This window comes from Microbacterium capsulatum, assembly GCF_030865425.1.
Classification (GTDB): Bacteria; Actinomycetota; Actinomycetes; order Actinomycetales; family Microbacteriaceae; genus Microbacterium; species Microbacterium capsulatum.
On sequence record NZ_JAVFCB010000011.1, the window covers coordinates 57672 to 115342 of the forward strand.

45 protein-coding genes and 1 pseudogene (2 of these 46 cut by a window edge) are annotated in these 57671 nt (G+C 72.0%); 24 read left to right on the plus strand and 22 right to left on the minus strand.

The window, feature by feature from the left end:
- Together RBR11_RS16375 and RBR11_RS16380 are read right to left on the minus strand one after the other, a co-directional pair.
- On the minus strand, positions 1-1518 hold the 5' portion of the coding sequence (locus RBR11_RS16375) for a cation:proton antiporter (protein ID WP_308490450.1). Its footprint begins 219 nt before the window's first position; 1518 of the gene's 1737 nt are visible here — the first part of the coding sequence; the start codon lies at positions 1516-1518; its stop codon lies off the left edge, out of view.
- 197 nt (positions 1519-1715) lie between these two features.
- The gene (locus RBR11_RS16380; RefSeq protein WP_308490451.1) at positions 1716-2363 is read right to left on the minus strand and encodes a phosphoribosyltransferase; all 648 of its coding nucleotides are present in this window, start codon (positions 2361-2363) and stop codon (positions 1716-1718) included.
- Positions 2364-2457: 94 nt separating this feature from the next.
- On the opposite strand from RBR11_RS16380, the gene RBR11_RS16385 reads away from it, so the two are divergent.
- Positions 2458-3501 carry an LLM class flavin-dependent oxidoreductase gene (locus RBR11_RS16385; protein WP_308490452.1) on the plus strand — a complete coding sequence of 348 codons (1044 nt, stop codon included), beginning with the start codon at positions 2458-2460 and terminating at the stop codon, positions 3499-3501.
- Between the two features lie 433 nt (positions 3502-3934).
- Positions 3935-4564, plus strand: a complete 630-nt coding sequence (locus RBR11_RS16390; protein WP_308490453.1) for a nucleoside/nucleotide kinase family protein — start codon at positions 3935-3937, stop codon at positions 4562-4564.
- Positions 4565-4634: 70 nt separating this feature from the next.
- Here RBR11_RS16390 and RBR11_RS16395 read toward each other — a convergent pair whose 3' ends face one another.
- A complete protein-coding gene (locus RBR11_RS16395; protein ID WP_308490454.1) occupies positions 4635-5768 on the minus strand; it encodes a LacI family DNA-binding transcriptional regulator in 1134 nt (377 codons plus the stop codon).
- A gap of 117 nt (positions 5769-5885) precedes the next feature.
- Here RBR11_RS16395 and RBR11_RS16400 point away from each other — a divergent pair, with 117 nt between their 5' ends.
- Both RBR11_RS16400 and aroE read left to right on the plus strand, forming a co-directional pair.
- Positions 5886-7388, plus strand: coding sequence for a GMC family oxidoreductase (locus RBR11_RS16400; protein ID WP_308490455.1), 1503 nt, complete (start codon positions 5886-5888; stop codon positions 7386-7388).
- Positions 7389-7483: 95 nt separating this feature from the next.
- Positions 7484-8359, plus strand: coding sequence for a shikimate dehydrogenase (gene aroE / locus RBR11_RS16405; protein WP_308490456.1), 876 nt, complete (start codon positions 7484-7486; stop codon positions 8357-8359).
- 78 nt (positions 8360-8437) lie between these two features.
- Here aroE and RBR11_RS16410 read toward each other — a convergent pair whose 3' ends face one another.
- Entirely contained in the window at positions 8438-9475 is a 1038-nt protein-coding gene (locus RBR11_RS16410; RefSeq protein WP_308490457.1) for a LacI family DNA-binding transcriptional regulator, read from the minus strand.
- A gap of 139 nt (positions 9476-9614) precedes the next feature.
- On the opposite strand from RBR11_RS16410, the gene RBR11_RS16415 reads away from it, so the two are divergent.
- The 5 genes from RBR11_RS16415 to RBR11_RS16435 all read left to right on the plus strand — a co-directional run bounded on the left by RBR11_RS16415 (position 9615) and on the right by RBR11_RS16435 (position 13837).
- Positions 9615-10718 (plus strand): substrate-binding domain-containing protein, encoded by a 1104-nt coding sequence (locus RBR11_RS16415; RefSeq protein WP_308490458.1) that lies wholly within the window; start codon positions 9615-9617, stop codon positions 10716-10718.
- A gap of 65 nt (positions 10719-10783) precedes the next feature.
- A complete protein-coding gene (locus RBR11_RS16420; RefSeq protein ID WP_308490459.1) occupies positions 10784-11833 on the plus strand; it encodes an ABC transporter permease in 1050 nt (349 codons plus the stop codon).
- Positions 11830-12609 (plus strand): ATP-binding cassette domain-containing protein, encoded by a 780-nt coding sequence (locus RBR11_RS16425; protein ID WP_308490460.1) that lies wholly within the window; start codon positions 11830-11832, stop codon positions 12607-12609. Before RBR11_RS16420 ends, RBR11_RS16425 begins: the two co-directional genes overlap by 4 nt.
- Positions 12606-12905 (plus strand): putative quinol monooxygenase, encoded by a 300-nt coding sequence (locus RBR11_RS16430; RefSeq protein ID WP_308490461.1) that lies wholly within the window; start codon positions 12606-12608, stop codon positions 12903-12905. The genes RBR11_RS16425 and RBR11_RS16430 overlap by 4 nt, the downstream gene beginning before the upstream one ends.
- The gene (locus tag RBR11_RS16435; protein ID WP_308490462.1) at positions 12902-13837 is read left to right on the plus strand and encodes a carbohydrate kinase family protein; all 936 of its coding nucleotides are present in this window, start codon (positions 12902-12904) and stop codon (positions 13835-13837) included. Before RBR11_RS16430 ends, RBR11_RS16435 begins: the two co-directional genes overlap by 4 nt.
- Before the next feature lie 194 nt (positions 13838-14031).
- Here the strand turns inward: RBR11_RS16435 and pheA are convergent, their stop codons facing one another.
- Positions 14032-14985, minus strand: coding sequence for a prephenate dehydratase (gene pheA, locus RBR11_RS16440; RefSeq protein ID WP_373889814.1), 954 nt, complete (start codon positions 14983-14985; stop codon positions 14032-14034).
- Between the two features lie 105 nt (positions 14986-15090).
- On the opposite strand from pheA, the gene pgm reads away from it, so the two are divergent.
- Positions 15091-16734 (plus strand): phosphoglucomutase (alpha-D-glucose-1,6-bisphosphate-dependent), encoded by a 1644-nt coding sequence (pgm, locus tag RBR11_RS16445; RefSeq protein ID WP_308490463.1) that lies wholly within the window; start codon positions 15091-15093, stop codon positions 16732-16734.
- Positions 16735-17009: 275 nt separating this feature from the next.
- On the opposite strand, the gene RBR11_RS16450 is transcribed toward pgm, so the two are convergent.
- The 6 genes from RBR11_RS16450 to RBR11_RS16475 all read right to left on the minus strand — a co-directional run bounded on the left by RBR11_RS16450 (position 17010) and on the right by RBR11_RS16475 (position 23766).
- Complete coding sequence (locus RBR11_RS16450; protein WP_308490464.1) at positions 17010-18071, minus strand: LacI family DNA-binding transcriptional regulator; 1062 nt, start codon at positions 18069-18071, stop codon at positions 17010-17012.
- A 71-nt stretch (positions 18072-18142) separates the two neighbouring features.
- A complete protein-coding gene (locus tag RBR11_RS16455; protein WP_308490465.1) occupies positions 18143-18895 on the minus strand; it encodes a sugar phosphate isomerase/epimerase family protein in 753 nt (250 codons plus the stop codon).
- A 112-nt stretch (positions 18896-19007) separates the two neighbouring features.
- Entirely contained in the window at positions 19008-19874 is an 867-nt protein-coding gene (locus tag RBR11_RS16460; protein ID WP_308490466.1) for a sugar phosphate isomerase/epimerase family protein, read from the minus strand.
- Complete coding sequence (locus tag RBR11_RS16465) at positions 19871-21043, minus strand: dihydrodipicolinate synthase family protein (RefSeq protein ID WP_308490467.1); 1173 nt, start codon at positions 21041-21043, stop codon at positions 19871-19873. The genes RBR11_RS16460 and RBR11_RS16465 overlap by 4 nt, the downstream gene beginning before the upstream one ends.
- Before the next feature lie 8 nt (positions 21044-21051).
- Positions 21052-22179, minus strand: coding sequence for a Gfo/Idh/MocA family protein (locus RBR11_RS16470; protein WP_308490493.1), 1128 nt, complete (start codon positions 22177-22179; stop codon positions 21052-21054).
- 627 nt (positions 22180-22806) lie between these two features.
- Positions 22807-23766 carry a LacI family DNA-binding transcriptional regulator gene (locus RBR11_RS16475; RefSeq protein WP_308490494.1) on the minus strand — a complete coding sequence of 320 codons (960 nt, stop codon included), beginning with the start codon at positions 23764-23766 and terminating at the stop codon, positions 22807-22809.
- 273 nt (positions 23767-24039) lie between these two features.
- Between RBR11_RS16475 and galT the strand changes: the two genes are divergently transcribed.
- The 3 genes from galT to galE all read left to right on the plus strand — a co-directional run bounded on the left by galT (position 24040) and on the right by galE (position 28067).
- Positions 24040-25410, plus strand: a complete 1371-nt coding sequence (galT, locus tag RBR11_RS16480; RefSeq protein WP_308490468.1) for a galactose-1-phosphate uridylyltransferase — start codon at positions 24040-24042, stop codon at positions 25408-25410.
- Positions 25411-25532: 122 nt separating this feature from the next.
- Positions 25533-26921 (plus strand): galactokinase, encoded by a 1389-nt coding sequence (gene galK, locus RBR11_RS16485; RefSeq protein ID WP_308490469.1) that lies wholly within the window; start codon positions 25533-25535, stop codon positions 26919-26921.
- Positions 26922-27089: 168 nt separating this feature from the next.
- Positions 27090-28067 carry a UDP-glucose 4-epimerase GalE gene (galE, locus tag RBR11_RS16490; protein WP_308490470.1) on the plus strand — a complete coding sequence of 326 codons (978 nt, stop codon included), beginning with the start codon at positions 27090-27092 and terminating at the stop codon, positions 28065-28067.
- A gap of 51 nt (positions 28068-28118) precedes the next feature.
- Here the strand turns inward: galE and RBR11_RS16495 are convergent, their stop codons facing one another.
- Positions 28119-29645, minus strand: a complete 1527-nt coding sequence (locus RBR11_RS16495) for a carboxylesterase/lipase family protein (RefSeq protein WP_308490471.1) — start codon at positions 29643-29645, stop codon at positions 28119-28121.
- Positions 29646-29671: 26 nt separating this feature from the next.
- Positions 29672-30979, minus strand: coding sequence for an MFS transporter (locus RBR11_RS16500; protein ID WP_308490472.1), 1308 nt, complete (start codon positions 30977-30979; stop codon positions 29672-29674).
- A gap of 149 nt (positions 30980-31128) precedes the next feature.
- Here RBR11_RS16500 and RBR11_RS16505 point away from each other — a divergent pair, with 149 nt between their 5' ends.
- The 3 genes from RBR11_RS16505 to RBR11_RS16515 all read left to right on the plus strand — a co-directional run bounded on the left by RBR11_RS16505 (position 31129) and on the right by RBR11_RS16515 (position 34358).
- Entirely contained in the window at positions 31129-31758 is a 630-nt protein-coding gene (locus tag RBR11_RS16505; RefSeq protein WP_308490473.1) for a TetR/AcrR family transcriptional regulator, read from the plus strand.
- An 89-nt stretch (positions 31759-31847) separates the two neighbouring features.
- Positions 31848-32747, plus strand: a complete 900-nt coding sequence (locus RBR11_RS16510) for a histidine phosphatase family protein (RefSeq protein WP_308490474.1) — start codon at positions 31848-31850, stop codon at positions 32745-32747.
- Positions 32748-32825: 78 nt separating this feature from the next.
- Positions 32826-34358, plus strand: a complete 1533-nt coding sequence (locus tag RBR11_RS16515) for a carboxylesterase/lipase family protein (RefSeq protein ID WP_308490475.1) — start codon at positions 32826-32828, stop codon at positions 34356-34358.
- A gap of 163 nt (positions 34359-34521) precedes the next feature.
- Here the strand turns inward: RBR11_RS16515 and RBR11_RS16520 are convergent, their stop codons facing one another.
- Genes RBR11_RS16520 through RBR11_RS16530 form a run of 3 tightly spaced genes read right to left on the minus strand, consistent with a single transcriptional unit; the run spans position 34522 to position 37735 of the window.
- On the minus strand, positions 34522-35448 hold the full coding sequence (locus tag RBR11_RS16520) for a carbohydrate ABC transporter permease (protein WP_308490476.1): 927 nt from the start codon (positions 35446-35448) through the stop codon (positions 34522-34524).
- A gap of 8 nt (positions 35449-35456) precedes the next feature.
- Positions 35457-36419, minus strand: coding sequence for a carbohydrate ABC transporter permease (locus tag RBR11_RS16525; protein ID WP_308490477.1), 963 nt, complete (start codon positions 36417-36419; stop codon positions 35457-35459).
- On the minus strand, positions 36416-37735 hold the full coding sequence (locus RBR11_RS16530; RefSeq protein WP_308490478.1) for an ABC transporter substrate-binding protein: 1320 nt from the start codon (positions 37733-37735) through the stop codon (positions 36416-36418). Before RBR11_RS16530 ends, RBR11_RS16525 begins: the two co-directional genes overlap by 4 nt.
- A 231-nt stretch (positions 37736-37966) precedes the next feature.
- Between RBR11_RS16530 and RBR11_RS16535 the strand changes: the two genes are divergently transcribed.
- Genes RBR11_RS16535 through RBR11_RS16545 form a run of 3 tightly spaced genes read left to right on the plus strand, consistent with a single transcriptional unit; the run spans position 37967 to position 41558 of the window.
- Entirely contained in the window at positions 37967-39085 is a 1119-nt protein-coding gene (locus RBR11_RS16535) for a GntR family transcriptional regulator (RefSeq protein WP_308490479.1), read from the plus strand.
- A gap of 29 nt (positions 39086-39114) precedes the next feature.
- On the plus strand, positions 39115-40113 hold the full coding sequence (locus RBR11_RS16540) for a Gfo/Idh/MocA family protein (RefSeq protein WP_308490480.1): 999 nt from the start codon (positions 39115-39117) through the stop codon (positions 40111-40113).
- Entirely contained in the window at positions 40110-41558 is a 1449-nt protein-coding gene (locus tag RBR11_RS16545; RefSeq protein ID WP_308490481.1) for a sulfatase-like hydrolase/transferase, read from the plus strand. Before RBR11_RS16540 ends, RBR11_RS16545 begins: the two co-directional genes overlap by 4 nt.
- A gap of 85 nt (positions 41559-41643) precedes the next feature.
- On the opposite strand, the gene RBR11_RS16550 is transcribed toward RBR11_RS16545, so the two are convergent.
- A complete protein-coding gene (locus tag RBR11_RS16550) occupies positions 41644-43038 on the minus strand; it encodes a sulfatase family protein (RefSeq protein WP_308490482.1) in 1395 nt (464 codons plus the stop codon).
- Positions 43039-43168: 130 nt separating this feature from the next.
- Between RBR11_RS16550 and RBR11_RS16555 the strand changes: the two genes are divergently transcribed.
- Together RBR11_RS16555 and RBR11_RS16560 are read left to right on the plus strand one after the other, a co-directional pair.
- Positions 43169-45580 carry a polysaccharide lyase 8 family protein gene (locus RBR11_RS16555; RefSeq protein WP_308490483.1) on the plus strand — a complete coding sequence of 804 codons (2412 nt, stop codon included), beginning with the start codon at positions 43169-43171 and terminating at the stop codon, positions 45578-45580.
- Between the two features lie 275 nt (positions 45581-45855).
- Positions 45856-47379 carry an NCS1 family nucleobase:cation symporter-1 gene (locus RBR11_RS16560; protein ID WP_308490484.1) on the plus strand — a complete coding sequence of 508 codons (1524 nt, stop codon included), beginning with the start codon at positions 45856-45858 and terminating at the stop codon, positions 47377-47379.
- 263 nt (positions 47380-47642) lie between these two features.
- On the opposite strand, the gene RBR11_RS16565 is transcribed toward RBR11_RS16560, so the two are convergent.
- On the minus strand, positions 47643-51116 hold the full coding sequence (locus RBR11_RS16565; protein WP_308490485.1) for a bifunctional proline dehydrogenase/L-glutamate gamma-semialdehyde dehydrogenase: 3474 nt from the start codon (positions 51114-51116) through the stop codon (positions 47643-47645).
- 241 nt (positions 51117-51357) lie between these two features.
- Between RBR11_RS16565 and RBR11_RS16570 the strand changes: the two genes are divergently transcribed.
- The gene (locus RBR11_RS16570; protein WP_308490486.1) at positions 51358-52248 is read left to right on the plus strand and encodes a LysR family transcriptional regulator; all 891 of its coding nucleotides are present in this window, start codon (positions 51358-51360) and stop codon (positions 52246-52248) included.
- A 100-nt stretch (positions 52249-52348) separates the two neighbouring features.
- Here RBR11_RS16570 and RBR11_RS16575 read toward each other — a convergent pair whose 3' ends face one another.
- From RBR11_RS16575 to RBR11_RS16590, 4 genes are all read right to left on the minus strand, one after another.
- The gene (locus RBR11_RS16575) at positions 52349-53290 is read right to left on the minus strand and encodes a DNA-methyltransferase (protein WP_308490495.1); all 942 of its coding nucleotides are present in this window, start codon (positions 53288-53290) and stop codon (positions 52349-52351) included.
- Positions 53291-53394: 104 nt separating this feature from the next.
- Positions 53395-54444 carry a lipoate-protein ligase LplAB gene (locus RBR11_RS16580; RefSeq protein ID WP_308490487.1) on the minus strand — a complete coding sequence of 350 codons (1050 nt, stop codon included), beginning with the start codon at positions 54442-54444 and terminating at the stop codon, positions 53395-53397.
- Between the two features lie 59 nt (positions 54445-54503).
- Positions 54504-55373, minus strand: a complete 870-nt coding sequence (locus RBR11_RS16585) for an alpha/beta fold hydrolase (RefSeq protein WP_308490488.1) — start codon at positions 55371-55373, stop codon at positions 54504-54506.
- Between the two features lie 156 nt (positions 55374-55529).
- Positions 55530-56276 (minus strand): copper homeostasis protein CutC, encoded by a 747-nt coding sequence (locus tag RBR11_RS16590; protein ID WP_308490489.1) that lies wholly within the window; start codon positions 56274-56276, stop codon positions 55530-55532.
- Between the two features lie 61 nt (positions 56277-56337).
- Between RBR11_RS16590 and RBR11_RS16595 the strand changes: the two genes are divergently transcribed.
- Positions 56338-56775: a MarR family winged helix-turn-helix transcriptional regulator gene (locus RBR11_RS16595; protein ID WP_308490490.1), complete on the plus strand. Its 438-nt coding sequence runs from the start codon at positions 56338-56340 to the stop codon at positions 56773-56775.
- Positions 56776-56780: 5 nt separating this feature from the next.
- Positions 56781-57671: pseudogene (locus tag RBR11_RS16600) on the plus strand (MFS transporter); its annotated part runs 390 nt beyond the window's last position; the annotation flags it as partial.

The following is a 57671-nucleotide window of genomic DNA, read 5'->3' on the forward strand; positions in this document are numbered from 1 at the left end:
ATCCCGTTCGACCCGGGTGAACCGCTGCGCGAACCGGTCGAAGCCGGCGACCGCCTCCTCCCCGCGCGTGCGCACCCACGCCGCGCGCTTCTCGTCGAGGAACGCGCGACCGGCCTCACCGGTCCGTGTGCGCACGTGGGCGAGCTGGCGGCGGTCCTCGGCCTCCTCCCCCTCGTCGTCGGCGACGCCGAGGCGGCGGATCAGGATCGGCAGGGTGAGCCCCTGCAACAGGAGAGTCCCGACCGTGACGAGGAACGCGACCACGACGATGGCGTGCGCGGCCGCCTCGTGCAGCCCGGCCAGATCCGCCGCAGCGAGCGCTGTCGCCAGAGTCACCACGCCCCGCATGCCCGCCCAGGAGATCACGGCGTTGTCGCGCCAGCTCAGCTGCGACTCCCGGAGGCGCTCGCGCAGCTGCTCCTCCGTCGGCCTGCGCCCCTGCCGCCCCGCCCGCCGCTGCTTCTCCGCCACGGCTTCGACGCGCCGCTCGAACCGGCCGGACGCGACCGATCGCTCGAAGCCGCGCAGCCTCAGCCCGGACAGGAAGCGCCCCCACGCCGACGCCGGATAGACGAACAGCGGCCGCACGACCATCACCGCGACGAGGACGGCGGCCGCCAGCCACAGCACGCCGCTGACCTGCGTGGCGCCGAGTTCGGCGATGACCGGCGGCAGCTGCAGGCCGATGTACGCGAACACGAACGACTCCAGCAGGAAGTCGGCCGAAAGCCAGAGCGGCGTCTCCTGCATGCGCGTCGCGTAGCTCGTGCGCGGGGCGTTGTGGCCGACGACGAGACCCATCGCGACGACCGCGAGAACGCCGGATCCCTGCAGATGCTCCGCGATCGCGTACACCCCGAACGGGGCGAGCAGCCCGAACGTGCCGATGACGACCGGATCCGAGATCCGCATGCGCAGCCGATGCATGCCGAAGCCGGCGAACACGCCGATCCCGACCCCGACGACCACGGCGAGCACGAACTGCCAGATCCCGCCGCCGAGGCCGACTGTGGCTCCCGCCAGGATCGCGGCGAACACGCGGTAGAGCGTGAGCGAGGTGGCGTCGTTGATCAGGCTCTCGCCCGAGAGCACGGTCATCACGCGGCGCGGCAGGCCGAGCCTGCGCCCGATCGCGGCGGCCGAGACGGCGTCGGGCGGCGCGACGATCGCGCCGAGCAGCAGCGCTCCGGGCAGGGGGAGCGAGTGCATGATCCACCACGCCACGAGCCCGACGACGGCGGTCGTGACGACGACGAGGCCGATTCCGAGACGGCGGATCTGCGGCATGCTGCGGCGGAAGCTGACGAACGACACGTCCAGCGAGGCCGAGTACAGCAGCGGCGGCAGCACGAGGTTCAGCAGCACGTGCCCGTCGATGCGCAGGTTCGGCACGGCCGGGATGAACGACACGGCGAGGGCCACGACCGTCACGAGCAGTGGAGCGGGCCACCCCTTCCGACGGGCGAACGCGGCGACGACGACCGACCCGACCAGCACGTAGAAGATCTCGGGATCCATGCGGCCAGGGTAGCGAGGGCGCGGCGCCGACCGCCGATCGAGACCGTTCCTACCGGTCGTTGAGCGAGCACCGAGCGGAGCGAGGAGCGAGACGAAACGGGGTGACTCGACGAGCACGGGCGATCGCCGCGTTTCGTCTCGGTCGCGCTGCGCGCGTCCTCGCTCAACGACCGGATGGAACGGCCGCGCTGCCTCGGTCAGCGACCGGGGACGAGCAGCCGGATCACCTCCTCGTCGGAGGTCTGCCGGAAGTCGACGTAGTGCATGCCCACGGCCATGAATCCGGCCGGGGCGCTCAGGCAGAGGATGTCGTCGGCGTCCGGGTGCGCCCCGCCGACGAGCTCCTCGAGGGCCTCGGGCGGGGCGACGGGCACCGCGACCAGGATCCACGCGGCGCCTCGGGCGCGTGCGATCCGGCAGGCGGTGCGCATGGTCGCGCCGGTCGCGATCCCGTCGTCGACGATGAGCGCGGTCCGTCCGGCCAGGGGCACGGGCGGACGCTCGCCGCGGAACAGCTGCGCCCGTCGTTCGACCTCGATCCGCTGCTTCCGCTCCGCGGCCCGCAGCGTCTGGGCGTCGACCCGTGCGGCGCGCACCACGTCGGGGTTGCGCACGGAGGCGCCCTCCTCGCCGACCGCGGCCATCGCGACCTCCTCCTGCCAGGGCACGCCGACCTTGCGCACGACGAGCACGTCGAGCGGCGCGCCGAGCGCCCGCGCCACCTCGGCCGCGACCGGGACGCCGCCGCGGGGCAGGCCGAGGACCACCGGATCCTCCGGCGGATCCTCCACGAGCCGCTCCGCGAGCTGCCGCCCGGCGTCGGCCCGATCCAGGAAGCTGCGCATGCCTCCGGCCTACGCCGGTGCGGCGCAGGGGTCAAGGGGCGGCGGGGCGGCGGGTTCCGGAATGCCGCGCGCCCGGCGGCGGTTGCCTTTGACGATGTCCTCTCTCGCGCTCTCCGTCCTCGACCTCGTCCCGGTGCGCACCGGGCAGACCAGCGCTCAGGCGGTGGGCGCCTCGCTCGGCCTCGTGCAGCGCGCCGACGACCTCGGCTACCGGCGGTACTGGTTCGCCGAGCACCACAACATGCCCGCCGTCGCGTCGACCGCGCCGCCCGTGCTGATCGCGGCCGCGGCTGCACGCACGCAGCGGATCCGGGTCGGATCCGGCGGGGTCATGCTCCCGAACCACGCGCCCCTCATCGTCGCGGAGCAGTTCGCCGCGCTCGAGGCGATCGCCCCGGGTCGGATCGACCTCGGGATCGGCCGCGCGCCGGGCAGCGATCCGGTGATCACGCAGCTGCTGCGGGCATCGGGCACCGCCGGCGAGGTCGAGCGCTTCCCCGATCACGTGCAGGACATCGCGCTCATGCTGCAGTCCTCCGGCGCGACGGTGCAGTTCACCTCCGGCGGTTCGTACACGGTGCACGCGACGCCGGCCGCCGCCGGCGCACCCGCGGTGTGGCTACTCGGATCCAGCGACTACTCCGCACAGCTCGCGGCCTCCCTCGGGCTGCCGTACGTGTTCGCGAACCACTTCTCCGGGCAGGGGCTGGACCGCGCTCTGTCGCTGTACCGCTCGGGCTACCGGCCGAGCGAGGCGCACCCCGAGCCGCGCACGTTCCTCACCGCGAACGTCGTCGCCGCGCCCACCGCCGAGGAGGCCGACGACCGCGCACTCCCGCAGCTGCGGATGACGGCGCGGCTGCGGCTGAACCGTCCCCTCGTTCCCCTCGAGACGGTCGAGCAGGCGCGGGACGCCCTCGCCGCCGCGCCGGATCCGCAGGAGGAGCAGATCCACGCCGCCGCGAAGGCGAACTGGTTCGTCGGCGACGCAGCGGCCGTGCGCGCGTCGCTCGCCGCCTTCGCGGAACGGCACGGCGTCGACGAGATCATGATCTCCCCGGTCGCCGGATCCTTCGCCGCCGAGGACCCGACCGTCACGCCGGGCCGGACGCAGACGCTGGAGCTGCTCGCACACTGAGCCGTTCGAGGCGGCAGCGGCGTGGACGGAACCGTCGCCCCGGGCCGCCTCGACGCGCCTCGGCCGATCGGCCGCCCGCCGCCAGAGATGGAAACCGCCTCCCCGAGCCACGCCGGAGCATCGCGATCCATCCCCACCCCGCACCGCGCCGCCAGAGATGGAATCCGCCTCCCCGAGCCCCACCGGAGCATCGCAATCCACCCCCACGCCGCACCGCGCCGCTCCCGCCCCGCCCGGCCCGCCTCGCCGCCAGAGATGGAAACCACCTCCCCAAGCCCCACCAGAGCAGCGCGATCCATCCCCACGCCCAACCGCCCCAGCCCGCCCCGGCCCGCCCCGGCCCGCCCCAGCCCAGCCCGCCCCAGCCCGCCCCGGCAGCACCCGGTGACACCGCCCTCCCGCGGGCAGGACCGCCAGCAGTTAGAGTGCGAGCGTGCAGGAACTGGATGAGGCCGTCGTCGACCGCGCGGTCGCGCTCGCGCAGCGGGCGGATCGCGTCGTGCTCGGGATCGTCGGGGAGCCCGGTGCCGGCAAGACCACTCTGACCACGGCCCTGATCGCGGCGCTCGAGGGGCGGGGCGTGCCCGTCGCGTGGCTGCCCATGGACGGCTTCCACCTCGGCGACGGCAGCCTCGACGCCCTCGGGCTGCGGGACCGCAAGGGCGCGATCGAGACGTTCGACGGCTGGGGGTACCTCGCGACCCTCCGGCGCGTGCTCGTCGAGGTCGACCACCCCGTGTACGTGCCGGGGTTCGAGCGCACGCTCGAGCAGCCGATCGCGGCCGACCGGGTCATCGCGCCCGGGCCGGCGCTCGTGCTGACCGAGGGCAACTATCTGCTCGACGCGGCCGCACCGTGGTCGCTCGTCCGCGAGGTCGCCGCGGAGGTCTGGTACGCCGATGTCCCGCAGGGGATCCGGATCGGCCGCCTCGTCGAGCGGCACGTCGCGTTCGGGAAGACCCGCGCGAAGGCCGAGGCGTGGGTCGCCGCGGTCGACGAGCCGAACGCGGAACGGATCCGCTCCCGCAGAGAGCACGCCGACCTGATCGTTCCGATCGGCTGAGGCACGTCGCGCCCCGACGGCACCCCGACCGCGCGCCCCGCACGAGCCCGAGCCCGGCGAAACGACCCCGCTACCCGGCCGGCGGGCCCGTCGACGTCCGCACGTGCAGCGTCGTCGGGAGGGTCTTCGCCTGTGCCGGGCCGGGGCGTCCGCCGGACAGTCGCTCGTCGATCCGCGCCATCAGCAGCCGCCCGGCGACGGCGCCCTTGGCCTGCAGCGGCTGCTCGATCGTGGTGAGACCGGCGGGGCCTGCCCGCTCGATGTCGTCGACGCCGACGATGCTCACCCGGCCGGGCACATCGATGCCCATCTCGGCCGCCCGTCCCAGCGCGCCGAGCGCGAGCTCATCGGACAGGCAGAAGACCGCGGTGAGCGCGGGGTGGCGCACCATCAGCGCCTCGAAGCCCGCAGCCCCGCCCCGTTCACCGGATATCGTGCGCTCCTCGACCGGGATCTCGAGCAGTTCCGCGTCCCGCGCACGACCGCCCGATCCGGAACGAGCGAGCCCCTCCCGCAGCCCAGCGATCCGCGAGCGCAGCACCGCATAGTCCGGAACGTCTCCGGCCATGACCGGACCGTTGCGCCGCTGCCGGCTCAGCCGCGGGGCGACGACACCGACCCGGCGGTGCCCGAGCCGCGCGAGGTGCTCCCCCACGGCGAACCCGACGGCGCGGTCGTCGATGCCGACCCAGTCCCAGGCCGGATCGGCATGCGGCTGGTCGACGACGACGATCGGGAGCCGGCGCGCCTTCGCGGCCGCGAGCAGCGGCTCCCGATCCCCCACCGAGTAGACGATCACCCCGTCGATCGCGACCGTCCCGAGCGACGGCACGGAGCCGCCCGCGGACGATCCGCCACCGCCCGCGGACGACGTCCCCGACGGCAGCATCACGAGGCTGCGCCCGCTCTCCTCGCAAGCCTGCGCGACCCCGGCGAGGAAGCCGACGGCGGCGTGGTCCTCGAATGCGAACGGCAGCTCGTCCGTGAGCACGAGACCGACCGCGTCGGCACGTCCGCGGCGCAGCTGCCGGGCGGCCGGATCCGGCCCGGCGTAGCCGATCCGGTCGGCCTCGGCGAGGATCCGCGCGAGCGTCGCGGCGCCCACCCGCTCGGGCCGGTTGAAGGCGTTCGAGACGGTCGCGGTGGAGAGCTCGAGAGCCCGGGCGAGGGAGAGCAGCGATGCGTCGGACGCGGGTCGGGGCATGCTGACGATTCCTCCAACGGTTAACCATTCACACGACAGAAGGATCCTAGATCGTTGAATCCATGAGGATATAGACCGGAGGATTCATTCGTTACACAGCAGCGAGAGGATCCTCTGATGAACATCACGGCCGACTGCGTCGTCATCGGATCGGGCATGGGCGGCGGCATGACCGCGCTCGCGCTGGCCCGCCGAGGGCTCGACGTGCTGCTCGTCGAACGCGGCGAGCGCCTCCGCCGCGAGCCGCAGAACTGGTCGCCCGAGGCCGTGTTCCTGAAGCGCCGGTACAAGCCCGCGGAGACCTGGCTCGACGGCCGTGGGCGGGAGTACAAGCCGGGCGTGCACTACGTCGTCGGCGGCAGCACGAAGGTCTACGGTGCGAGCCTGCCCCGGTTCCGCGAGAGCGACTTCGAGGCGACCGAGCACGACGACGGACTCTCGCCCGCGTGGCCCTTCCGCTACGCCGACCTCGAGCCGTACTACGCGGCGGCGGAGGCGCAGCTGAACGTGCACGGCACGACGGGCCAGGATCCCACCGAGCCGTGGCGGAGCGGCCCCTACCCCTTCCCCGCGATGGAGCACGAGCCGTACGTCGCCGACCTCGCCGAGCGGCTGCGCGCCCAGGGCGTCTCGCCCGCCGCGAACGCGATGGGCGTCGACCTGCGCCCGGGCGGGCTGTGCATCCGCTGCGGCACGTGCGACGGCTTCCCGTGCCTGCTCGGCGCGAAGAGCGACGCCGAGACCTGCGCGGTGGATCCGGCTCTCGCGACCGGCAACCTGCGCCTGCTCACGGGCGTGCGGATCGACCGGCTCGAGACGGATCCGTCCGGCGCCCGGGTCGTCGCCGCCGTCGGCGTCGGCGACGAGGGCGAGGTCAGGATCACCGCGGCGAAGTTCGTCGTCTCGGCGGGCGCGGTGAACTCCGCCGCGCTGCTGCTGCGCTCGGCGGACGGGAAGCACCCGGCGGGGCTGGCCAACTCGTCCGGCCGGGTCGGGCGGAACTACATGATGCACAACAACGCGCACATCGCCGCCTTCGACGCCACCCGGCGCAACGACGTCGTGTTCCAGAAGACGCTCTCCGTCAACGACTGGTACCACGACGGGGGCGACGGCAAGCCGGGCGGGGTGATGCAGCTGGTCGGCAAGGTGCAGGGTTCGATGATGAGGCTCGAGGCGCCGTACGCCCCGCGGTTCGCGCTCGACGGGTTCGCCGCGCGCAGCGTCGAATGGCTCGTGATGAGCGAGGATCTGCCCTCGCCCGACAACCGGGTGACGCTCGACGCGAGCGGACGGATCGTCACGCAGCGCACCGCGCTCGGGGTCGCCGCGCACCGTCGCACGATGAGGACCGCCAAGCGCCTGCTGCACCGGGTCGGCTACCAGATCATCGGCACACAGTGGTTCGGCATCGAGATGAACAGCCACATGTGCGGCACGGTCGTGGCGGGCGAGGACCCATCACGCTCCGTCCTGGACGGCCACTGCCGCGCGCACGACGTCGAGAACCTCTGGGTGATCGACGGCGGGTTCTTCCCGTCCAGCGCCGCGATGAACCCCGCGCTCACGATCGCGGCTCAGGCTCTGCGCGTGGTCGCCGAGTCGGACCTCGCGGCCTGAGCCGACAGCGCACCCGGCCGATCCGTCCACCCGGCGGCACGATCCCGATCCGGCGGCTGATCCGCCCACCCCCCGAAACCGCAAAGGAGCAGACCATGCCCGAGCCCTCCCCCCTGCAGCCGGCGCTGACCGGATCCTTCTCCTCCCCCGCGGGAGGCAACCCGACCGGCGCGATGGTCGAGGCGGCCTTCGCCCACCACGGCGTGCCGGCCCGGTACGTGAACTGCGACGTGCCGCCCCCGCGTCTGCCCGATGCCGTGCGCGGCGCGGTCGCGATGGGCTGGACCGGGTTCAACCTGTCGCTGCCGAACAAGCAGGCGGTCATCCCGCTGCTCGACGGTCTCGCGCCGTCCGCGGCCCTGATCGGCGCGGTGAACTGCGTGCAGGTGACCGACCGGGGCCTGATCGGCCACAACACCGACGGGGAGGGCTTCGTGCAGGCGCTGCGGGAACGCCGGGATCCACGGGGACTGCACGCCGTGGTGTTCGGTGCGGGCGGGGCGGCGCGGGCGATCGCGGTCGAGCTCGCCCTGGCCGGCGTCGCCCGGTTGACGATCGTGAACCGCCGCGTCGAGCGGGCAGAGGAGATCGTCCGGATCGTGCAGGACAGTTCGGCGACGAGCGCCGCGGCGGTCGCGTGGGCCGGATCCTTCGCGCTCCCGGCCGACACCGACGTCGTCGTCAACGGCACCTCGATCGGCCTCGCGCCGGACGTCGATGCGCGGGTCGACGTCGTCGCGGACACGATCCTGCCGGGCATGCTCGTGTGCGACGTGATCCCGAACCCTCCCGACACCGTGCTGCTGCGCGAGGCGCGCACGCACGGCGCCGAGACCCTGGATGGGCGCTCGATGCTGGTGAACCAGGCTGCGATCAACCTCGGCCTGTGGATGGGACTGGATCCGGATCGCGCCGTCATGCGTGCGGCCCTCGACACCGCGATCGGGGACGGGCGGCACCCGACGTCGTGACGGGGTTCCGCCGCCGGCCGATCGCGGTCCCCGTGCCCGAGCGTTACGGCCGTGATCGAGGCGCTCCCGCCCCCTGCGCTACGGCTGGGTCGGCCGGATCTCCCCGGATCCGCGCGGCACGAGGTCGACCGGCACGACGATCGGCGCGGGGTCGAGCCGGTGCCCGGCGTCGAGGGACGCGAACAGGCGTTCCGCGGCGAGCCGGCCGAGCACCTTCGGGCGCTGCGCCACGACGCTGAGCCCCGGATCCATCAGGTCGGCGAGCTCCACGTCGTCGAAGCCGATCAGCGCCACATCGTGGTGCCGGCCGAGCTTGCGCAGCGCATGCACCGCGCCGACCGTGATCAGGTTCTGCCCGCTCACGATCGCGGTGGGCGCGTCGGGTGCACTGAGCAGGGTCGTCACCGCGCGTTCGGCGGCATGCTGACCGGACAGGTCCGCGACGATCGTCGCCGTCTCGGCGGGCACGCCGAACTCCGCGAGCGCGGCGAGGAAGCCCCGTTCGCGCTCCCGGGCCGTCCAGATGTCGCGCCGGTCGATGAGCAGCGCGAGCCGGCGATGCCCGAAGCCCAGCAGATGCCGCGTCGCGAGCCTGGCCCCCTCGACGTTGTCCGAGAGCACGGTGTCGGCCACATACCCGGACGCCTCGCGGTCGATGAAGACGACCGGCATCTCGGGCGGCACGAGCTCGGCCAGGTAGGCCTGACTCTCGGCGACGCAGGTCAGGATCAGGCCGTCGACCTTGCGGCGCACGAACGCCTCGACCGCGGCGACCTCGCGCTCCGGGTCGTCGTCGAGGCTCGAGGCGAAGACGGCGACGTCACGGTGCACGGCGATGTCTTCGACGGCGCGGTGGATCGTGGCCGAGAAGGGGTTCGCGACGCTGCCGAGCAGGAGTCCGACGGATCGCGTCCGGGTGGTGGTCCGGCGGAGGTTCGCCGCATGCGCGTCCGGCTCCCAGCGCAGCTCCTCGATCGAGGCGCGCACCCGCGCGGCCGTCGCGGGTGCGACGTTCGGCTCGTTGTTGACCACGCGTGACACCGTCTTGATGCCGACCCCGGCATGCTGCGCGACCTCGCGGATCGTGACGCGAGCCGGCTTTGATAACGATGTCATTTCTTCCCATCCCATTCGACAAAGGCTCTTGCGCGTCCGGATCGAATGGGTTAAACATACATCTGACACCGTTGTCAGTCGTCACTCCCGTGACGCAGGGTGTTCCGACGAAGTGACCCCCGAGCAAAGGAACGCAAAGATGCCCCTCTCCCTGACCCGCCGGACGAAGGCGATCGCCGCAGCTTCGCTGGCCGCCGTCGCCGCGCTCTCCCTCGCCGCCTGCTCCTCAGGCGGATCCGCGGGCTCGACGGCGGGCCCGAACGACAAGGTCGGCGTGACCCTGATCGTGAAGACCACGACCAACCCGTACTTCGTCTCGATGGAGGACGCCGCCAAGGCCGACGCCGCGAAGGCGAACGTCTCCCTCACCCTCGCCGCCGGCAAGAAGGACGGCGACACCGACAGCCAGATCCAGGCCATCGAGAACGCGATCTCCCGCGGCGACAAGGGCATCCTGATCACCCCCAACGGGACGGCGGTGAACAACGAGATCGCCAAGGCCCGCAAGGCCGGTCTCTACGTGATCGCGCTCGACACCGTCCCCGACCCGGCCAAGACGGTCGACATCACCTTCGCGACCGACAACTTCGCGGCGGGCGAGCTGATCGGCAAGTGGACGGCGGCGAAGCTCGACGGCAAGAAGGCCACGATCGCGATGCTCGACCTGTTCAGCGACCAGATCGTCTCGGTCGACACGAACCGCGACCAGGGCTTCCTGAAGGGCATGGGCATCGCCGTCCCCGACAAGAGCAAGAACGGATCCGAGGCCGCGAGCGGCACCTACTCCGGCGGCAAGGGCGGCGAGTACACGGTCGTCGGGCACCAGCCGACCCAGGGCGCCGAGGACGGCGGTCGCTCGGCGATGGAGACGCTGCTCTCGAAGAACTCCGACATCAACGTCGTCTACACGATCAACGAGCCCGCGGCCTACGGCGCCTACCAGGCCCTCAAGGCGGCCGGCAAGGAGAAGAGCGTCCTGATCGTCTCGATCGACGGCGGCTGCGCGGGCGTCGGCTACGTGAAGCAGGGCATCATCGGCGCGACCTCCCAGCAGTACCCGTCGAAGATGGCGTCGCTCGGCATGGAGGCCATCGCGAAGATCGCCCGCGGCGGCGAGAAGCCCCAGCCCACCGACGGTCTGGACTTCTTCAGCACCGGCCAGACGCTCGTCACCGACCAGGCGATGAGCGGCATCGACGGCGTCACCTCGGACGCCGCGACCAGCACCTGCTGGGGCAAGTGATCCCCGGGGCGCCGGCATCGCCGCCGGCGCCCCTCCCCCTTTCCCCTCCGACTCCGGGAGAACCCATGTCAGACACCACCTCCACCGCACCGTCGGGACCGCCGACCTCGGCCCTCCATCTGGCCGACGAGTTCATCAACCGCCGGACGCCCACCCAGCGCGTGCGCGCGATCCTGTACCGCTACCCCGCGATCAGCCCGGCCATCGTGCTCGTCGTCGCGGTCGTCGTCTTCGGCGTGATCAACTCGCGCTTCCTCGCGCCGAACAACCTGTCCCTGATCACGCAGCAGGTCGCCGTGATCGGCACGCTCGGCGTCGCGCAGACGCTCGTGATCCTCACCGCCGGCATCGACCTCTCGGTCGGCGCCGCCATGGTGCTGAGCTCCATCGTCATCGGCAACGCCGCCGCGGGCGTCGGCCTGCCCGGCATCCTCGCCCTCGTCGTCGGGCTGATCGCCGGCATCCTCACCGGTGTGATCAACGGCCTGCTCGTCACTCGGCTGAACCTGCCGCCGTTCATCGTCACCCTCGGCACGCTGAGCATCTTCACCGCGCTCACCCTGCTGATCTCGAACGGCGCGACCGTGCAGGGCATCAAGCTGCCGGACGTGATCACCTGGACCGGGAGCACGTTCCACCTCGGCGTCGACGTCACCTACGGCGTGCTGATGATGATCCTGCTCTACGTCGTGCTCGCGTTCGCACTCGGACGCACCGCCTGGGGCCGGCACGTGTACGCGGTCGGCGACGACAAGGAGGCCGCCCGCCTGAGCGGCATCCGGGTCAACCGCGTCCTGCTGAGCGTGTACGTGGTCGCCGGCGCCGTGGTCGCCCTCGCCGCCTGGATCCAGATCGGCCGTGACTTCGGCTCCAGCCCGAACGCCGCGGTCGACGCGAACCTGAACGCGATCACCGCTGTCGTGATCGGCGGAACGAGCCTCTTCGGCGGCCGCGGCAACGTGTGGGGCACCCTGCTCGGGGCGCTCATCGTCGGCGTGTTCCGCAACGGCCTGGCCCTCGCCGGCCTGGACGTGCTCTACCAGACCCTGGCCGTCGGCATCCTCGTGATCGTCGCGGTCTCCATCGATCAGTGGATTCGGAAGGTGCGCAAGTGAACGCTGCAGCCTCGGACACCCGCACGCCGGTCCTCTCGGCCAAGCGGCTCGTCAAGACCTACGGTCACGTCATCGGCCTCGACGGCGTCAGCCTCGACCTCTACGCCGGCGAGGTGCTCGCCATCATCGGCGACAACGGCGCCGGCAAGACCACTCTCATCAAGTGCCTCACGGGCGCGGAGCTCCCGGACGAGGGCGAGCTGTTCCTGGACGGCGAGCCCGTGCGCTTCCACCGCCCGCAGGACGCCCGTGACGCCGGGATCGAGACCGTCTACCAGTCCCTCGCGGTCTCGCCCGCGCTCGACGTCGCCGCGAACATGTACCTCGGCCGCGAGGTGCGACGCCCCGGATTCCTCGGATCCACCCTGCGCATGCTCGACACCAAGGCCATGCGCAAGAACGCCCGCGACGAGCTCACCCGCCTGGGCATCTCGACCCTGCAGGACGTCACGGTCCCGATCGAGAACCTTTCCGGAGGCCAGCGCCAGGCGGTCGCCGTCGCCCGCGCCGCGGCGTTCGGCTCCAAGGTCGTCGTCCTCGACGAGCCGACCGCGGCGCTGGGCGTGCGGGAGGGCAACCAGGTGCTCGAGCTCATCAAGCGGCTGCGGGACACCGGCGTGCCGGTGATCCTGATCAGCCACAACATGCCCCACGTGTTCGAGGTCGCCGACCGGATCCACATCCAGCGCCTCGGCAAGCGGGCCGGCACGATCACGCCGCAATCGCACACGATGGGCGAGGCCGTGGCGATCATGACGGGCGCGCAGACGCTGTGAGCCCGACGCACCTGTACGCCGAGTTCCGGGCGGTCCCCGGGGCGGGGGACGCGGTCGCGTCCCTCGTCGCGGGGTACCGCCGGGACGTCACGGCCGAGCCGGGGAACGTGCGCTTCGACGCGCACCGGCTGCGCGACGAATGGGACCGCTTCTTCGTCTACGAGGAGTACTCCGATGACGCGGCCTTCGAAGCCCACGTGGCGTCGGCCCACTGCGCCCGATTCAACGAGGAGCTCGCCCCCCTCGTCGTCGGTGGCGGCTCGACTCTGACCCGGCTCGAGCCGGTGCCCGCATGAGTCCGCATTTCCTCGTCATCGGCGAGGCGCTCATCGACATCGTCGACCGTGACGGCGAGCGCTCGCATCATGTCGGCGGCAGCCCGCTCAACGTCGCGTTCGGCCTCGGCCGCCTGGGCGTCCGCACGGTCTTCGCGACCGAGTTCGGCGATGACGCCGACGGCACCGCGATCGCGACGCACCTCGCCTCTGCCGGCGTCGCGATCGAGCGGACCGACGACGTGTCCCGCCGCACCTCTACCTCGCTCGCGCGGATCGGCGCCGACGGATCCGCCTCGTACGACTTCCATGTCGCGTGGGCCTTCCGCACGCCGCCGCCCGTCGGCGACGCGCAGGCGGTGCACGTGGGATCGATCGGCGCGTTCCTCGCGCCCGGTGGCCCGCGGGTGCTCGAGCTGATCGAATCGCTCCCCGCCGAGGTGCTCGTCAGCTTCGATCCCAACATCCGCCCCGCTTTCGTGCCGTCCCGCGAGGAGACACGAGAGCTCGTCGAGCGCTACGCGGCACGCGCCACGATCGTGAAGCTGAGCGACGAGGACGCCGAGTGGCTCTACCCCGGGCGGGCGGATGACGTCGCCGGGATCCTGCTGGGGCAGGGCGCGCGCCTGGTCGCCATCACCCGCGGCGCGGAAGGGAGCACGTTGTACGCTCCCGGTGCGACGGTGCAGGTTCCCGCACGTCCGACGCGCGCGGTCGACACGATCGGCGCCGGCGACGCCTACATGTCGGGCCTGCTGGCCGCGATCGCCGCCCCCTCGGGCATGGTGGCGGCGTTGCAGGATCTCAGCGCGGCCGATCTTGCCGCGATCGGCCGCATCGCCGCCGAGTCCGCCGCCATCACGGTCGGGCGCGCCGGGGCGATGCCGCCCACGGCGGAGGAGCTCGAGCGCGCCGGTCGCGCACCCGTCGGCGACGTGGCACCCACCGCCTGAGTCCGGAGGGGCCGCCACCGACGGCGACCCCTCCGGATCCCCGCCGCGCGTTCCACTCGCTGCGTTTCGTCTCGGTCGCGCTACGCGCGTCCTCGCTCAACGACCCCGAGCAGGCCCGAGCTCGCCCGATCGCCGCGTTTCGTCTCGGTCGCGCTACGCGCGTCCTCGCTCAACGACCCCGAGCAGGCCCAGCCCTACGCCTCGGGCTCGCCGGCGATCAGGCCGCGGATCCAGTCCCGCGCCTCGACGAAGACGTCGTCGGCGTAGCGCTCCGGGTACTGCACGATGCGGCGGTCGGCCCGGGGGTACGAGCCGAGGTAGACCACGCGGGGGCTGAACCGGCGGATGCCGAGCAGTGCGTCGGCCATGCGCTCGTCCTGGATGTGGCCGTCCGCGTCGAGCACGAACCGGTACCGACCGAGCTCGTCCCCGATCGGGCGGGACTGCAGCAGCGACAGGTTGATGCCGCGGGTCGAGAACTGTTCGAGCAGTTCGAGCAGGGCGCCGGCGTGATCCTCGGGCAGCTCGACGATGAGCGACGTCTTGTCCGCGCCGGTCGGCGGGGCGGGGGCCGTGGTGCGCGCGACGAGCACGAACCGGGTCACGGCGTTGTCGTTGTCGCCGATGTCGTCGGCCAGGAGCTCGAGGTCGTGGTGTTGCACGATGCCGGGGGCCGCGATCGCCGCGTCGGCGGGGAGGGATCCGTCCAGGATCCCCAGCGCCGAGGCCACGTTGCTCGCCGCGGGCACGTGCTGGTGGTTCGGGATGTGCTCCCCGAGCCAGCCGTAGCACTGCGCGTAGGCGACGGGGTGCGCGGCGATGACCCGGACGTCCTCGATCCGGGTTCCGGGAGGCGCGACGAGCACGAAGTCGACCTTGACCAGGTACTCGCCGACGATCCGCAGGCCGGGGAGGGTGGCCAGGGCGTCGAGGGTCGTGGTGACGCCGCCCTCGACCGAGTTCTCGATCGCGATCATGGCGGCGTCGCTGCGTCCGCTCAGCACGTCGGACAGCGCCTCGCCCACGTTGTGCACCGGGCGCCAGTCGTGGCCGCGCGCCTCGGGCACCTGCTCGAGCGCGGCCTCGGTGAACGTCCCCGCAGGGCCGAGATAGCTGTAGGTGCGGCGGATGGGGGCGGCGTCGGTCACGGCATTCAGCCTAGTCGTCGCCGTGCGGAGGCCTTCCTCTCTGTGACCCCGGGCGTCCTCCGATTCGAAGATGCGAACGTCCCCGCGACGGGGCAGACTATCCGCATGACGAGCCGTGCCGGCCTCCCCGCGGAGGAAAGCGACCTGATCGACGTCGACGAGCTGATCGCCGCCTACTACGACCGGATCCCCGATCCGAGGATCTCCACGGAACGGGTGGTGTTCGGCACGAGCGGCCACCGCGGATCCTCGCTGTCCGGCAGCTTCAACGAGCAGCACATCCTCGCGACGACCCAGGCGATCGTCGACTACCGGGGCGCCCAGGGCATCACCGGCCCCCTGTTCCTCGGCCGCGACACGCACGCGCTGTCCCGCCCCGCGGAGCGCAGCGCCATCGAGGTCCTCGTCGCGAACGGCGTCGACGTGCGCGTCGACGCACGCGACGCGTGGGTGCCGACACCCGCGCTCAGCCACGCGATCCTCTCCTACAACCGGGGCCGCGCCGCGAACGACCCGGCCCGCGCCGACGGCATCGTGGTCACCCCCTCGCACAACCCGCCCCGCGACGGCGGCTTCAAGTACAACCCCCCGCACGGCGGCCCCGCCGACACCGACGCGACCGGCTGGATCGCGAACCGCGCGAACGAGCTGATCGAGAACGGCCTCACCGAGGTGAAGCGCACCCGCATCGCCGACATCGACATCGACTCGCTCGGCTCCTACGACTTCCGCGACGCGTACGTCCGCGACCTGCCGTCGATCATCGACGTCGAGGCGATCAAGCGCGCGGGCGTGCGGATCGGAGCGGATCCGCTGGGCGGCGCCTCGGTCGAGTACTGGGCGCTCATCGCCGAGATGCACGGCCTCGACCTCACCGTCGTGAACCCCGAGGTCGACCCGACCTGGCGCTTCATGACGCTGGACTGGGACGAGAAGATCCGGATGGATCCGTCCTCCCCGTCGGCGATGGCGTCGCTGGTCGCGAAGAAGGGCGACTACGACGTGCTCACCGGCAATGACGCCGACGCCGACCGGCACGGCATAGTCACCCCCGACGCCGGCCTGATGAACCCGAACCACTACCTGGCGGTCGCGATCGACTACCTGTTCTCGCACCGCGAGGGGTGGGCGCGCGACGCGGCGATCGGCAAGACCCTGGTGTCGTCGATGATCATCGACCGGGTCGCGGAGTCGCTCGGCCGGCGCCTGCTCGAGGTGCCCGTCGGGTTCAAGTGGTTCGTGCCGGGGCTGCTGGACGGATCCGTCGCGTTCGGCGGCGAGGAGTCGGCCGGCGCCTCCTTCCTGCGCCGGGACGGATCCGTGTGGTCAACAGACAAGGACGGGATCCTGCTGTGCCTGCTCGCCGCGGAGATCATCGCGGTGACCGGCAAGAGCCCGTCCGAGCGGTACCGCGAGCTCGAGGACGCGTTCGGCGCCTCGGCCTATCAGCGGGTGGACGCCCCGGCGACGCCGGAGCAGAAGGCGACGCTCGGCAGACTGTCTCCCGAGTCGGTCTCGGCCACCGAGCTCGCCGACGAGGCGATCACGGCGAAGCTCTCGCACGCCCCGGGCAACGGCGCCGCGATCGGCGGCCTCAAGGTGCAGACCGAGCACGCCTGGTTCGCGGCGCGCCCCTCCGGCACGGAGGACGTCTACAAGCTGTACGCCGAGTCGCTGCTGGGCCCGGAGCACCTCGCCCAGGTGCAGGAGGAGGCCCGAGCGGTCGTCAGCGCCGCCCTGGGCGGCTGACCCCTCGGGGTCGTTGAGCGAGCGCAGCGAGACGAAACGCGGTGACCCCACGGGGGGGTCACCGGGATCACCCCCGACCATGTCCCACTTCTGACCCACCGTGTCCCCCTTTCTGACCCGCCGTGTCCCACTTTCTGCTCCAGAACCAGCGGTTTAGAGCAGAAAGTGGGACACGGGCAGGGGGGATCCGGGCACGGGCGGGTCCGGGTTCGGGCGCGCCTGGGATTCAGACAGGCCCGGGATTCGGACAGGCCCGGGCACTGAATCGCCCGGGCTCAGCGCCCGGGGGTGCTGTCGCGGACGACGACCTCGACGGGCAGCGGGTCCTGCTGCCAGTCCTCGTCGACGATCGCGCGGAAGGCCTGGTAGCCGGCGTCGTTCAGCGGGATCCGCACGGTGGTGAGCGACGGCGTCACGTCGCTGCTGGCGGGCACGTCGTCGAAGCCGCACACCGCGATGTCGGATCCGACCTCCCGCCCCGCCGCGCGGATCGCCGAGATCGCGCCGAGCGCGACGACGTCGCTCATCCCGAACACGAGCGTCCCGGGCTCGACGCCCTCGGCGAGCGCCCCGGCCATGGCCGCAGCGCCCGATTCGCGGCGGAAGTCCGCGCGGACGATCCGCTCGACCCGACCGCCGCCGGAGGCGAACCCGCGGGTGAAGCCGTCCAGGCGGTCGTCGGAGGTGCGCACGCCCGCGGCGGCGGCGATCCCGATCGCCGTCCGGTAGCCGAGCGCGGCCATGCGCCGGCCGAGCTCCTCCGCACCGCCGGCGTTGTCGATCACGACCGAGCGCTCCGCGCCGTCGTCGCCGTGCCGTTCGCCGAAGGCGACGACCCGGCCGCCGAAGCGCTCGAACGCCTCGAGCTCGGATCCGGCCTCCGCGCCGTCGGGGTGCTCCGCCCGCGACGCGGCGAGGATCAGCCCCATCGGGCGCTGGCCGCGCAGGGCGCGCACGATGCGGTTCTCCCGCTCCGGATCGCGCTCGGTGATCGCGATCGTGACGACGAGGCCGCGCTCGTCGGCGCCGCGGGCGACCCCGGCTGCGATCTGGCCGAAGTAGGGGTCGGCGATGTCGGCGACGAGCAGCGCGATGACCGGCGAACGCCCGCGTGCGGTCGCCTGCGCCGACACGTTCGGGGTGTAGCCGAGGGCCTCGGCCGCGCGCTCCACGCGCTCGCGGAACGCCTCGGCGACCTTGCGCTCGGATCCGTTCAGCACCCGGGACGCGGTCGCGAGCGAGACGCCGGCCTCGCGCGCGACGTCGTGCAGCGTGGCCGCGTGCGGGAGCGTGCGCGGCGACGCGTCAGGGGTGCGGGCGATGCCGTCCTGCGTCACAGGGAAAGGCTTTCCGAGCTCATGCCCCTGAGCCTAGCGTCCGAGGCGCGTCATCGCCCGGGCCGGACGGCTCACGCCAGGTACGCGATCAGTGCCGCGGCCTCGGCGGCGAGCGCCTCGGGGGCGTCGTCGGGCACGAACTCGAGCAGCGCATCGCGCGGCGGTGCCGGCGCGGCGGCGGCGCGGGCGAAGAACCCGCGCCAGAGCTCGTCCCGGCCGGTCAGCGGCAGCCGCTGGGCCACGGGCCACCACGAGAAGACGTGCACGGCCGAGACGCGATCCGCGAGCCGGTCGTACTCGGCGAGCGCGATCTCGTCGGGGGCGGACACGGTGGGCTGCCAGTACGTCGAGAGGTGCGGGCTGCCGACCTCGGCGAGCACGCGCAGGGTGGCGTCCGGGCCGTCGGCGAGGGTGCGGCCGTGGAACTCGAGCGCGAGGGCGATGCCGCGCTCGGCCGCCTGCGCCGTCGCGGCGGCGAGGGAGTCGATCACGGCCGCGTGCTCCTGCGGGGTCGCGGAGGCGGATCCGATCGAGCCGGCCCACACGCGGATCCGGTCCGCGCCGAGCGCCTCGGCGGAGTCCAGGATCGGGGCGATCTCCTCACCCGGGCCTGCGCGGAAGTACGACCCGTACGAGCAGACCTCGAGCCCCGCGTCGGCGGTGATCCGGGCGACCTCGGCCGCGCGCGCGGCGTCGCCCGGGGGCACGTGCACGTCGCCGCCCCACTCGATCACGCGCAGCCCGGCGGCGGCGGCGAGTGCCGCGACCCCCGCGGGATCCCGCTGCCGGAAGGTCACGGAGCACAGGCCGGGTCGGATGCTCATGGGGTCAGCCTTTCATGGTGTGCGCGATTGACCGCGAGACCGAACCTGAGTCGCGAGACGGGCGAAGATTCGCGCGGTCTCGCGACGCAGGTTCGGTCTCGCGGACAGGGGGTCAGGCCAGGTGCGGCGAGACGGCCGCCCCGAAGGTCTCGGCCGTGCGGCGGACGACCTCGACCGGATCCTGGGCCCAGATGTCGGCGTTGAAGATCTCCACTTCGATGTCGCGGTCGTAGCCGGTGGCGACGACCGCCCGGGTGAGGGATCCGAAGTCGATGATCCCGTCGCCGGTGTAGTGCCGGCTCAGCAGCACGTCGGCGGGCAGCGGGGTCTTCCAGTCGCACACCTGGTAGGTCGCGATCCGGCCCTCGCGCCCGGCGCGCGCGATCTGGTCCAGCACCTGCGGATCCCACCAGATGTGGAAGGTGTCGACCGCGGCGCCGACCACGGCGGGGTCGAAGTCGGCGGCGATGTCGAGCGCCTGCCCGAGCGTCGAGACGACGCAGCGGTCGGATCCGAACATCGGGTGCAGCGGCTCGATCGCGAGCGTCACGCCGGCCGCCGCGGCGTCGGCGGAGAGCTCGCCGATCGCGTCGCGCACGCGCGCGCGGGCGCCGATCAGGTCGCGGGATCCCTCCGGCAGGCCCCCGGCGACGAGGACGAGCACGGCCGTGGATCCCGCAGCCCCGGCGGCGGCGAGCGTCGCGGTCTCCTCGATCGCCCGGCGGTTGTCGTCGAGCGCCGCCTCGCGCTCCGGCCCGGCGGGCAGCGTGAAGAACCCGCCGCGGCAGTGCGTCGTGAACCGAAGACCCGAGTCGGCGAGCATCTGCGCGGCCGTGTCGAGCCCGACCTCGTTCACGGGCTCGCGCCACAGGCCGATGCCCTGCACCCCGGCCTCGGCCGTGACGCGCAGCGCGGTGGCGAGATCGGCGTACTTGATCGTGGCCTGATTGATCGACAGGCGCGGGTCGACTTCGATCATGCGCCGACCCCGTTCAGGGCCAGCATGCCGTGCCAGCGCTCGCGGGCGAGCTCCGGATCCTCGAACGCGAGCGAGGCGTTCGCGAGCTCGACGATGCGGCTGAGGTGCGGCAGGCTGCGCGCGGAGTGCAGGCCGCCGACCATCTGGAACGCGGGCTGGTGGCCGTTGAGCCAGGCGAGGAACGCGACACCGGTCTTGTAGAAGAAGGTCGGCGCGGCGAAGACCTGGCGGCTGAGCTCCTCGGTGGGGCCGAGGATCTCGAGGTACCGGGCGGGATCGCCCGCGTCGAGCGCCTGGATCGCGGCGGAGGCGACCGGGGTGATCGCGGCGAACGCGCCGAGCAGGGCGTCGGAGCGACCTTCCCCCTGCCCGACGGTGCCGCCGCCGATCAGCCCGACGTAGTTGAAGTCGTCACCGGTGAACATCCGCACGCCCTCGGGCAGCTGCGACCGCACAGTCACCTCGGACTCGGCGTTCAGCAGGCTCATCTTCACGCCCGCCACCTTGCCCGGGTTCGTGCCGATGATCTCGAGCAGCGTCCGCGACGCCGTCTGCCAGTCCGAGGCGCCGAAGTACCCCTCGAGCTGCGGGTCGAACGCGGTGCCGAGCCAGTGCAGCACGACCGGGGTCGTCGCCTTCGACAGCACGGCGTCGTAGACGCGGCGGTAGTCCTCCGCCGACTCCGCGGCGCGGGCGAGGTGGCGGGAGGCCATCAGCACGGGGCCGGCGCCCTGCTCCTCGGTGAAGTGCAGCTGCTCGGTGTACGCGTCGATGATCTGCGCGAGCGGGATCCGCTCCTCGTCGACGTGGTCGGTGTTGACGCCGACGACGACGGATCCGCCCTCCTCGCGGGCGACCTCCGCGCTGCGGGCGATGAGCTCGCGGGTGGCCGCGGCGTCCAGGCCCATGTTGCGCTGCGCAGTGTCCATGGCGTCGGCGACGCCGAGGCCCCACGAGTAGACATTGCGGCGGAACGAGAGCGTGGCGTCCCAGTCGATGTCGGCGGGCCGGCCCGGGGTGTTCTCGGCGTGCGCCTTCGGCACCACATGCGCGGCAGCGTAGGCGACGCGGCTCTGCAGCGGCGCGGCCGGGCGGGCGTACGCGCCGGAGCCGTTGAGCTCGACCTCGGTGGTGCCGCCGTCGGCGGCGAGGAGGCGGATCGTCGTCATCGCGGGCCTCAGTCCAGGCTCAGCGCGGGCAGCGCGATCTTGCGGCCCTCGGCGCTGGACGCCAGGCCGGCCTCGGCGAGCTGCACGCCGCGGGCGCCGGCGAGCAGGTCGAAGTCGTATTCCGTTCCGAGCACATACGACTCGAGGAACTCCTCCCACTGCTGGCGGAACCCGTTCAGGAACACGTCGTTCACGGGCACCTCGGCCCAGTCCGCGTCGTAGTCGTGGGAGTCGGCGAGGTCGGGGTTCCACACCGGCTTCGGGGTGGCGTTGCGGTGCTGGATCTTCGCGCCGAACAGGCCCACGACCGCGGACCCGTGCGTGCCGTCGACCTGGAACTCGACCAGCTCGTCGCGGTTCACGCGCACGGTCCAGCTGGAGTTGATCTCGGCCACGATCCCGCCGGAGAGTTCGAAGATGCCGTACGCGGCATCCTCGGCGGTCGCGGTGTAGTGCTCGCCCTTCTCGTCCCAGCGGTCGGCGATGTGTACGGCGGCCTGCGCGTAGACGCTCTTGACCTCGCCGAACAGGTTCTCCATGACGTAGTTCCAGTGCGGGAACATGTCGGAGATGATGCCGCCGCCGTCCTCGGTGCGGTAGTTCCAGCTGGGGCGCTGAGCGGGCTGCCAGTCGCCCTCGAACACCCAGTAGCCGAACTCGCCGCGCACGCAGAGGATCCGTCCGAAGAAGCCGGAGTCGATGAGGCGCTTGAGCTTCTGCAGCCCGGGCAGGTAGAGCTTGTCGTGCACGACGCCGGTCTTGACGCCGGCGGTGCGGGCGAGGCGGGCGAGCTCGAGGGCCTCGTCGAGCGACTCGGCCGTCGGCTTCTCGGTGTAGATCGCCTTGCCCGCGGCGATGGCCTTGCGGATCGCGGTCGCGCGGGCCTTGGTCACGAGGAAGTCGGCGTAGATCTCCCACTGCGGGTCGGCGAGCGCCGCGTCGAGGTCGGTCGTCCAGTCGGCGATGCCGTGCTTCGCGGCGAGCTCAGCGAGCTTCTGCTCGCTGCGGCCGACGAGGATCGGCTTGACCGTGACGCGGGTGCCGTCGGGCAGCTCGATGCCGCCCTGCTCGCGGATCGTCAGGATCGAGCGCACCAGGTGCTGGCGGTAGCCCATGCGCCCGGAGACGCCGTTCATGATGATGCCGATCTCGCGGGTGGTCGTCTCTGCCACGGTGCCTCCTTCGCTCGTGCTTCCCCCGGTTCCGAACGGCGGGTAAGCGCTTTCCAGTTGATCCATGGTGGCATGGGGATGCGCTTTCCGCAAGTGCGGCTGGCGGATCATCGGGGCGGAGCCGGGGCTGTCAGACTCGGGGCGGAGGTGGGGCTGGTGGAGGGGACGGGGGGCGGGCGTGGAGATGGATTTCGCTTCCCGCGCGGGCTCAGCAGCGGCGAAATCCATCCCCGGGGTCGACCGAGACCTCTGCAGGTGTCGCCGAAGATGGATATCGCATCTCGCGCGCGCTCGACAGAGGCGAATTCCATCTCTGATGCCGGACCGGAGCACCCGGGCGGGCGTGGAGATGGATATCGCTTCCCGCGCCGGCCCGACAGAAGCGATTTCCATCTCTGGGGCCGGACCGGGGCACCCCGAGTCCGCCGGAGATGGATTTCGCGTCCCACACGGGCTCAGCAGCTGCGAATTCCATCCCCCGGGGGGACCGGTGCTCCCGGGGCAGCGCGGGAGATGGATTTCGCTTCCTGCGCGGGTCTCTCAGACGCGAATTCCATCCAGGGGAGGTCGGATCCGCGTGCCGGAATCCGCTCAGGAGCTGACCCGCACCACCAGCTTCGGCACGAGCAGCGCTGCACCGGGTGCGTCCTGGCCGCCCTCGACCCGGCCCACGACCAGTCCGACCGCCTGTTCGCCGAGCGCGCCGAAGTCCTGCCGGACGGTGGTCAGCGGCGGGCGGAACTCGGCCGCATCGGCGATGTCGTCGAAGCCGACGACCGCGACGTCGTCCGGGATCCGGCGGCCGGCGTCGGCGAGGGCGCGGAGCACCCCGAGCGCCATCTGGTCGTTGGCGGCGAAGATCGCGGTGACGGACGGATCCGCCGCGAGACGGGCTCCGACCTCATGACCGGATGCCGCGCTCCAGTCGCCGCGGATCGGATCCGGGATCGCGATCCCGCGGGCGGCGAGCTCCTCGCGCCAGCCGCGCTCGCGCTCGGCTGCGGCGAAGGATCCGGCCGGGCCGGCGAGGTGGTGGACGACCGCCCGCCCGCGGTCGACCAGGTGGGCGGTCGCGGCCCGCGCGCCGGCCGCGTGATCGGTGCCGATCACGGCGAAGCGGGGATCGTCGGGAGAGTCCACGACGACGAGGGCGAGGCCGGCCGGATCCGCGTCGCGGGCGAGCACGGACGCCTCGTTCAACACGATCGCGCCGTCGACGCCCTGCTCGTGCAGCCGGTCGAAGGCCTCGCCGATCCGCCCGGCGGAGCCCAGGGTGACGACGGCCAGCGCGTACCCGCGAGTCTCGGCGGCCTCGGCGACGGCCTGAAGCAGCGCTGAATTGCCGACCGTGGCGAGGGTCTGCGCGACCACGCCGATCGTGCGCGAGCGCCCCGTGCGCAACGCGCGGGCGGCAAGATGCGGGCGGTAGCCGAGCTCGGCCATCGCCGCTTCGACCCTGGCCCGGGTGCCCGGATCCACACGCGGGCTGTCGTTGACGACGCGCGACACGGTCTGCCCGGAGACTCCCGCACGCGCCGCGACCATCGCCATGGACACGCGGCCGCTCGGCCGGGGGCCGCGGCGCGCAGGGGCCGGGGTGCCGGCGTCGATGCCTCGGAGTTCGCGCAACTCGTCGTCGTACTTCGCCATGTCCGCCTCTCCGTCCCGATCGCACCCACTCGGCTTCCCTGCCGGAGCACCCCGTGTCGGCCGATCGCGACTCCGGATCCGCCGGGGGTCACCGGATCCGCTCCCGCTCCGATCCGCCTCGCGCTCAACGCAGGAGTGTTGACGCTATCACGCTCCATATCGTACCGTGTTTACGTGAACATGGAACTGGATCCTGAGTTCGACACGCCCGCCGAGGCCGCGAACGGAGCCACCGCGAACGGAGCCACCGTGAACGGCACCGCGCCGAACGGAGCCACCGTGAACGGCACCGCGCCGAAAGGGGCCTCCCCCACGCCCGGCACGGCGACCACCGGCGCGAACGACACCGCATCCGCCGCCGAAGTCCCGGCGAGCACGGATGTCGCCGGCACCCCCGAACTCCTGGGCGCCGGCGTCGTCAAGCGCGCCACCCGCCTCGCCGACGGGCGCGAGCTCGTCTACTACGACGACCCCGGCACCACGCTGCCCGCGGAGCGCTCGATCGACGCGCGCGCCCTCGACCCCCGCCCCGAAACCGCGATGATGCGGCAGGACGTGCTCACCGGCGACTGGATCACGTTCGCCACCAAGCGGCAGAACCGGGTGATGATGCCGAGCGCCGACGCCGACCCGCTCGCGCCGCAGACCCCGACGAACCCCTCCGAGGTGCCGGCGCTGTACGACGTCGCCGTCTTCGAGAACCGCTCGCCGTCGTTCGGCCCTGCCCTCGCCGAGGCGTTCGGCGGTGCACCAGAGGGCCGCAACGCCCCGCACGGCCTGGACGACCTCGAGGCGATCGGCATCGCCCGCACCCGCACGAGCGTCGGCCGGTGCGAGGTCGTCTGCTTCAGCCCGGAGCACGCCGGATCCTTCGGCACCCAGTCCGTCACCCGCGCCCGCACCGTGATCGAGGCCTGGGCGGATCGCACCGCAGCCCTGTCGGCCCTGCCCGGGATCGAGCAGGTGTTCCCGTTCGAGAACCGCGGCGAGGCGATCGGCGTCACCCTGCCGCACCCGCACGGCCAGATCTACGCCTACCCGTACGTCACGCCGCGCACGCAGCGGCTGCGCGAGAGCATCGACCGCACGGACAAGAGCCTGTTCGCGCGGATCCTGGAGAGCGAACAGCGCTCGGACCGGGTCGTGCTGCAGGGCGAGCACTGGACCGCGTACGTGCCGTTCGCGGCGCGCTGGCCGCTCGAGGTGCAGCTGCTGCCGCACCGCCACGTGCCCGACTTCTCGGAGCTGTCCAGCCAGGAGCGCGACGAGCTCGCCCCGCTCTACCTGCATCTGCTTCGCGGCGTCGACGCCCTGTACGAGACCCCGACCCCGTACATCGCGGCCTGGCACCAGGCGCCCGTGCACGTCGCGCGCGACACCATCCGGATGCGGCTCGAGCTCACCAGCCCCCGCCGTGCCGCCGACAAGCTGAAGTTCCTCGCCGGATCCGAGGCCGCCATGTCCGCCTGGACCGCCGAGATCCTCCCCGAGGACGCCGCCGCACGCCTCCGCGAGGCGATCGCGTCGGTGCCGGCCCCCGTCTGATCCCCCTCCCCTCCGTACCGTGTCCCACCTTCTGCGCCCGAATCGCCCTTTCGGCAGCGGGAAGTGGGACATCACCCACCGAAAGTGGGACACGGACAGCACTCACCCTCCGAGGAGACCCGATGACCGACGCTGAACCCGCGGCCCCGGCAGCCCCGGCCCCGGCACCCGCAGCCCCGGCAACCGCAGCCTCGGCAACCGCAGACCCGGCCACCGCAGCAGCCACCGCAGCCGCAGCCGCAGCCCCCGCAGACCCGGCAACCGCAGACCCGGCAGCCCCGGCCCCGGCACCCGCAGCCCCGGCACCCGCAGACCCGGCCACCGCAGCAGCCACCGCGTCCGCCGACCTGTTCCGCGCGCTGACCGGATCCGCGCCCACCGGCGTCTGGTCGGCGCCGGGCAGGGCGAACCTCATCGGCGAGCACACCGACTACAACGACGGGTTCGTGCTGCCGTTCGCGATCCAGCACCGCACGTACGCGGCGGCGCGGCTGCGCACCGACGGCCGGATCCGCGTCGCCTCGACCTTCGCCGACGCGCCGGTCGAGGTCGCCCTCGCGGATCTGGACACGCTGTTCCCGTCCGACGGCGCCCCGCGCGTCCCGGAGTGGTCCGCCTACCCGCTCGGCGTGGCGTGGGCGCTCCGGGCCCTTCGACAGGCTCAGGGACCGGCAGCCGGAACCCTCCCCGGCGTCGACCTCGCGATCGCCTCGGACGTGCCGGTCGGGGCGGGCCTGTCCTCCTCCGCCGCGATCGAAGGAGCGGCCGGATCCGCCCTGAACGAGCTCTGGGGCCTGGGACTGGATCCCGTGACGCTCGCGCAGGCGGGCCGCCGCGCCGAGAACGAGGCCGTCGGCGCCCCGACCGGGATCATGGACCAGATGGCGTCGATGCTCGGCGTCGCCGACGCCGCGACGTTCCTGGACTGCCGCTCGCTCGAGACCGCGTCGATTCCGCTCGGCTTCGCGGAGGCCGGGCTCGAGGTGCTCGTGATCGACACGGGCGTGAAGCACGCCCATTCCACGGGCGGCTACCGCGAGCGTCGGGAGTCCTGCGAGCGCGGCGCCGCGGCCCTCGGCGTGCCGGCCCTGCGCGACGTGCGGGTCGAGGATCTGCCACGGGCGGCCGAACTGCTCGACGACATAGACTTCCGCCGGGTGCGGCACGTCGTGACCGAGGACCGGCGCGTGCTCGACACCGTGGCCGTGCTCGCGGAGCGCGGCCCGCGCGGGATCGGCGAGCTGCTCGTCGCCTCGCACGCCTCGATGCGGGACGACTTCGAGATCTCGATCCCCGAGCTCGACACCGCGGTCGACACCGCCCTCGCGCACGGCGCGGTCGGCGCGCGGATGACCGGCGGCGGCTTCGGCGGCGCAGCGATCGCCCTCGTCGACCACGCCCTCGTCGAGCCCGTCTCCGCCGCCGTGCGCGCTGCCTTCGCCGCCGCCGGCTTCGCCGAGCCGCACCTGTTCACGGTGGCCCCGTCGGCCGGCCCCCGCCGCGACGCCTGACCTACCAGATCCGCCCCTGCTGACCGCGAGACCGATCCTGCGTCGCGAAACCCCGCGTATGAACGTCGGTCTCGAACCCCGGATTCGGTCTCGCGGTCACCAGGGCCGGCCGGGCCCCTGGAAGAATGGGCGGGCGGATCCCGACACCCGAACGATCGAAGGAGACCCATGTCCTGGCTTGTCACCGGCGGCGCCGGCTACATCGGATCGCACGTCGTCCGCGCTCTCGCGGGAGCCGGGCTGACCCCGGTCGTCCTCGACGACCTCTCCAGCGGACGGCCGTCGTTCGTGCCCGAGGGCGTCGCTCTCGTCGAGGGCAGCATCCTCGACCGCGAGCTCGTCAAGCGCACCCTCGTCGAGCACGGCGTGCAGGGCGTGATCCACGTCGCCGGCTTCAAATACGCGGGAGTCTCGATGCAGCGCCCGCTGCACACCTACGCCCAGAACGTCGAGGGCACCCGCGTCATCCTCGAGGCCATGGCGGCCACAGGCGTCACGAACATCGTGTTCTCGTCGAGCGCCGCCGTGTACGGCACCCCCGACGTCCCGCTCGTCGTCGAGAGCACCGAGAAGCGCCCGGCGAGCCCGTACGGCGAGTCCAAGCTCATCGGCGAGTGGCTGCTGCGCGACGAGGCGGTCGCGACGGCCGGGTCCGAGCGCCCGCTCGTGCACACGTCGCTGCGGTACTTCAACGTCGTCGGATCCGCGGACCCGACCGTCTTCGACGTCAGCCCGCACAACCTCTTCCCGATCGTCTTCGAGAAGCTGCTCGCGGGCGAGACCCCGCGCATCAACGGAGACGACTACGCCACCGAAGACGGCACGAACGTGCGCGACTACGTGCACGTCGGCGACATCGCGCTCGCCCACGTCGCCGCCGCGCAGCGCATGATCGCCGGCGAGCCGCTCGAGGCGGCCTACAACCTGGGCTCCGGCGACGGCCTCTCGGTCCGCCAGATCATGGACGCGATGGTCCGGGTGACCGGCATCGAGTTCACGCCCGAGGTCGGCCCGCGCCGCCCCGGCGACCCCGACCGGATCGTCGCGACCGGCGAACTCGCCGCGCGCGACCTGGACTGGCGGATGCGGCACACCGTCGACGAGATGGTCCGCTCCGGTTGGGAAGCCCGCCGGAACGCCGGCTGAGCGGATCCGGATCCGTTCCCGGATCGTCCACGGCGGGCCTCCCGGACACGATCAGATCAGCGGCCGTACCGACGCGTACAGGTCGGACAGCTCCCGGGTCGGGGTGTCGTAGACGCGCCCCCGGCGGCCGTGCTCGTCGTGGCGCGACCAGCCCGGATCCCGGCCCGCGATGAACGCGACGGCGGCGGCGTGCAGCTCGTCGGCGAGGGCCTGCGGCGGGTTCGGCCCGGCGAGCGGCTCCATCGCCGGCCCGTCCAGGCAGTCGAAGAAGAACGGCACGTCGAGGCAGTGCTCGGCGAACCCGAAATGCCCGGACGGCCACGCGAACCGGTACACCCAGGTGGGTGCGGATCCGCGATCCGCGACGATCCTCAGGATCGCGGCGCGGAACATCCGGTCGGTCAGCACGCGGCCGGCGAGGCGCGCCTTGCCCTTCGCGCGCACGTCGGCGTTCGCGGCCAGGTAGGCGGAACGCGCCGCCTTCGGAACGCCGAGCCTGCCGAGCAGCATCCCGGTCGGCACCCAGCGCATGATCCTGCCCGCGTCGGCGGTCGCCATCGAGAACTCGTCGTCGGTCGCGCCGAGCACGAGCGGCTTGTCGGATCCGACCCCCGCACGGAACGACTCCGGCGTGGGGCGAAGGATCAGCTCGCCGTCCACGGACGGGCCCAGCGGCAGCCCGTTCTCGATGATGTCGCTCATGTCGCCGCCGTCGAAGGCGGTGAGCTTCTTCTGCGCCTCGAGGATGCGCTCCTCGCTCAGCGCGCCGAGCCCCGCCCGCGTCGGTGCGGCGCCGAGCTCCGCGGCGAGCGCCCGCCCGAACGCCTCCGAACGCTCCGCCGACACGTCGGCCAGGGCGCCCGAGATCGCGTAGACGCCGTGGAAGAGGTGCTGTGCGGCCTCCATGCCGAGCAGGGTCATCACGGCCCCGCCACCCGCGGACTGGCCCGCGATCGTGACCCGCGACGGATCCCCGCCGAAGGCCGCGATGTTCTCCTGCACCCACTCGAGGGCGAGCAGCCAGTCCCGCACGCCGCGGTTGGCGGGGGCGTCCTCGATCCAGCCGAAGCCGTCGAAGCCCAGCCGGTACGAGATCGTCACGGTCACGACGCCGTCGCGGTTGAAGTTGCGACCGTCGTACCAGGGGCTGGCCGGGGAGCCGGCGAAGTACCCGCCGCCGTGGATCCAGACCAGCACGGGCAGCCCCGCGCCCTCCGCCGGTTCCGCGGGAGACGGCGTGAACACGTTCACGTTCAGTGTCGACTGCCCGGGCACGCTGGGCTCGGGGATGAGCGTCACGCCCGGGTCGCCCCGCTGCGCCGTCGGTCCGAACGCCGCGGCGTCGAACACCCCGTGCCACGGAGCCTGCGGAACGGGCGCCCGGAACCGTCGCTCCCCCACCGGCGCCTCCGCGAACGGGATCCCCAGGAACGCGGCGGAGCGCAGCGCGCCGCGTTCGCCGGATCCGGGCGCGGTGGTGGCGCGCCAGCGCCCGCGCACGACGCCGGCGGCGGTGCGCACCTCGGGGTGGGCATCGGCCGTGGCGACGGCGCCGGGTTCGGTCTGGGTGCTCTCCATGGGGTTCCCTTCGGAGGGTTCGGGCGTCACTTGACGCCGCGGATCGGGGCGGTGGCGACGGCGGCGAGGATCGCGAACACGATCGCGAAGACGAAGAGCATCGGGTACCCGCCGAAGGATCCGATGATCATCGCCGCGATCGGCGCGCTGAGCGCCTGCGGGATGTTGGTGGCAACGTTGAGGATGCCGAGGTCCTTGCCCGCCGAGGCGCCCTCGTCCGGCAGCACCTCGGTCATCAAGGCCGCGTCCACCGACATGTACAGACCGAAGCCGATGCCGTTGACGATGCTCATCGCGATCATGCCGGTCAGGTTCGGCATGATCAGGGGCATCGCGAGGCCCGCGACCATGATCACGGTGGCGCCGTAGATGAACACCTTGCGGCGACCGACCCTGTCGCTCCACCAGCCGGAGAGCGCGATCGCGGCGAGGGTCGGGAGGAAGGCCACCAGGGTCAGCGTGACGACCGCGCCCTGGGCCTGCTGCAGCGGCATCCTGATGTAGTCGGTGAGGATGTAGAGCTGGTATGCGGTGACGACGAAGTAGCCCAGGATCAGCAGGAACCGGGCCGCGAACGCCCAGGCGAAGTCGGGGTGCTTGCGGGGGTTGATCCAGAAGCCCCGGAAGAACGCGCCCCAGCGGAACGGCTCGACCGAGGCGTCCTTCGAGGACCAGTCCCGGTTGAGGAGCACGAACAGCACCGTCACGACGATCACGGCGCCGCCGAAGATCGCGTAGCCGACGCCGATCTGGGCCGCGAGCGAGCCCGCCAGCATGACGCCGACGGTCATGCCGAGCTGGGTGCCGAGTCCGATCATGGCGCTCGCCCCGCCGCGCTTCGAGCGAGGGAATCGGTCGGCGGTGATCGTCGTGAGCGGTGCCTGCAGGAAGTTCAGGGCGACCTGGATGACGACCCAGAAGACCGTGATCCAGAGGATGTCGGTGAGCGACCCGAGGCCGAACAGCATGATGCCGCCGACGATCGCGCCGACGACCATCCACGGCGCGCGCCGGCCGAAGCGGGAGCGGGTGCGGTCGCTGAAGACGCCGGCGAGAGGCTGCGCGAAGAGGGTGAACACGAACGACGTGGTGGTGACGATCGCGAGGTTCTGCACCTTGTGCGCCTCGTCGAGCAGGGCGATCTGCGAGGGCAGCAGGATCGCGATGAGGCCGCCGTAGGTCGCGAACAGCGTGAGCGAGGCGGCGAGCAGGCTGGGCAGCAGGCGCCGGTTCGCGGGCGGGCTCGCGGCGGGTCGCCCGGCGGCGGGCGGCTCGGTGGAGATGACGCCGGTCGGGGCGATCCCGGCGGCAGGATCCTGCGGGGTGATGGTCATGGCTGCTCCTCGTCGAGCGCGGTCAGGTGCGTGCAATCCCGAACACTGTTCGGCTTTTTGCTGCAGACACTCTCGCACGCGCGCGGCCGACGCGCAAGAGATTGCCGAACGTTGTTCGGTTTTGTTTCCCAGGCGTTACGCTGGCACGCATGAGCCCAGGGGGATCCGCGAAGACGACACGCCGCGGGAGCGGATCCACCCCGCGGGCGCCCCGGGCCGGCGTCTACGCGAAGGGGGTCGCCAAGCGCGAGGAGATCCTCGCCACCGCCCTGACACTCGTCGCCGAGCGCGGCTACCGCAGCGCATCGGTGCGCGACATCGCCGACGCCGTCGGACTGAGCCCCGCGGGCCTGCTGCACTACTTCGGAACCAAGGAGGATCTGTTCCTCGCGATCCTGCAGGCGCGCGACGAGCGCGACAGCGGCACCATCGGCGACCGCGACTTCCTGGAGGCGTTCGTCGAGCTGGTCCGGCACAACGCAGAGGTGCCGGGGCTCGTGGCGCTCTACACCCAGCTGCAGGCCGAGGCGGCGGATCCGGTCCACCCCGCGCGCGCGTTCTTCGCCGACCGCACCGCCCGCCTCGAGGCCGGCACGCGCGATGCGATCGTCGCCGCGCAGGAGGCCGGCGAGCTGCGCGCCGACCTCGACCCGGCCTGGATCATGCGCGCATCCCACGCCCTCGCCGACGGTCTGCAGAGCGCCTGGATGCTGGATCCGACGATCGACATGGCCGCCGACCTCGAGGCCTTCATCGCCCTGCTGCGCCCCGCACCCTGACTCCTTCCCCCGGTTGCGCTCGAAAACCTTAACTGCCATGGTTTTCAGCAACCCGGCCTGCGTGCCGGTCTTCGGTCAAAGGAGACGGAATGAAGAACCCCATCCCGCGCCTCGCGTTCGCGACGGCCGTAGTCCTGGCGACCACCGCCCTCGGCGGCTGGGCGGCGGCGGCCCCGCACGACACGGTCGCGAAGAGCGGCAAGGGCGATGACAGCACCGTCACCGTCTACCTCACCCGGCACGGACAGACGATCCTGAACACCCTCGAGCGCGTGCAGGGCTGGAGCGACGCACCGCTCGTCGTCGGGAAGAACCCGGACGGATCCGTGCTCGACGGCCGGATCCTGCCGGTCACGGTCGGCGCGAACCTCCGGGCCCGCGACGGCGCGTTCGACGCGGCGTACTCCGCCGACCAGAAGCGGCACTTCCAGACCGCGACGCTCCTCCTGCAGGGCGCCGGACAGCAGAAACTCGCCGTCACGCAGGACGAGCGACTGCGCGAGATCGACTTCGGCCGCTACGAGGGCGCCGAGGGGAAGGAGATGTGGACCGACATCGTCGAGGCGATGGGCTACACGGTCGACCACGCCGCGGCCCCCACCGCGCCGGCCGACGCGACCGGCCAGAACGGCGGCTGGCAGACCATGCAGCTGAGGGCGATCACCGAGAAGGGCCTCGTCCCGATGATGGCGACCATGAAGCGGCTCGCCGAGGAGCCCGAGGAGAACGGCGTCGCCCTGCCCGCCGAGGACTGCGGCGACGTCAGCGCGCGCATGCTCGCCGCGATGACCGAGGCCGCGCAGAAGGCCGTCAGGGGCCACGACACGCGCGTGCTCATGGTCTCCAGCGGTCTGTCGATCACCTGCGCGGTCGACGCGCTCGGCACGACCGTGACCAAGGGCATCTCGAACGTGGCGGTCTCGAAGCTCGAGTACCGCGGTGGCGTCTGGACGGTGAAGTCCGTCGGCGACGCCAGCTACCGGCACTAGGCCGGGGCTCCTCCGATGAGCCGGGGACCGCGGATCCGGTCCCGCTCTCCCCGGCTTGTCGCGGGCTACGCTGACGGGATGATCACGCCCGGCTCCGCAGACACCGTCCCGGCGGAGGGCGCCGCCGCGGCTCCCGTCGTCGCCACGACCGCCGGCCTCGTCCGCGGGTTCTGGCGCGGGCGCCCTGGCGGCCCTGACGCGTCGGCCGCCTTCCTCGGGATCCCGTTCGCCGCGGCCCCGGTGGGCGCGCTGCGTTTCGCGGCCCCGCAGGACCCGGATCCGTGGACCGGGGTGCGCGACGCGACCACGTACGGCCCGACCCCGCAGCGCGGAGACAAGGGCGAGACGCTCATCCCCGAGCCGTCGATCCCCGGCGACGCGACCCTCAACGTCAACGTGTTCACTCCGGCGGTCCCCGGGCCCGACGCGACCGGACCCGACCTGCCCGTGCTCGTGTGGATCCACGGCGGCGGGTACGTGGACGGCTCCCCCGCGAGCCCCTGGTACGACGGCGGCACGTTCAACCGCGACGGCGTCGTGTTCGTGGCGCTCTCGTACCGGCTCGGCTTCGACGGCTTCGGCCTCGTCGACGGCGCCCCCGCGAACCGCGGGGTGCTGGACTGGATCGCGGGCCTGGAGTGGGTCCGGCGCAACATCGCGGCCTTCGGCGGGGATCCGTCCCGGGTCACGATCGCAGGGCAGTCCGCCGGCGGCGGCGGCGTGCTCACCCTGCTCGGTCTGGAGCGCGCGCAGCACCTGTTCCACTCCGTCCTCGCAGCCTCCCCCGCACTCGCCGACGTCGACGCAGACACGGCCCGGGGCCGCACGTCCCGCCTCGCCGAGATGCTCGGCTGCGCGCCGACCGCCGACGGCTTCCGCACCATCCCGGAGCGCCAGGTGATGCGCGCCCAGCCCAAGGCGGCCCTGCGCGGCGCGACCGGGCTGCGCGCTGTGCTCGATCCCCTCGTCTCCGGCCTGCCCTGGGGGCCGGTCGTCGACGGCGACGTGGTCCCGCGGCCGACCGTCGAGGCCCTGCGCGCCGGCATCGGATCCGGCAAGGCCCTGCTGCTCGGCGCGACCGACGACGAGTACACGCCCGTCCTGGATCACGCCCCTCGGGCGCTGCGGTTCGTGCCGGCCGCCCTGGCCCTGCGCCTGCTGTGCCGCGACCGCGTCGTGCGCCGCGCCTACCTCGCCGCGAACCTGCCTCAGCGCCGCCGCGGGACGGCGGCCCTGCTCGGCCGGTTCGTGTCGGACCGGGTGTTCCGGTCGCTCGTCGTGCAGGCCGCGGAGGCCCGCGGCGCCGCTCCGACCTGGACCTACCGGTTCGCCTGGGTCTCCCCCGCGAAGGGCTGGTCGAGCCACTGCGTCGACGTGCCGTTCTGGTTCGACGTGCTCGCCGAGCCGCACGTGCCCGCCCTCACCGGGCCGACCCCGCCGCAGCGCCTCGCCACCGAGATGCACGCGGTCGCCGCCGCATTCGTGCGCGACGGCGATCCGGGCTGGCCCGCCTGGCGGACGGATCCGGGGATCTCCCGCGTCTTCGGCGGCGGCCCCGCCGAAGAGGTCCTGTCGACCACCGCGTTCGACGGCGCGCTGCCGCTGGTCTGAGCCCGCTGGCCTGATCCGGCTGGCCCGACCCGGCCGGTCTGAGCCGGCTGGAAAACGGAGAGCTCGTCGGCGCGCCGCACCCGCGCCACGCCGGACGCGCCGTGTTCGGACGACTCTCTCTCCGTTTTCCGGCGGGCGACGCAGCCGCAGCCCGCGCCCGCCCCTACTTGCCCATGCCGAGCGTGAGCCCCTCGGTGAGTCGCCGGCCCAGCCACAGGTAGATCGCGAGCATCGGCAGCACGACGATGCAGAGGCCGGCGAAGAGCCCGCCCCAGTCCGCGCCCGAGTAGGTCTGCTGCTGGATGAACGAGATCAGCGCGACGGGAAGCGTGTACTTGTCGGTCGACTGCAGCAGCGTCAGAGCGAGCAGCGTCTCGTTCCAGTGCGAGATCACCTGGAGCACGAACGCGGTGAGGATCCCGCCCTTCGCGAGCGGCAGGGTGATCCGCCAGAACGTGCCGAACGCGGTCGTGCCGTCGAGGGCGGCCGCCTCCTCGAGCTCCTGCGGCAGCGACCGGAAGAACGCGATCAGCAGGAACACCGTGAACGGCAACGAGACGCCGATGTAGACGAGGTTGAGCCCGACGAGGCTGTCGGTCAGATAGACCTCGTTGAGCATCACGAACAGCGGGATCAGGATGACCTGGGCCGGGATCCCCAGCCCGAGCACGAAGTACATCGTCAGCGAACCGGTCAGCCGGTTCTCGACGCGGCCGAGGTAGTACGCGGCGGGGGCGGCGATCGCGACGGTGAGCAGCGACGAGATGAGCGTCGTGCTGACGCTGTTGAGCGTCGCCGTGGCGAAGTCGCCGACGGTCCAGGCCGTCACGAAGTTCTTCGGGTCCAGCGAGGTCGGCATGCCCCATGGATCCGTGAGGATCGACCGGGTGTCGCGGAACGCCTGCAGCACCATCCACACCATCCAGACGATGTTCAGCGCCACGAAGGCCCACAGCAGCACCAGGCCGATCCCGCGCAGCACGCTCCTCTCGCGGCCGATCGCGGCACCCCGCCGCCGGCCGCGGGGGCTCTTCGGTGCCACCAGCGCTCGGGTCGTGGTCTCCTCGACGAGCAGTTCTGCAGAGGTCATGGGCACTCCTAGAGTTCGATCGCGTCGCGCTTCATCACGCGACGGAGCAGGACGACGAGGACCGACACGAGCGCGAGCGACAGGATCGCGGAGGCGCTCGCCATGCCGTAGGCGGGCACGGACTCGCCGGAGAAGGCCGTGACGTAGGTGTACACGGCGGTGCTCCAGGTCTGGGTGGGCGGGATCCCCTGACCGGTGGATCCGCCGAAGATCCAGATGATCTCGAAGATCTTCACCGAGGAGATCGTCCAGAGCACGGCGCAGGTGCCGAACACATCCCAGGTGAGCGGGAGCACGACGTAGCGCAGCCGCTGGAAGGCGTTCGCGCCGGCCAGCGCGCAGTCCTCGTAGTAGTACGGCGGGATCCGGTCGACGCCGGCCATCAGGATCGTCGTGTAGTAGCCGGTGGTGATCCAGGTGAGCATCACCATGATCAGCGGGAACAGGTTGTCCTGCGCGAGCCAGGCCGGCGGCGTGGTCACGCCGAGGCCGCCCAGCAGCTTGTTGACCAGCCCGCCCGGGTTCAGCACGAACCCGGCCAGCACGCCGAAGATCATCGCGTTCACGAGGTGCGGGAAGAAGATCACCGACCGGGCGATCTTGCGCCCCGTCATGTCGCGCAGCACGAGGGTGAGGCCGAACGAGACGAGGAAGATCGCCGCGCCGACCACGAACAGCAGCAGCAGGGTGTTGCCGAACGAGCGCAGGAACAGCTTGTCCGAGAACAGCCGGATGTAGTTGCCGAAGCCGACGAACTCCATCGGGCCCGCACCGGCCCACTTGTTGAAGCTGATCCAGACGGCATAGACCGCGGGCCCGACGAAGAGCGCCGTGTACAGCAGCAGAGCCGGCCCGACGAACGGGACGAAGAGCCGCCTGCGCGCGCGGTCGATGGCGTTGCCGCCGGACCGGGGCGCCGTGCGGGCGCCCCGGTCCGAGGGGGCAGGAGCCGTGGCGGCCGCCTGCGTCACGAGTTCTGCTTCCAGTAGTCGATCTGCCCGGCTTTCATGTTCGCGACGAACTGCTCGGCGGTGGTCTTGCCGAGGACCAGCTGGTCCAGCGCCGGCCAGAGCAGCTTCTCGGCGTAGCCCGGGGAGGTGATCCCGTCGTTCTGCACGTAGAACGAGTGGGTCGAGTCGAGTGCGGCCTTGACGGTGGACATCTCGCTGCTGGTTGCGGCGTCGGAGCGGACCGGCAGGATCTTCGCGTCGGTGCCGAGCGCGTCCTGGTACTTCTTCTTCAGGAAGAACGAGGCGAACTTCTGCGCGTTCGCGGAGTTCTTCGCCTTGGCCGGCACCGCGAAGCCGATGAAGTCGGCGCGGGCGACCTTCTTGCCGTTGCTGCCGACGGTCGGGAACGGGAACGAGGAGTACTGGAACCCCTTCGCGGCATAGGGCTGGGTCTCGGTGGGGATCCAGGTGCCGTTGAAGATCAGGGCCGCCTTGTTGTCGGCCCACGCCTGCTGCTGGGCCGGCCACTTGCTCGCGTTGTAGCCGGAGATGAAGTAGCCGCCCGCGGCGAGCTGCTGCACCATCTGCGCGGCCTTCAGCGCCTCGGGCTTGTCCCAGGCCTTGCCGGTCTTGTCGTCGGAGATCTTCTTGAGCGAGCCGGGACCGGCGAGGTGCACGATCGCGGCGGTGTACCAATACGCGTTGTAGCCCGAGACGTCGCCGTCGATCGCGATCGGCACCTCGTTCGCCGCCTTGAGCTTGTCGAGCTCGGCGACGAAGCCGTTCCAGTCGGACGGGGCCTTCGCGGTCAGCTCGGGGTGCGTCGCGGCGTTGAACCAGATCGCGTCGCTGGTCAGCGAGTACGGCAGCATCCAGGGTGCGGACTCGCCCTTGCGGGTGATGACGTCGTTCGCGAGATACGCCTTGGGGATCAGGCTGCCGGCCTTCTTGCCGTCGACGGTCGCCCCGTAGGCGTCGGTCAGCGCCTTGGCCTGGCCGGTGCCGGCGAGGACCGGGGCGAGCTTGGCGAACGAGCTGTCGATGAGGTCGGGGACCTTGTTCGTGTTCAGCGTCGGGACGACCTTCTTCACACTGTCGCGGCCCTGCCACTGGACGTCAACCGTGATGCCGGTCTCCTTCGTGAAGTCGGCGATGGCGGAGGCGAGGACCTTCTGCTGCGCCTCGCCCTCCTTCCACATCGACCAGTAGGTGAGCGTGCCGCCCTTGCCGCTGCTCGCGCCGCCGCTCGGGGCACCCTGTGCGGACGCGCATCCCGCCACGGACAGCGCGAGCGCACCGGCAATGGCGAGTGCGGCGAGCTTTCGGATCTTCGCCATCGGAATTCCCTTCCCTTCGCGAACGGCCGCGTCGCCGTTCCGAGGCTCGACTCTGGCAAGCCAGGAAAGGAGCAATCAAGGAGTATTCCGAAGAATCCTCACCCTCCCCGCGCCAACGGTCCCCCATTCTCAGTATCTGAACCAGAGGAATCGGGATCCATCCGCGAAATCCCTCTTTATTCCTCTCTTTTCCGGCAGAAGAATGGGAGGACTGCCACGAGAGGAGGCGCCATGTCGGATCGACGAGGATCGACGGTGCGCGATGCGGACGCGAAGGGTCTCAAGTTCGAGATCCTCGCCGATCAGCTGCGGCGGGGCATCCTCGCGGGCACCTGGACCGCCGGCGAGAAGCTGCCCACCGAGCAGCAGCTCGCGATCGAGACCGGCCTCTCCCTGACCACGGTCCGCCGGGCGTTCGACGAGCTCGTCGCCGAGCGCATCGTGGTGCGGCGGCAGGGCGCGGGCAGCTTCGTCGCGCACGTCCGTCCGCGCGACGAGAAGGCGCGCCGCCGGATCGGCGTGCTCCTGCCCGACACCCAGCTCTACTACCCGCGCGTGCTGCAGGGCATCGACGAGTCCCTGTCCGCCGCCGGCGCCACGCTGCAGCTCTCCACCTACCGCTACCAGCCCGAGCGCGAGGACGGCGCGATCCAGACCCTGCTCGAGGCCGACGTCGACGGGCTGCTCATCGCGCCGACCCTCACCGGGATCGCCGATCCGGGCGCCCGCGCGCGCGAGCTGATGACGCTGCCCGTGCCGGTGGTCCTCGTGGAGCGGAGTCTGCCCGACCTGGGACCGGCCGACACCACGGAGCACGTCTGCTCCGACCACCGCGGCGGCGCGTACGATGCCGTGCAGCACCTCGCCGGCCTCGGCCACACCCGGATCGCGCTGCTCACCCGCGAGCGCAATCCCACCGAGGCCGGGGTCGTGCACGGCTACCGGCACGCGATCGCGGATCTGGGTCTTCCCGGATCGCTCGAGTTCGCGCAGTCGAAGTCCGCCTGGGAGGCCGACTCCGCCGAGTCCGCGCTGCGGCACCTCCGCGACGGCGAGGCGACCGCGGCCCTGGTCTTCGGCGACCGGGAGGCGACGCTGCTGGAAGGGGCGATCCGCCGCGGCGGCCTGCGCGTCCCGGACGACATCGCCCTGGTGTCCTACGACGACGAGGTCGCCGACCTCGCGGAGGTCCCGCTCACCGCGGTCGCCCCGCCCAAGTACCGGATCGGCCGGATGGCCGCCGACGTGCTGCTGCGGCGGCTCATCGAGGGCGACGACTGCCCCCTGCATCAGATCAAGCTCCGCCCCCGGATCGTCGTCCGCCGCTCCTGCGGCGCGCGCGAGGCCTGACCGGCGGACGCCACGGACGAAGGAGAACAATGCGCATCGGTCTGATCGGGGCGGGCGCCGTCGCGCCGTTCCACGTGCGGGCGGCCGCCGAGCTCGCCGGAGCGGAGCTGACCGCGGTCTGCGACATCGACGAGGCCTCCGCCCGCCGCGCCGCCGACCTCGCCCCGGGGGCGCGCGTCTTCACGGACCACCGCCGGATGATCGACGCGCACGCGGTCGACGCCGTGATCGTGAACACCCCGCACGCGCTGCATCCGCCGATGGCCGTGGACGCCGCCCAGGCCGGTCTGCACGTGCTCGTGGAGAAGCCGATGGCCACCTCGGTCGAGGATTGCGACCGCATCGCCGCGGCCTGCGCCGCCGCCGGGGTCGCCCTCGCGGTCGGGCACATCCAGCACCACCTGCCGGACAAGGTCGCCGCGCACGAGCTGATCGCCTCGGGCGAGCTCGGGGCGGTGCGCCTGATCCGCGACAACCGCAGCACGGACTACCGGCCGGGCACCCGCTCGCCCTGGTTCTTCTCGCGCGAGGTCGCGGGCGGCGGGGCGCTCTTCAACATCGGCGCGCACTGCCTGGACCGTTCGCTGTGGTTCGGTGGAGCGAGGGCCCTCGAGGTCTCCGCCTCCGTCGCGAACCGCTTCGGCTCGCCGGTCGAGACCGACGGGATCGTGCGCTTGCGGCTCGAGAACGGGGTCGGCGTCGCGATCGCGATCGTCAGCGACCCGCCCACCCGCGCCGACACCCTCGCCGTCGTCTGCGAACGCGGGACGGTCGAGGCGGATCCGCGCGCCGGAACCCTCGTGCGGATCGACGGGGCGACCCGCATGGTCCGCGAGCCGTCGCCGGACGACATCCAGATCGGCTTCACCGCACAGCTCGCCGACTTCCTCGACGTCGTCCACGGCGGGACGCCGGCGGTGCCGCTCGAGCACGCCCGGCACGTCGTGGAGCTCATCCTGGCGAGCTACCGCTCGGCGCAGGCCGGGGCGGCGACGGCGGTCTCGCCGATCCCGGCGGCGACGCGATGACCGGCGACGCCGGGCGCGGACGCCCGAACATCATCGTCTTCCTCAGCGACGACCAGGGGCCGTGGGCGCTGGGCGCCGCCGGCAATCCGGAGATCCGCACCCCGGTGCTGGACGCCCTCGCCGCCCGCGGTGCCAGGGCCGGACGGTTCTTCTGCACCTCCCCGGTGTGCTCGCCGGCCCGCGCCTCGCTGCTGACCGGCCGGATCCCCTCCGCGCACGGTGTGCACGACTATCTCGACGGACCGCACGCGGGCCCGGAGAGCGTGGACCACCTCGACGGCGTCCCGGCGTTCACGGACGCCCTGGCCGATGCCGGGTACCGCCTCGGTCTCTCCGGCAAGTGGCATCTCGGCGCGAGCGACGTGCCCCGACGCGGCTTCGTGCACTGGTACGCCCTGCACGGCGGCGGCAGCCCGTACCACGACGCGCCGATGTACCGCGGCTCGACACCCGAGACGGCGACCGGGTATCTCACCGATGCGATCGCCGACGACGCGATCGCGTTCCTCGAGGCCGAGGCGCGGGAACCGGATCCGTTCTTCCTCGCGGTGAACTTCACCGCCCCGCACAAGCCGTTCGCCGGCCAGCACCCCGACGAGTTCACCGAGCTCTACCGCGACTGCGCGTTCGAGTCCTGCCCGCAGGAGGAGCCGCACCCGTGGCTGCAGCACCTGCACGGCGGCCCGATCGGCGGCGAGCCCGACGCCCGCGAGGCGCTGATCGGCTACTTCGCCGCGGTCACCGCGATGGACGCCGCGATCGGGCGCGTGCTCGACCGGCTCGGGGGCCTCGGTCTCGCGCAGGACACGATCGTGGTGTTCCTCAGCGACAACGGCTTCAACGCCGGCCACCACGGCATCTGGGGCAAGGGCAACGGCACGTTCCCGATGAACATGTACGACGAGTCGGTGATGGTGCCGTTCATCGTCGCGGCCCCGGGGCGCGTCGCCGAGGGGCTCGTCGTGGACGACCTGCTCAGCGCCTACGACTTCCCCGCCACCCTGCTCGAGCTCGCGGGCCTCGACGGCTCCGCGTTCGAGAGCGGACCCGGTCGCAGCTTCGCCGCGCGGCTGGGGTCGGCCGCGGACGGGCGGGCGCCCGAGGACCGGGCCGTCGTGGTGCACAGCGAGTACGGCCCGGTGCGGATGATCCGCACGCACGGCCGCAAGTACGTGCACCGGTTCCCGTACGGGCCGCACGAGTTCTACGACCTGGAGGCGGATCCCGGTGAGCGGGTGAATCTCGTGGACGATCCGGGCCGGGGCGCCGAGGTGCAGGCGCTGCGGCACCGGATGCACGGCTGGTTCGCCGAGCACGCCGAGCGGGCTCTTGACGGCGCGGTGCTCCCGGTGTTCGGCGCCGGCCAGCTCGCGCCGCTCGGCGACGACCCGCTGTCGGCGTTCGCGGCGCCCGGGTGGGACGGGGCAGGCCCGGCGGCCGTCTGAACGCCCGGCGCGCTCGGCCGGGGCGGGGCAGTCCGACGGGATCGGCCCCGAGCTGGGCAGCCCGACGGGATCAGCCCCGGAGGGATCACCCGGCCGCGTACGCCCGCAGGTCCGCGGATCCCGCCCAGGCATCGCCCTCGGATCCGAGCGCGTCGACGAGGCGCCGGGCGAGGCGGCGCGCCTCCGCGGTGTCGGGGCGGCTGTCGAGCTCGTACGGATCCGTCCTCAGGTCGAAGTACTCGACGGTCAGCCCCCGCTCGGGATCCGAGACGGCGACGACCTTCTCCGCCGGCGTCCGCAGCCCGCGCGCGCTGGACGGGTCGGCGCGGGAGGCGTAGCGGTAGTAGACGACGCCGTCGTCGGCGCGGCCGTCCTCGACCGCGGTGCCGCGGAGCTGAGCCGAACGGTCGCAGCCCGGCAGCCCCGCCGCGTCCTCCGCGAACCCGGCCAGGCCGAGGATCGTCGGCGCGAAGTCCAGCGACGAGACGACCGCCTCGCTGACCCCGGGCTCGACGACGCCCGGCGCGTGCACGATCAGCGGCAGCCGCATCGACTCCTCGTAGCCGACGTTCTTGTACAACAGCCCGTGACTGCCGAGCTGCATCCCATGGTCCGACGTGAACAGCAGCACCGTGGGCCGTCCCGATGTCGAGGTCAGCGCGGCGACGGCGTCCGCGAGCCGGCCGATCTGCTCGTCGACGCCCGTGATCGCGGCGAAGTAGTCGCGGGCGATCTGCGCGGCCTCGTCGGCGACCGCGGTGCCGCGCGGGACGTTCGGCCGTACGAGCAGCTCGTCCTCGCCGAGACCCGAGTACAGCGTCCGGTACTCGTCCGGAACCTGGTCGAACGGCTGATGCGGCGGGTTCAGCGACACCATCAGCGCGAACGGCTCGTCGTGGTGCGCAGCGAGGAAGTCGATCGCGACGTCGACCTCGTGCGCGGCCGACCAGCGGTCGACGTCGGTGCGCTCCTCCCGCCCGGCGTCGGTCGTCCAGTAGTGCGGGGCCAGGTGCCGGTCGGCGGCGCCGTAGGAATGCCAGAAGTCGAACCCGAACCGCCGCTCCGGCGGCGACCACGCGTCCCACACCTTGCCCTCGTCGCGACGTCCTTCCCCGTACAGCTCGTCGTCGGCGACCGGGGGCTCGAGGTGCCACTTGCCGACATAGCCGGTGCGGTGGCCGCGGTCGCGCAGGATGCTCGCCCACGTCGGCAGGCCGTCGCGCAGCCCGACGCCGTCCTGCGCGGACTCGGAGTGCACGTTCAGCGTCACGCCGTTCTCGTCCGGCCGCCGCCCGGTGAGGAACATCGCCCGGTGCGGGCTGCACACCGGGTACGAGCTGACCGCCTGCCGGACCAGGCGCCCCTCCGCGGCGAGCCGGTCGAGATGCGGCGTCGCGACGGGATCCCCGCCCACGGGGTCGATCGCCGCCGCCCGGAACTGGTCGGCCATCACGACGAGGATGTTCGGACGGGTCGTCACGGGTTCCTCTCCCGCCCGCCGAGGTCGGCGAGCATCCCCGCCAGTCAACGCGGAGGGGAAACGAGGAATCAACGTTGATTCCTCGTTTCCCCTCCTCTTAGCGTCGCTGGCACCGACCGAAGGAGATCGCATGTTCACCCCCACCCGCCGCACCGTGCTTCAGCTCGGCGGCCTCGCCGCCGCGACGGCGGTGTTCGCCGGCGCGTCCCCGCTGTCCGCCCTGGCCTCGGTCCGCCCGCTCGCGGTGGGCGTGCCCGAGCTCGAGACCCTCCGCACGCGCTGGGTGGAGACCCTGACCGGCCGGACGATCATCGCCGCGGCGCCGTCCGTGTTCGCCTCGGCCATCGCCCGCCAGGATGCGCAGACCGACGGGCTTCTCGCGAAAGTGAGCCCCACCGCGACCCGCTACTTCTCCGATCAGGACTGGGCGATCGGCGCGACCGACATCGCGAAGTCGAACTCCCTGCGGATGAACTACGTCGGGATCCAGACGCTCGCCATCTCCTGGGCGACGCCGGGATCGAGGCACGAGGGATCCGCGACCGTCCTCGACGCCGCCCTGCGCGGGCTCGCGCACATGCACGACCGGGTCTACAACCCCGACACCACGTGGTGGGGCAACTGGTGGTCGTGGAACATCGGCGCGCCGCAGCCGCTGGCGAACGCGATGGCGATCCTGCACGACGAGCTGGCGCAGTCCGAGATCGACGCGTACTGCGCCGCGATCGACCACTTCCTGCCGAACCGCGATCCGCGCATGCAGCAGCACCCCACCGGGCCGAAGCCCTCCGACGGCGCGAACCGCGTGGACATCTGCCAGGGGATCATCGTCCGCTCGATCGTGCAGCCCGACGCCGCCCTGCTGCACAGCGCGGTCTCGGCGCTCAGCGACACCTGGCAGTACGTGGCCGAGGGCAACGGCTTCTTCCGGGACGGATCCTTCATCCAGCACTCCACGATCGGCTACACGGGCACCTACGGGCTCGTCCTGCTCGGCGGCCTCGCGAAGCTGTTCGCCCTGCTCGCCGGGACATCCTTCGACATCACCGACCCCACCCGGAGCAACATCACCGGCGTGGTCGAGGGCTCGTTCGCGCCGCTGATGTTCCGCGGCCAGATGATGGACGCGGTCCGCGGCCGGGCGGTGTCGCGGTTCGCGGAGCGGAGCATCGACGACGGCAACGACCTCATCGAGAACACGCTCCGGCTCGCGCAGTCCGCCGACCCGCAGACCGCGCTGCGCTGGCGGGGCCTCTGCCGGCAGTGGATCGAGCAGAACCCGGCCGCGACGATCACCTCGACGACGAACATCGTGCGGCTCTCGCTCGTCACCGAGCTGCTGAACTCGACCACTCCGGTGGTCGCGGATCCGACCGGGCCGCGGTTCTTCCCGGCGATGGACCGGCTCGTGCACCGCTCCGCGGACGGCGCCTGGGCGCTCTGCGTCGCGATGTGCTCGAACCGGATCGCCTGGCACGAGGGCACCGACGCGGAGAACTTCGAGGGCGTCAAGACCAGCCAGGGGATGACCTACCTGTACCTGCGCGGCGACGAGAAGGACTTCGACGACGAGTTCTGGTCCACGTCCGACCTCGCCGCCCCTCCCGGGACGACCGTCGACCTCACCCCCCTGCCGCGCAACCCCGAGGGCCAGTGGGGCGAGCGGACGCCGGCGAACGAGTGGACCGGAGGAGTCACCTTCGAGGACACCGCGCTGGCGGCGATGCACCTCGTCGCGCCGGGCGGGACGGGGCTCGTGGCCCGCAAGGCGTGGTTCGCGCTGGCCGACGCGATCGTCGCCCTCGGCACCGGCATCTCGACCGGCAGCGTCGGCGAGGTGCGCACGGTGGTCGAGCATCGCAACCTCGGCCCCTCCGCGCGGTCCCTCGTCGTGGACGGGCAGGAGGTGACCGCACAGGCCACGCTGACCGGAGCGCACTGGGCGCACCTGGACGGCGTCGGCGGATACGTCTTCCTCGACCGGACGGCGCCGCTCCTGGCCGGAGTCGCCACCCGCGAGGGCACCTGGCAGCGCAACAACACCGGCGCCGCGTCCGGGACCGCCGTGGTGCAGCGGCGCTCCTACGGCACGCTCAGCCTCTCGCACGGGACCGGGGCGGACGCGGGCGGCGGCTACGCCTACGTCGTACTCCCCGGGGCCGACGCCGCCGCGACCGCCGCGTCGGCCGCGGCGCCGGCGGTCTCGGTGCTCCGCAACGACGACGTGGCCCAGGCGATCCGGCACTCCGCCCGCGTCGTCGCCGCGGCGTTCTGGAAGCCCGGGACCGTCGAGGACATCACGGTGGATCGGGCCGCCTGCGTGATCGCGCGCAAGACCCCTGGCATGGTGCGGATGTCGGTGAGCGACCCGACGCAGAAGGCCGCGCGCCTCATCGTCGACGTGGCCGACGCCGCGGTGACCCGGGTGAAGGGCGCCGACGCGGGGCGGGTGACCCTCGCGCCGCAGGGCGACGGCGTCCGACTGACGATCGACGTCTCGGGTACGGCCGGCACCACGCTCGAGTTCTCGCTGCAGTCCTGACCCGTCCGCGTTCCCCGACAGGTGCCCCGGCGTCCCCCGGATGCCGGGGCACCGCGTCATCCCCGCCGCACCCTTCCACTCCGCGGAAAAACCCCGCGCCAGGCGCCAAAATCGCGATCGCGTCGATCATTGTCGACCGCGCGGGGCAGGCCTATGCTCCGAGGTATACCACCCGGGCTCCCCTACCCGGATGGGGCAGTCAGTGGGCCACAAGCCCGCAGCACACGATGCCGACCGCAATGGAGCGGACCGGCCCATCCGAAAGGAAGGCAGTGATGACGGATCAATTCGTGCACGACGTCAGCAACGAGGAGTTGCACGCGCAGGACCCGGACGGGCGCCTGTACAACGAGGATCTCGCCCCCGCGCAGCCCTCGCACCGCAAATGGAACGCGTACCAGTTGTTCTCCCTCTGGATGAACGACGCCCACAACGCCGGCAACTACACCTGGGCCGCCGGCCTCTTCGTCGGACTCGGAATGAGCGCCTTCGACGTCACCCTGGGCATTTTCCTCGGCTCGATCATCATCCTGATCGGCTGCACCCTGTCGGGCTTCATGGGCCACGCCACAGGCACCCCGTATCCGGTCATCAGCCGGATCACCTGGGGCGTGTGGGGCGCGAACATCCCCGCACTGGTCCGCGGCGTCGTCGCGATCGCCTGGTACGGCGTGCAGACCTACCTCGCCTCGATCGCGCTGAACGCGCTGCTCTCCCGCGCGATCCCCGCGTTCCGCGACCTGAGCACGACCAGCGCCCCGAGCATCCTGGGCCTGTCCGTCGGCGGCTGGATCTGCTTCCTGATCCTGTCGCTCATCCAGCTGATCATCGTGCGCAACGGCATGGAGGCCGTGCGCCACTTCCAGGGCCTGGCCGGCCCGATCATCTGGATCGTCATGCTGACCCTGATGTTCTACTTCCTCGGCAAGGCGGGCTGGGGCTTCGACTGGTTCTCCGGCCCGAAGGGCCAGACGGTCACCGGCGGCGCACAGGCGCGCAACATCCTCATCGCGATGGCGCAGACCGTCGGCACGCTCGCGACCCTGATGCTGAACTTCGCCGACTTCGCGCGCTACTCCCCCAGCCGTAAGGCGGTCGTCGTCGGCAACCTGTGGGGCCTGCCGATCAACTGGACGGCGTTCGCGGTCACCTCGGTGATCACCACGGCCGCCGCCGCCAAGGTGCTGCACGCCGACATGAACGAGATCAAGGATCCCGGCATCCTGATCTCGCACGTGGACAACTCGGTGATGTTCTACATCTTCACCGGCGCCTTCGTGTTCGCCACGATCGGCGTGAACATCGTCGCGAACTTCGTGTCGGCCGCGTTCGACATCTCGAACGTCAATCCGAAGCGGATCAGCTTCCGCACCGGCGGCCTCATCACCGCGATCGCCGCGATCGTGGTGACGCCCTGGAACTACTTCAACAACCCGATCGTCGTCGGCTACTTCCTGGGAAGCCTCGGCGCCCTGCTCGGCCCGTTCTTCGGCATCCTGATCGTCGACTTCTTCCTCGTCCGCAAGCAGAAGTTCTCGATCCGGCACATGTACCTGCCGAGTCCGAAGTCGATCTACTACTACAACAAGGGCGTGAGCCGGTACGCGCTGTACGCGCTCATCCCGTCCGCGATCGTGGCGCTGAGCATCGCACTGGTGCCCTGGTTCGCCGCGATCCAGGACTTCGGCTGGTTCATCGGCGCCCCGCTCGCCGGCATCATCTACTACCTCATCGCCAACAACCGGGTGATCGTGCTGCCGCACGACACCGCGGAGGAGTCGGAACCCGCCACCGCCTGATCCGCCCCGCCGGAAACCCCGCCGGACCCGCCGGACCCGCCGGACCCGCCGGAAACCCCGCCGGACCCGCCTGACCCGCCGGATACCCCGGCCTGCATCCCCGGAAAACGGAGAGCCCGCCGGCGCGCCGCACCCGCGTCACGCCGGACACGCCGTCCTCGAACGGCACGCTCTCCGTTTTTCCGACGGCTGGATGGACGAAGAACCCGCCGCCCCGGAAGGGACGGCGGGTTCTTCGTGCGATCGGGATCAGGCGATCGTGATCAGGCGATCGGGTCGAGCACCGGGATGTCGTAGCGGTGCGGTGTGCCGAAGCGATGCGCGGTGACCGAGACGGCCTGCTCGCGCAGGAAGGTCAGGATCTCCACCCGGCCGGCCGAGACCACCGGGTTCGCGTAGATCGCGAGGCTCGGGGATCCGTCCACGGCCTCCGCGGTCGCCGCGGCCGGGGCGCCGATGAGGCGCACGCGGCCGTCGCGGGCGGCGAGGCGCGCGGCGTGCGCGGCCCAGGCGGCGGCGTCCTCGACGGCGACCGTCACGTCCTGCGTGCCGAGCCAGCTGGCCAGCGCCTGCGGCAGGGCGGTCGCGCTGCTCACGGTGACGCGAGCGCGGGCGCGGCGGCCGGCGGCGACGACGCGGATCAGCTCCGCGACGCGCGAGCCCTCGAAGCGCACCGTGACCGGGACGGCCTGGTAGCGCAGCGCGTTCTGCTCGGTGGTGAGACCGGTCGCATCGCGGACCACGCCGAACTCCGACGCCCAGGCGTCGATGTCGGTGGCGAGGGCGGCGCGCAGCCAGGCGATGTCCGCGTCGGCGTCGCCGCTCGCGGCCAGCGCGCCGACCGCGGCGGTGCCGAGGGCGTCGAGCTCGGTCGCGGAGGCGACGGGGGCGTCGGTCCACTCGGCGAGGCCAACGAGGTAGTTCGGGCCGCCGGCCTTCGAGCCCGCGCCGACCGCGGCCTTCTTCCAGCCGCCGAACGGCTGGCGCTGCACGATGGCGCCGGTGGTGCCGCGGTTCACGTAGACGTTGCCGGCCTGGATCGCGGCGAGCCACGTCTGGATCTCGTCCTCGTCGAGCGAGTGCAGACCCGAGGTGAGGCCGTAGTCGATGTCGTTGACGACGTCGATCGCCTCGTCGAGCGAGTCGGCGGTCATGACGCCGAGCACCGGGCCGAAGTACTCCACCTTGTGGAACTCGGATCCGCGCTTCACGCCGTCGCGGATGCCCGGGCGCCACAGCTGGCCGGCGTCGTCGAGCTTCTCGGGCTGCAGCAGCCAGCTCTCACCGGCGTGCAGGGTGGTGAGCGCACCGAGGAGCTTGCCCTCGGCCGGGCCGATCAGCGGGCCGATCCGGGTGGATCCGTCCTCCGGGGTGCCCACGTCGTAGGCGCGCACGGCGTCGACGAGCTGGCGGCGGAACCGCTCCGAGGTCGCGGCCGAGCCGACGAGCACGACGAGCGACGCGGCGGAGCACTTCTGCCCGGCGTGACCGAACGCGGCGTAGGCGACGTCCTTCGCGGCGAGGTCGAGGTCGGCGGACGGGGTGACGATGATGGCGTTCTTGCCGCTCGTCTCGGCGAGCAGCGGCAGGTCCTTGCGGAAGCCGCGGAACAGCTCCGCGGTCTCGTAGCCGCCGGTGAGGATGACACGGCCGACGGCGGGGTCGCTCACGAGCTGCGTGCCGAGGTCGCGGCCGTCGAGCTGCACGTACTGCAGCACCTCGCGCGGCACGCCGGCCTCCCACAGCGCCTCGACCATGACCGCGCCGGAGCGGCGGGCCTGACGGGCGGGCTTGATGATGACCGGGGATCCCGTGGCGAGCGCCGACAGGGTGGATCCGGCGGGGATCGCGACGGGGAAGTTCCACGGCGGGGTCACCACGGTGAGCCCGACCGGCTGCATGACGGCGCCGTCCACGTCGGCGAGGGCGCGGGCGCTCTCGGCGTAGTAGTGCGCGAAGTCGATCGCCTCGGAGACCTCCGGGTCGCCCTGCTCGATGACCTTGCCGGCCTCGGATCCCATGACCTCGAGCAGTTCGGCGCGGCGCGCCTCGAGCACGTCACCGGCGCGGTGCAGGATCGCAGCCCGCCCCTCGGCGCCGAGCGCGCGCCAGGCCTCGCCCGCCGCGACGGCGGTGGCGATGGCGTCGTCGACCTGCGCGGCCGTCGTGAGCGTGTTCGCGGCGACGGTGTCGTTCCCGAGAGCGGAGTCCTTCATGCGCGAGCGGATCGCGTCGCCCCAGGCCCGGTTCGCCGCGAGCGACGGGTCGGTGTCAGGGGTGTTCAGGAAGCCCTCGGTGAGGCCGGCCGCGGCAGGCGCGGTACGGTCCTGCACGCGGTTCGCGCCGGGGACCTCGGCCGGGACGCTGCGGATCGAGGCGAGGAAGCGCTCCTTCTCGCGCTCGAACAGGGCGGCGTTCGCGTCGAGGTCGAAGACCGCCGACATGAAGTTCTCCTGCGACGCGCCCTCCTCGAGACGGCGGATCAGGTACGCGATCGCGACGTCGAACTCGTCCGGGTGCACGACCGGCGTGTAGAGCAGGAGCGAGCCGACGGTGCGCTTGACGACCGTGGCCTGCGCCGACGCCATGCCGAGCAGCATCTCGAACTCGATGCCCTCCGTGACTCCGCGCTTCTCCGCGAGCAGCCAGGCGAGCGCGATGTCGAAGAGGTTGTGGCCGGCGACGCCGATCCGCAGGTTCTTCACGTGCTCCGGGCGCAGGGCGTACTCGAGCACGGCCTTGTACGAGGAGTCGGACCCCTGCTTCGACGACCAGGTCGCGAGCGGCCAGCCGTGCGACTCGGCGTCGACGGTCTCCATCGGCAGGTTCGCGCCCTTCACGACGCGGACCTTGATCGGCGCCCCACCGTTCGCGACGCGGGCCGCGGCCCACTCCTGCAGGCGAATCATGGCGCCGAGCGCGTCGGGCAGGTAGGCCTGCAGCACGATGCCGGCCTCGAGGTTCCGGAACTCCTCTCGGTCGAGGATGGAGGTGAAGACCGCGATCGTGAGGTCGAGGTCCTTGTACTCCTCCATGTCCAGGTTGATGAACTTGGGGCCGGTCGGGCCGCCCTTGACGGCGATCCGGTACAGCGGCAGCAGCGCCTCGGCGGCGTGCGCGACGGCCTCGTCGAAGGCCCACGGGCTGTGCGGGGCGACGGTCGAGGACACCTTGATCGAGACGTAGTCGACGTCGTCGCGCTGCAGCAGGCGGCGGGTGCCCTCCAGGCGCCGGGCCGCCTCCTCGCGGCCGAGGATGGCCTCGCCGAGGAGGTTGACGTTCAGGCGCACGTCCTGCTTCTCGCGGATCTGCTTGATCGCGGAGCCGAGCTTCTCGTCGCGGGCGTCGACGATGAGGTGGCGGACCATGCCGCGCAGCACTCGGCGGCTGATCGGCACGACGATGCCCGGGAAGGCGGGCGCGAAGGCGCCGCCGAGGGCGATCGCGCCGCGCAGCGGGGCGGGGAGGAACTTCGGGGTCAGCGGCACGAGCTCCTTGAGCTTGGCCGCGGCGACCTTGGTGTCCTCGGGGCGCACGACGCCGTCGACGAAGCCGACGGTGAAGTCGAGGCCGTTCGGGTCGCGCAGCACGCCGGCGAGGCGCTGGGCTGCGGTGTCGACCGGGATCTCGCGGCTCTCCACGAGCCAGCGGCGGACGAGCGCGACGGCGTCGTCGGCGAGGGCGGAGAGGTCCGCGGCGGAGGTGGTGCCGACGGAGGCGGATTCAGTGGCGGTCATGATTCCTCGGGGTCAGGTCTTCGCGCACGCGCGTGGGGATCCTTCTCAGTGTGGATCCCCTTTCCCTGCAGGAAAAGCGATCATTCATGACGGATAATGTTCGGTATTCCCAAACAATCCCCTCTCCGTCACCCCTCCTCTATCCGCGAAACCGAAACTGCGTAACGAGACCGCAGGAATTTACGTCGGTCTCGAGCCGCAGGTTCGGTCTCGCGGACACGAGGGAGGAAGGCAGGCCCCGATGTTCGAACTGCGCCGGCTGCGGCTGCTGCACGAGTTCGCGCTGCGCGGCACGGTCGCCGAGGTCGCCCAGTCGCTGTCGTACAGCCCGTCCACGGTGTCGCAGCAGCTCGCCCTGCTCGAGCGGGAGGCCGGGGTCGCCCTGCTCGAGCCGGACGGGCGGCGGATCCGGCTGACGCCCGAGGGCCGCGTCCTCGCCGAGCACGCGGCACGCGCGCTCGAACTCGACGAGCAGGCCAGGCAGGCGCTCGCGCACGCACCGGCCGAGCCGGTCCGGATCAGCGCGATGCCCACCGCGGCGGAGACGATCGTGCCCGCCGCGCTCACGGCCCTCGCCGCGGCGCACCCGCTGCTGCGCGTCGAGATGACCGAGGCACCGCCCGAGGAGGGCCTGTTCGAGCTCACCGCCCGCCGGTTCGACCTGGTCATCGCCGAGCAGTACCCCGGCCACACCCGGGAACGCCGCGACGGCACCGAGCACGACCTCATCGGCGAGGATCCGATCCGCCTGATCCTGCCTCCCGGCGAGAGCACCGTCCCGCTCACGGACCTGCGCGATCGGCCCTGGGTCATGGAGCCGGTCGGATCCGCGGCCCGCCAATGGGCCGTGCAGCAGTGCCGCGCCGCCGGATTCGAGCCCGACGTGCGGTTCGAGGCCGCCGATCTGACCGCGCACGTCCGGCTCATCGAGGCCGGGCTCGCGGTGGGGATGCTGCCCGACCTCATCTGGGGAGACGCCCTGGCCCCCGTCGTGCTGACCGAGCTGCCCGGGTCGCCCGTGCGCGAGATCTTCACCGCGGTGCGCACGGCCGCCCGCTCGTCGGAGGGCATCGGCCTGGTCCGCGACGCCCTCGCCGAGGCGTTCGCCCAGCACCGGCGGCCGCTCCGCTGAGTCGGCGGTCACCGGTCCCGAAGGCCCGCCCGATCGATCCACACCCCACCGTGTCCCACTTCTGCCCGACCGTGTCCCGAAAACCGCTGTTCTCGGACCCTCAGAGCGACAGATTGTGGGACACGGTCACCGTTGCGTGCGGGATCCGCTCCCGCATCACCCGCACCGCCTCCGGGCTGACGTCGACGAGCAGCGCGTCGCGGCCGAGCGCGGAGGCGACCGCGCCGGTCGTGCCGGATCCGGCGAAGAGGTCGAGCACCCGGTCGCCGGGCCGGCTGGACGCCTGCACGATGCGGCGCAGGATCCCCTCGGGCTTCTGCGTCGGATAGCCCGTCTTCTCCCGTCCGGTGGTCGGCACGATCGTGTGCCACCACACGTCGGTGGGCAGCTTGCCGCGCTCGCGCTTCTCCGCGCTGACCAGGCTCGGCGCCATGTACGGCTCGCGCTCGACGTCGTCGACGTTGAACACGTGCCGGCCCGGCGTCTTCACGTAGACGAGGATCGTGTCGTGCTTGGTGGGCCAGCGGGTGCGGGGCTTGGCGCCGTAGTCGTAGGCCCAGATGATCTCGTTCAGGAAGCACTCGCGCCCGAACACGGCGTCGAGCATGACCTTGGCGTAGTGCGCTTCGCGGTAGTCGAGGTGCAGGTAGAGCGTGCCGTCGTCGGCGAGCAGCCGCCAGGCCTCCTCGAGCCGCGGCATGAGGAAGTCGCCGTAGTCGTCGAACCGGTCGTCGTAGGCGTGCAGCAGCTCGCGCACCCGCTCGTAGCGGTGCCCGTGGAAGCCGTGGTTCACCTCGCGCGCTCGTTCCGGACTCAGTCGATCCGGATCGGGCTCTGGACTGCTCCCCCGTATTTCTGGGGAATCCGCGACGGGCTCCTCCCGAATCGACTGAGTTCGGGACGCAGGCGGGTCCGCGCGGCGGGTCGAGACGGCGTGCCGCTCCTGGGTGCGGCCGGTGTTGAACGGCGGATCCAGGTAGACGAGCGTGAAGGATCCGTCCGGCAGGGTGCGGGCGACGTCGAGCGCCTCCCCGTGCACGATCTCGACGGATCCGGGACCGGCGGGCGTCTCGTCTCGCGGAGACTCGCACTGCGCGAGCGCCGGCGAGTCGAAGTGTCGCTCGACGACCGGTTCCGATGAGCCGTTCACGGGACCCGGTGCAGCCACGCCTCGGTGGCGAACTTCGTCCGCACGAGTTCTTCCGCCGCGGCGTACTCCTCGTCCGCGATCGAGCCGTCCTCGGCGCCGGTGATCCCGCGGAACGTCGCCATGAAGCGCTCGATGATCTCGTCGCGGCTGAGGCCCGTCTGTCTGCGCAGCGGATCCACCCGCTTCGCCGCCGAGGCGGTGCCCTTGTCGCTGAGCTTCTCGCGGCCGATCCGCAGCACCTCGGTCATCATCTTGCCGTCGATGTCGTACGACAGGGTCGCGTGGTGCAGCACGCCGCCGTTGGCGAGGCGCTTCTGCGCCGCGCCGCCGATCTTGCCGCTGGGGCCGGTGATGTCGTTGAGCGGCTGGTACGTCGCGTCGATGCCGAGCGAGCGCAGCGCCTGCAGCACCCAGTCGTCGAGGAAGGCGTACGAGTCGGCGAAGGTCATGCCCTGGACGAGCGAGGCCGGCACATACAGCGAGTAGGTGATGATCTGGCCCGCGGCCATCATCATCGCGCCGCCGCCGGAGATCCGCCGGACCACGTCGAAGCCGTGTCGCGCGGCTCCGGCCGGGTCGATCTCGTTGCGGTACGACTGGAAGGATCCGATCACCACCGCGGACTCGTCCCACTCCCAGATCCGCAGGGTCGGGCGGCGCAGGCCGGCGCCGACGCGCGTGGTGAGCACCTCGTCGAGGGCGAGGTTCATCCGCGGGGAGACCGCCTTCTCATGCAGGATCTCCCAGTCGAAGTCGCGCCAGCCGGGCGCGGTCACGAGGGCGCGGCGCACCGCGGTGCCGACCGCTTCCGGAGTGAGGCCGAGCAGCTGCGCACCCTCGGGGAGCGCGGCGCGCACCGCCGCGGCGATCCCCGCCACATCGGTCTCGGCGGGCAGGCCCGTGATCGCGGCGTTGATGCTGTCGAGCGCGTCGTCGGGCTCGAGGAAGAAGTCCCCCGCCAGCCGGAACTCGGCGATCGCGCCGTCGCTCACCTCGAAGTCGACGACGACGAGCTTGCCGCCAGGAACCTTATACTCACCGTGCACCGCTCCAGCCTACGCGGGCACCGGATGCCGGGCGGTCTCGGCCGCCCTCGACGGCCGGCTCAGTCGCGGCGGGGGATCCGCTGGTCGAGCCAGGCGAGCAGGTCGGCCCGGACCTCCTGCTGCTGCAGCTCGTTGAAGATCTCGTGCCGGGCGTCCGGGTAGACGAGGGTGGTCACGTCGGTGAGGCCCGAGCGCGACCGGTAGTCGTCGGCGAGGCGGTGCACGCTGCGCGGGCCGCCGACCGGGTCGTCCCGTCCGACCATGAGCAGCACCGGCACGCCGGCCGGGTAGTCCTTCGCCGGGCGCCCGTAGAGCCGCAGCGCGTCGACGACGCCGAAGAGCTTGAGCAGCGGCTCCTCCGTCGTGAGCGGGTCCCGGCGGAACTCCTCCCACACCGCCGGATCCCGCGACAGCCATTCCAGGCCGGTCGCCTCCGGCCCCTTCCACCGTGCGTTGAGCGGCATCGAGTTGAGGTCGCGGACGGTGCGGTGCGCGGATCCGGACAGGATCACGGCGTCGTACGCATCGGGGTGCTGATCGAGCACCATCTGCGCGAGGAACGATCCCCACGAGTGGCCGAGCAGCACGAGCGGAAGGCCGGGGTTCTCCGCCCGGATCAGTTCGGTGAGCTGCCACACGTCGGCGACGACGGCGGGCAGCCCTCCCGGCCCGAGGTGCCCGAGCCTCGCCGCATCGCCGTGCTGCTTCATGCCGGTGCGCCCGTGGCCGCGGTGGTCGTCGGCGTAGACCGCGAAGCCGGCGGCGGTGAGGGCGGCGATCAGGGCGACGTAGCGCCCGGCGTGCTCGCCGACGCCGTGCATCAGCTGCACGACGCCCCGGGGGGTCACGCCGTCGGCGACCGGATGGACGTCGTAGACGATCGCGATGCCGTGGTCGTCCGTGAACTCGGCGGTGCGGGGCTCAGCCATGCCCCGAGTCTACGGATCCTCGTGCCGGTCGCGCGTGCCGCCACAGCCCACTGCCCGCGAAACCGATGCTGCGGTGCGAAACAGCGTCCGAAATCGTCGGTCTCGCGCCGCAGTTTCGGTCTCGCGGACCGGAGGGCGAGGAGGAACCAGGGCGGGTCAGAAGCCGAGGGCGGCGCGCACGGCGCGCGCCTCGGCGAGGTCGGTCACCTCGTGTCCGCCGCCGCCGTCGGCCGCGGATCCCATCCGCACCTCGCCGCCGGCGGAGACCATGCGCTTGGCGGAGAAGTGCAGCGCGTCGACCCCGGTCGCGGCGAGCGCGGCCGCGTTCCCGGCGGTCACGCCGCTGCCGGCCATCACCTGGATCCGCCCCGCGGCCGCCGCGATCAGGGCGCGCAGCACGTCCAGGCCGTCCATCACGACCGAGGCGCCGCCCGAGGTCAGCACGCGGGTGAAGCCGAGCTCACGCGCGGTCTCGAGTGCGGCGAGCGGATCCGGTGTCACGTCGATCGCGCGGTGCAGGGTGACCTCGGCGTCGTCGCGCACGGATCGGGCCGCATCCCGCAGCCGGACGAGCGCCGGCACGTCGAGCTCGCCCGACGCGGTCTGCGCCCCGACGACCACGCCGGCCGCGCCGTGCGCGAGCATCCAGCGCACGTCGCGCACGCTCGCCTCGATCTCCTCGGCGTCGTAGTGGAAGCCGCCCGCGCGCGGCCGTACGAGCACGTGCACGCCGGGTCCGTCCTCCCCCGACGCCTCGACCGCGAGCTCGAGGGTCGCGGGCGACGGCGTCACCCCGCCGAGCGCCAGGCCGTGGGTGAGCTCGACGCGGGCGGCGCCGATCTCTTTCGCGACGCGGACTCCGGCCGCATCCTGGACGGCGACTTCAAGCGCGGGGGAGATCATCCGACCATTCTGACCCGAGCCCCTTCCGTTCGTCGAAATACTTAGTTAGGCTATCTAAGCAATGAACGACAACAGCTCTCTCCACACCACCGCGACAGAGCTGCGCCTCGCCACGTTCCGCCTCGCCCGGCGGCTGCGATCGGTCCGCGCCCTGGACAGCATGAGCGACGCGCAGCTGGCCGTGCTCGCCGCCCTCCGCGCGCACGGACGCCACTCCGTCACCGCCCTCGCCGACCGCGAGCGGGTCACCGCGCCCACGATGAGCGCCGTCGTGACCGGCCTCGAGGAGCAGGGCTTCGTGATCCGGATCCCGGACGACGAGGATCGCCGGCGCGTGCAGGTCGAGATCACCGCGCGGGGCGTGGAGATCGTCGATGACACGGTCGAGCGGCGCACGCAGCTGCTGATGACCGAGATCACCGAGCTCGGTCTCAGCGACGACCAGCTCAGGACTCTGCTCGAGGCGAGCACGCTGATGCGGAAGCTGGCCGAGCTGTGAGCCAGATGTTCCGCTCCTTCGGGACCTTCAACTACCGCGTCTGGTCGGCCGGCGCGCTCGTGTCGAACGTCGGCGGCTGGATGCAGTCCACCGCGCAGGACTGGGTCGTGCTGACCGAGCTCACCCACAACGACGCCACCGCGATGGGCGCGACGATGGCGCTGCAGTTCGGCCCGCCGCTCGTGCTCGTCGGCCTCACCGGCTGGGTCGCCGACCGGTTCGATCGGCGGCGGATCCTCTTCGTCACGCAGTCGACGCTGATGATCCTCGCGCTCTGCGTGGCCACCCTGCTCCTCACGCACGTGATGACGCTGCCGCTCATGTTCGTCTTCGCCGCCTGCTTCGGCGTGACCAACGCCTTCGACGCGCCGGCGCGGCAGTCGTTCGTGTCGGACATGGTGTCGGCCGAGAACACGTCGAACGCGGTCGCGCTGAACTCCGCGTCGTTCAACATGGCGCGCCTGATCGGCCCGGCAGCGGGCGGTCTCGCGATCGTCGGATTCGGATCCGGCTGGGTGTTCGTGGTGAATGCGGGGACGTTCCTTGCGATGATCGTCGCGCTCGTGCTCATGCGCACTCGGGAGCTGTTCCCGCGGCCGAAGAGCCATCACTCCGGCGGGCTCGCGGTGGGGCTCCGCTACGTGTGGAGCCGCCCCGACCTCTCCGTGGTGTTCATCATGGTGTTCCTGATCGGGGCGTTCGGCATGAACTTCCCGATCTTCGCCTCGACCATGGCGCTCGAGTTCCACCGCCAGGCGGACGGCTACGGCCTGCTCAGCTCGGTGCTCGCGATCGGATCCCTCACCGGCGCCCTGCTCTCGGCCCGCCGGGATCGCGCGCGGGTGCGGGTGCTGCTCATCGCCGCGGGCGGGTTCGGCGTCACGATGCTCATCTCG

Coding starts and splice junctions, on each gene's coding strand:
- RBR11_RS16400 (WP_308490455.1), top strand. CDS start 5,886: ATGAACATCACGGCCGACTGCGTCGTCATCGGATCGGGCATGGGCGGC.
- RBR11_RS16540 (WP_308490480.1), top strand. CDS start 39,115: ATGCGCATCGGTCTGATCGGGGCGGGCGCCGTCGCGCCGTTCCACGTG.
- RBR11_RS16460 (WP_308490466.1), bottom strand. CDS start 19,874: ATGATCGAAGTCGACCCGCGCCTGTCGATCAATCAGGCCACGATCAAG.
- RBR11_RS16380 (WP_308490451.1), bottom strand. CDS start 2,363: ATGCGCAGCTTCCTGGATCGGGCCGACGCCGGGCGGCAGCTCGCGGAG.
- aroE (WP_308490456.1), top strand. CDS start 7,484: ATGCCCGAGCCCTCCCCCCTGCAGCCGGCGCTGACCGGATCCTTCTCC.
- RBR11_RS16535 (WP_308490479.1), top strand. CDS start 37,967: ATGTCGGATCGACGAGGATCGACGGTGCGCGATGCGGACGCGAAGGGT.
- RBR11_RS16465 (WP_308490467.1), bottom strand. CDS start 21,043: ATGACGACGATCCGCCTCCTCGCCGCCGACGGCGGCACCACCGAGGTC.
- RBR11_RS16565 (WP_308490485.1), bottom strand. CDS start 51,116: ATGACCGCCACTGAATCCGCCTCCGTCGGCACCACCTCCGCCGCGGAC.
- RBR11_RS16555 (WP_308490483.1), top strand. CDS start 43,169: ATGTTCACCCCCACCCGCCGCACCGTGCTTCAGCTCGGCGGCCTCGCC.
- RBR11_RS16585 (WP_308490488.1), bottom strand. CDS start 55,373: ATGGCTGAGCCCCGCACCGCCGAGTTCACGGACGACCACGGCATCGCG.
- RBR11_RS16530 (WP_308490478.1), bottom strand. CDS start 37,735: ATGGCGAAGATCCGAAAGCTCGCCGCACTCGCCATTGCCGGTGCGCTC.
- RBR11_RS16520 (WP_308490476.1), bottom strand. CDS start 35,448: ATGACCTCTGCAGAACTGCTCGTCGAGGAGACCACGACCCGAGCGCTG.
- RBR11_RS16510 (WP_308490474.1), top strand. CDS start 31,848: ATGAAGAACCCCATCCCGCGCCTCGCGTTCGCGACGGCCGTAGTCCTG.
- RBR11_RS16410 (WP_308490457.1), bottom strand. CDS start 9,475: ATGACATCGTTATCAAAGCCGGCTCGCGTCACGATCCGCGAGGTCGCG.
- RBR11_RS16385 (WP_308490452.1), top strand. CDS start 2,458: ATGTCCTCTCTCGCGCTCTCCGTCCTCGACCTCGTCCCGGTGCGCACC.
- RBR11_RS16500 (WP_308490472.1), bottom strand. CDS start 30,979: ATGACCATCACCCCGCAGGATCCTGCCGCCGGGATCGCCCCGACCGGC.
- RBR11_RS16595 (WP_308490490.1), top strand. CDS start 56,338: ATGAACGACAACAGCTCTCTCCACACCACCGCGACAGAGCTGCGCCTC.
- RBR11_RS16475 (WP_308490494.1), bottom strand. CDS start 23,766: ATGGCGATGGTCGCGGCGCGTGCGGGAGTCTCCGGGCAGACCGTGTCG.
- RBR11_RS16435 (WP_308490462.1), top strand. CDS start 12,902: ATGAGTCCGCATTTCCTCGTCATCGGCGAGGCGCTCATCGACATCGTC.
- RBR11_RS16420 (WP_308490459.1), top strand. CDS start 10,784: ATGTCAGACACCACCTCCACCGCACCGTCGGGACCGCCGACCTCGGCC.
- RBR11_RS16470 (WP_308490493.1), bottom strand. CDS start 22,179: ATGAACGGCGTCTCCGGGCGCATGGGCTACCGCCAGCACCTGGTGCGC.
- RBR11_RS16515 (WP_308490475.1), top strand. CDS start 32,826: ATGATCACGCCCGGCTCCGCAGACACCGTCCCGGCGGAGGGCGCCGCC.
- RBR11_RS16455 (WP_308490465.1), bottom strand. CDS start 18,895: ATGAGCATCCGACCCGGCCTGTGCTCCGTGACCTTCCGGCAGCGGGAT.
- RBR11_RS16415 (WP_308490458.1), top strand. CDS start 9,615: ATGCCCCTCTCCCTGACCCGCCGGACGAAGGCGATCGCCGCAGCTTCG.
- galE (WP_308490470.1), top strand. CDS start 27,090: ATGTCCTGGCTTGTCACCGGCGGCGCCGGCTACATCGGATCGCACGTC.
- pgm (WP_308490463.1), top strand. CDS start 15,091: ATGACGAGCCGTGCCGGCCTCCCCGCGGAGGAAAGCGACCTGATCGAC.
- RBR11_RS16590 (WP_308490489.1), bottom strand. CDS start 56,276: ATGATCTCCCCCGCGCTTGAAGTCGCCGTCCAGGATGCGGCCGGAGTC.
- RBR11_RS16545 (WP_308490481.1), top strand. CDS start 40,110: ATGACCGGCGACGCCGGGCGCGGACGCCCGAACATCATCGTCTTCCTC.
- RBR11_RS16505 (WP_308490473.1), top strand. CDS start 31,129: ATGAGCCCAGGGGGATCCGCGAAGACGACACGCCGCGGGAGCGGATCC.
- RBR11_RS16570 (WP_308490486.1), top strand. CDS start 51,358: ATGTTCGAACTGCGCCGGCTGCGGCTGCTGCACGAGTTCGCGCTGCGC.
- RBR11_RS16560 (WP_308490484.1), top strand. CDS start 45,856: ATGACGGATCAATTCGTGCACGACGTCAGCAACGAGGAGTTGCACGCG.
- RBR11_RS16495 (WP_308490471.1), bottom strand. CDS start 29,645: ATGGAGAGCACCCAGACCGAACCCGGCGCCGTCGCCACGGCCGATGCC.
- RBR11_RS16395 (WP_308490454.1), bottom strand. CDS start 5,768: ATGCCCCGACCCGCGTCCGACGCATCGCTGCTCTCCCTCGCCCGGGCT.
- galK (WP_308490469.1), top strand. CDS start 25,533: ATGACCGACGCTGAACCCGCGGCCCCGGCAGCCCCGGCCCCGGCACCC.